This is a genomic window from Enterobacter sp. Res13-Sevr-PEC09-46, from assembly GCF_015672585.1.
Taxonomy (GTDB): Bacteria; Pseudomonadota; Gammaproteobacteria; order Enterobacterales; family Enterobacteriaceae; genus Enterobacter; species Enterobacter hormaechei_C.
Window position 1 is genome coordinate 1 of record NZ_JADABR010000028.1, and the last position, 57,671, is coordinate 57,671.

Here is a 57,671-nt window from a genome sequence, read left to right on the forward strand (position 1 = left end):
TCGTCCGAGGACGTTAAGAATCCATGTCACTTTGAGTGCCCACACAGATTGTCTGATAAATTGTTAAAGAGCAGTTGCAACGCGGCTTTCAGCTCATCGTTGCGAGGTTCCGTATATTACGTTTTCCTCATTCAGAGTCAAGCAATTATTTTCACTTTTCTCTGTTGGCGTTCATCTCTGAACCCCGCTGTCCCGGCGGCTTGTAAGCCGTTGTTCCGTGTCAGTGGAGGCGCATTATAGGGAGTTCTCCGACGTTGACAACCCCTCTTTGAAAAAAAACGTTCAACCGTCTCTTTTTTGCTCAAAACCGTGCTACAGCGCCAGTTTTTCGAGCGTTTCGAAGCCATAACGACGTAAAACGGGCAAAAGTTGTTCGGTTTCTTTTGTTATCGCCATACAGAAAGCGATGTTCGCATCCGCTGATTTCGCATCCGGCGCCTCGTGTTCCAGCAGCCAGGCCGTCCGACGCGCAATTGCAGCACCGGAATCCACCAGCCGGGTCCCTTCAGGCAGAACCTTTAACAGCTCTTCCTGTAATAGCGGGAAATGGGTGCAGCCAAGAACAACCGTATCCGGTGGTTCCTGCATCCGCAGCCATGGACGCAGAATACGACGCAGCTCTTCAAGCGATACCGTCTCGCCGTGCAGTTTCGCTTCCGCCATTTCCACCAGCTCCGCGGAGCCGAGCATGGCGATCTGGCATTCATTGGCAAAGCGCTCTATAAGCTCACGCGTATAAGGACGTTTTACCGTACCGCGCGTAGCCAGCAACCCCACAATGCCGTTCGCCGTCAGACGCGCCGCAGGTTTGATTGCCGGAACAACGCCCACAACCGGGAACGGGAATTTTTCGCGCAGGGCAGGAAGAGAGACCGTGCTTGCCGTATTACAGGCAATGACCGCCAGCGCCAGGGGATAACGCTTTTGTACCGCGGTGACGATTTCAACCACACGTTCAACAATAAAGTCTTCACTCTTTTCCCCATACGGGAACGCGACGTTATCGAAGGCGTAGATGTAATGGAGATCCGGCAGGAGCTGCCGAATCTCATCATAAACCGAAAGCCCACCGACGCCGGAATCAAACACCAGCACGGTGGGACGCGGATCAGAAGGTGTAGCTGCCAGACAAGGTGTATTCCCGTCCTGCAGTTTGGTAGCCATAAACTGTCTCGTAATCTTTATCGAACAGGTTGGCTATTTTACCACGAACTGTGAGATGAGAGGTGACAGGATATGAAACCGCGACGTCCCACAGGCTGACGCCGCCCATTTTCACGCGTTCTGTGGCGTAGGTATTCGGATCAACGGCAACGTCATAGCGAGTGCCCAGATAACGGTACGCCAGATTCCAGTCGAGATCCCACACCTGCCAGTCAAGCTGATACTTAACCTGTTGCTTTGAGCGACGAGCCAGGACTTCGTTAGTTTTCGCATTACGCGGGTCGACGTAGTCGTAAGAAATCTGATGCCCTACCGGGCCAGTGTCGAACTGGGCCGTCGCCTCGATTCCTTTAATACGGGCTTCATCGACGTTGTAATAACGGTAAGTCCGCGGGTCGCTATTAATGAGGTTATCGATATCATTACGATAGCCCGTCACACGCCAGTTTACCGGCCCAGTCAGACCTTCAAAGCCACCTTCCCACTGCTTACTCTCTTCTGGCTTCAGATCCGGATTACCGTAATCTTTACTGTGGATCTGGCTCATGGTCGGTGCTTTATACGCTGTACCGTAAGAACCGATGATGCGATACCCCTCGATGAACTCCCATGCGGCGCTGGTCTGCCAGGTGGCGTGATTGCCAAAATTAGAGTTATCGTCATTACGCGCCGCCGCTTCCAGCGTCACGCTGTTGAACTGCTGCATCGCCGAAAGGAACACGCCGGTATTACGTTGTTCGTAACCTTTTTCCAGATAGCCCGTACCCGCCTGGGTTTTCTGCTTCTGCCAGTCCAGACCCGCGCCGATATTGCCGTGACCCACTTCAACCGTATTCAGCCACTGGGTGGTGTACTGCTTCACGTCATCCATGGTTGCGGAGTCAGCGTAGCGGCCTTTTTTCGGATCATAGTTCTGATCTTTGCTACGGCCATACCCTGCCACCAGCTGTGACTGGAAAATACCCTGGTTATAGCGCAACCCGGTGTCCCAATTCTGGCTGTAAACCTGACGCGTGTCCGGCCGTCCATCAATGCCGGTCGCACCATAGTGATCGTAACCGTCATACGCGGAGCGGTTATCGTAGCCAAAGCCACGGAAGAACCCACTGACGCTGTCGGTAAACTGCTGCTCCACCGAGCCAAACAGCGATTTACTCATAAAACCATCGCGGTCTGGCTGGCGCGGGGCATCTTTTGCGGCAATATCAAAACCACGGGTATAGGTATAATCACCGGCCATGGTGATTTTGGTTTTATCGAACACCTGCTGGAAGGCACCGTTATAGTTTTGATACCCCTTTGAACCGACACCCGCAGAAATTTCCGCACCCGGCTTGTCGCGCCCGGTAATGATGTTAATCACACCGCCAATCGCGTCGGAGCCATACAGCGCCGAACGTGGGCCGCGAATGTACTCAATACGCTGAATCAGCGACGTCGGAATTTGGCTTAAATCGGGAACATTGCTGATCCCGGCATTATTCAGGGGGATACCATCAATCAGTACCAGAACATGGCGGGATTCCGTACCGCGAATAAACGTTGAAGAGGTTGACCCCATCCCGCCGCTTTGTGCGATGTCCACACCCGGCAGGCGTGACATGATTTCCACAACACTCGTTGCCTGCCAGCGTTCAATATCCTCACGGGTCACGACGGAGGTCGGAGCCAGAACGGTTTTTGCTGGTTGTTCGAAACGGTTTGCTGTCACCACCAACGAGTCGGCGCTTTCCTGCGCCCAGCCCGAAAATGCCGTGACGGAAAACGCCGTCAACAGCGATACTTTTTTAATCATTGTTAAAGCATCCACAATATAAGAAGGATGCCGCAGGCCTCATCGATAGCACGCGATGATGAAACCAAATGCGACGTGATCCCGGCAGGTCTTCGGGCTGGGTGGCGTTATACGGATGAAGACTTCCCATTTTCACAGTGTCTACAACTCTCATCCCGCCAGTCTTTACCGCTGCGCGTCAGCTCCAGATTTGCACTGGATTCCCTTTTCACTCTCAGGAGACCGGAAACAGAATGCTACAATTAGACACGTATAGATGTCCAGATAGCTATTAGCCATTAAATCTGGACATCCACTGCACAATCCCTACAATCCCCGCGTAATTCTTTATCACTCAGGACGCATCATGACCCCCGAACACCTCCCGACAGAACAGTACGACGCACAGCTGGCAGAAAAAGTTGTCCGCCTGCAAAGTATGATGACGCCTTTCAACGCGCCGGTTCCCGAGGTGTTTCGTTCTCCGGTCAGCCACTACCGTATGCGCGCTGAGTTCCGCATCTGGCACGATGGCGATGACCTGTACCACATCATTTTCGATCAGCAGACGAAATCGCGCATTCGCGTAGACAGTTTTCCGGCGGCGAGTGAGCTCATCAACCAGCTGATGACGCTAATGATCGACGGTGTACGCAATAATCCGGTGCTGCGCAACAAGCTGTTCCAGATTGACTACCTGACCACTCAAAGCAATCAGGCCATTGTTTCTCTGCTCTATCACAAAGCGCTGACCGACGAGTGGCGCGAGCAGGCAGAAGCCCTGCGCGATGCGCTGCGCGCACAGAACATCAACGTGCACCTGATTGGCCGCGCGACCAAAACCAAAATCATGCTGGACCAGGATTACATCGACGAGCGTCTGCCGGTAGCAGGTAAAGAGATGGTTTACCGTCAGGTAGAGAACAGCTTCACCCAGCCGAACGCCGCCATGAACGTGCAGATGCTGGAGTGGGCGCTGAAGGCGACAGAAGGGTCTAAGGGCGATCTGCTGGAGCTCTACTGCGGTAACGGCAACTTCTCGCTGGCGCTGGCGCGTAATTTCGAGCGCGTGCTGGCGACGGAAATCGCCAAACCGTCGGTGGCCGCCGCGCAGTACAACATCGCCGCTAACCATATTGATAACGTACAAATTATTCGTATGGCGGCAGAAGAATTTACCCAGGCGATGAACGGCGTACGCGAGTTTAACCGCCTGCAAGGGATTGATTTGAAGAGCTACCAGTGTGAGACAATTTTTGTCGATCCGCCGCGCAGTGGCCTGGACAGCGAAACCGAGAAGATGGTGCAGGCGTACCCGCGTATTTTGTACATCTCCTGTAACCCGGAGACGCTGTGTAAAAATCTGGAAACATTAAGCCAGACGCACAAGGTTGAACGTCTGGCGCTGTTCGATCAGTTCCCGTATACGCACCATATGGAGTGCGGCGTTTTACTTACCGCACGGTGATCTGTAGGCCGGATAAGCGTAGCGCCATCCGGCATTTTTTGGCAGATGGCGCTTCGCTTACCTGCCCTACAAATAATTCATTACTCCGGTAACTGGCTCTTGCGGCTACGCATGCGCGAGCCAATCCAGAACACCAGCGCCACAGACAGTACCGCAGGCAGGAAGTTAGAGCCAATATCCGGATACTCTGCGCGCACGACGGTGCTGTACAACAGTACACCCAGAATAAAACAGGCTGCGGCCAGTCCCGGTAACCCAACCGGCATGGTGCGGTTCAGATAACGTTGATGCAGGCAGTACACCGTCAGCACCAGCGCGATAATCGGGAAAATCGAGAACGGTACAATTGAGCTAAAAACCGCCGCAAACGTACCATTAATGGATAAGCCAGCGATCAATGCCAGCAACAGCGTTCCTTTATCCTGACCTGACTGTTTCATTACTCACCTTCACTCATCGTTTTGATGTGCCAACTTCTCTTGTTCACGGCGATACCAGTAGTACGCACCTTTAGAAATCATCCGCAGCTGCAATACCAGTCGCTCTTCGAGTTGCTTACGTTGTTCAATGCTGACATCCAGCGCTTCGGCACCCGCGCTGAAAACAATCGTCACCATCGCCTCGGCCTGTGCTTCAGTAAACGCACGCGGCATATGGTTTTCGAGTTCAAGATAGTCGGCAAGTTCCGCGATGAAATGCTGAATTTCACGCGCGACGGCGGCACGAAACGCGGCTGACGTTCCGGAACGCTCACGCAACAGCAGGCGAAACGCGTTAGGGTTATTGCCGATAAATTCCATAAATGTCGACACGGAGGTGCGGATCACGCTGCCGCCTTTGGCGATACGCTGACGCGCCTGACGCATAAGCTGGCGCAGCATCAAACCGCTCTCGTCGACCATGGTCAGGCCCAGTTCATCCACATCACGGAAATGACGATAGAAGGACGTTGGCGCAATCCCGGCCTCGCGCGCCACTTCACGCAGGCTCAAACTGGCAAAACTCCGCTCAGCACTCAGTTGACTGAATGCGGCTTCCACCAGCGAACGCCGGGTTTTCTCTTTTTGTTGTGCTCTTACGCCCATCACGATAGTTGAATCCTTCCAAAGGCCCGTTGGCACTATACCAGAGAATAAAATTAATCTGTTTACCTGGCTTTGTGAATGATTGTTTACGGGCGGTTTGTGCTCCACTGCCCGAAAAAAGCACAACGATAATTGGGTTACCCTGGCAATGATGTTATGATTCTGTTGCTTTTATGTATAAGAACAGGTAAGCCTTGCCATGCCACATTCCTACGATTACGACGCAATAGTTATTGGTTCCGGCCCCGGCGGCGAAGGTGCTGCTATGGGTCTGGTAAAACAGGGAGCCAGAGTAGCGGTTATTGAGCGCTACCATAACGTCGGCGGCGGTTGCACCCACTGGGGCACCATCCCTTCGAAAGCCCTCCGCCACGCCGTTAGCCGCATTATCGAATTTAACCAGAACCCTCTTTACAGCGACCACTCCCGACTTCTTCGCTCCTCCTTTGCCGATATCCTGAATCACGCAGACACGGTCATTAACCAGCAGACGCGCATGCGTCAGGGTTTCTATGAGCGCAACCACTGTGAAATTCTGCAAGGGAACGCGCATTTTGTGGATGAACACACCCTGGCGCTGGAGTGCCACGACGGTTCGGTTGAGACGCTCACCGCTGAAAAATTTGTGATCGCCTGCGGCTCCCGTCCTTACCATCCGGCAGACGTGGATTTCTCGCACCCGCGCATTTACGACAGCGACTCCATCCTCAGCCTGCACCACGAGCCACGCCATGTGATCATCTACGGCGCGGGCGTGATTGGCTGCGAATATGCGTCGATTTTCCGGGGAATGGAGGTCAAAGTTGATCTGATCAACACCCGCGACCGGCTGCTGGCGTTCCTCGATCAGGAGATGTCAGATTCCCTCTCCTACCACTTCTGGAACAGCGGCGTGGTGATTCGCCACAACGAAGAGTACGAGAAAATCGAAGGCTGCGACGACGGTGTGATCATGCACCTGAAATCTGGTAAGAAGCTGAAGGCGGACTGCCTGCTGTACGCCAACGGCCGTACCGGCAACACGGATTCATTGCAGCTGGAGAATATCGGGCTTGAAACCGACAGCCGCGGTCAGCTCAAGGTCAACAGCATGTACCAGACTGCGCTGCCGCACGTTTACGCGGTGGGCGACGTGATTGGTTACCCAAGCCTGGCCTCCGCCGCTTACGATCAGGGCCGCATCGCCGCGCAGGCGCTGGTGAAAGGTGAAGCGACGGCGCATCTGATTGAAGATATCCCGACGGGCATCTACACCATTCCGGAAATCAGTTCTGTCGGCAAAACCGAGCAGCAGCTGACGGCCATGAAGGTGCCTTACGAGGTGGGTCGTGCCCAGTTTAAACATCTGGCGCGGGCACAAATCGTGGGGATGAGCGTAGGTACGCTTAAGATCCTGTTCCATCGCGAGACGAAAGAGATCCTCGGTATTCACTGCTTCGGTGAACGCGCGGCGGAAATCATTCATATCGGCCAGGCGATCATGGAGCAAAAAGGTGGTGGCAACACCATTGAGTACTTCGTTAACACCACCTTTAACTACCCGACCATGGCGGAAGCCTATCGGGTAGCTGCGCTAAACGGCTTAAACCGCCTGTTTTAACGCGCTGTCGAAATGGCCATCCATCGCACCCCGGATGGCCTCTGCCAGCTGCTCATAGCGGCTGCGCAGCGGTGACCCCGGACGATAAACCAGACCAATGGTGCGACGCGGCTCCGGCTTAATACACGGCAGATAGACCACGCCATCACGTTTACGCTCGTGCGGCACCGCCAGCGCCGGCAGCAGCGTAATACCGCTTCCCGCCGCCACCATATTACGCAGCGTTTCCAGGCTGGTTGCGCGGAAATGGGTATCTTCATCGGCACCCGCTTCGAAGCAGAAGCCCATCGCCTGATCGCGCAGACAGTGGCCGTCTTCCAGCATCAGCAGTTTCTCACCGGCCAGATCGGCCATCGGCACGCGATCGCGGTTCGCCCACGGGTGATCTTCATAGATCGCCAGCATCATCGGCTCATCGAACAGCGGTACTTCAATAAACGCTTCACTCTCTTTGACCAGCGCCAGGATCGCGCAGTCGAGCTTGCCGCTGTCTAACTGCGCCAGCAGCTGATGGGTTTGCGCTTCATGCAGGTACATTTCGAGTTTCGGGAACGTCTGGTGCAGCATCGGAATGATTTGCGGCAACAGGTAGGGGCCAACGGTTGGGATCAGGCCAATATGCAGCGGGCCGGACATCGCTTCCCCCTGCTGGCTTGCCATTTCCTTGAGCACTTTGACCTCGCGCAGTACGGTGCGCGCCTGATCCACCAGCAGCAGACCTGCCTGCGTGAACAGTACCTTACGACTGGTGCGCTCCAGCAGCATCACGCCCAGCTCATCTTCCAGCTTGCGGATCTGACCGCTCAGCGTGGGCTGGCTGACGTGGCAGGAGTCTGCCGCGCGGCGAAAATGGCGATGCTCAGCTAACGCTACCAGGTATTCAAGATCACGAATATTCATTATTCATCCTCCGTCGCCACGATAGTTCATGGCGATAGATAGCATAGCAACGAACGATTATCCCTATCAAGCATTCTGTTGAATAATACATCACATAGACGAGGCGGCACGTGTTTGACCCTTGACGTCCCCGCACCGTCAGCGAGTTTCTCTCAAAACTCGAAAAACTAAAGCCAACGTGAACTTTTGCGGACCCCGTGGTCCGCTTTTTTTTGCGTAAAAAAAAGCCCAGCACTAAGCCAGGCTCCGTTTTTCTCCCTCTCCCTGTGGGAGAGGGCCGAGGTGAGGGCACCAGCCCGCACTATTCAAACCAATTCAAACCAACCGGTTTTTCGCATCCGCAATCGCCTGCGCTACCTGCTTCGGCGACACGCCACCTTTCGCTGCACGCTTATCCAGGCAGGATTGCAGGGCCAGAATCGGGTAGACATCATCCCCGATAACCGCGCTGAATTTTTGCAGGTCGGCAAGCGCCAGCTCTTCAAGGGCTTTACCCTGACGAATCGCTTCCACCACCGCTTCACCCACAATATGGTGCGCCTCGCGGAACGGTACGCCTTTCGCCACCAGGTAGTCCGCCAGCTCGGTAGAGTTAGCATACCCCTGCTGCGCCGCTTCCTGGCAGCGCGGACGTTTCACCTGAATGCCGTCCAGCACCAGCGCGCCCATATGCAGACAGTCCAGCCAGGTGTCGAGCGCGTCGAACAGCCCCTCTTTGTCTTCCTGCATGTCTTTGTTGTATGCCAGCGGCAGCCCTTTCAGGGTCATCATCATACCGGTCAGCGCGCCCTGCACACGGCCACACTTACCGCGGATCAGCTCCAGCGCATCCGGGTTTTTCTTCTGCGGCATCAGGGAGGAGCCGGACGTCACGCGGTCGGACAGCTCTACAAACCCGGCTTCGCCAGAGTTAAAGAAGATCAGGTCTTCGGCAAAGCGCGACAGGTGCACCATCCCGATAGAGGCATTCGAGAGCAGCTCCAGCACGTGGTCACGGTCAGAGACGCTGTCCAGGCTGTTGCGGGTGGCGGAGGCAAAGCCCAGCCAGCCTGCCAGCTGCTCACGGTCGATTTCATACGCCGTACCGGCCAGCGCGCCGCTGCCCAGCGGGCTGACGTCCAGACGCTTTAAGGTATCCTGTAAACGGCTCTCATCACGCGCCAGCATCTCAACGTAGGCCAGACACCAGTGCGCGAACGTCACCGGCTGCGCGCGTTGCAGGTGGGTATAACCCGGCATCACCGCATCCTGATTGCTCTGCGCGGTGTCCACCAGCGCGCTCTGCAACTGACGATTCGCCGCCAGCAGTTCGCCGACGGTCTCTTTGCACCACAGCTTCAGGTCGGTCGCCACCTGGTCATTACGGCTACGCCCGGTATGGAGCTTTTTACCCAACTGGCCGACTTTGTCGATCAGTTTGCCTTCCACCCAGCTGTGAATATCTTCGGCATCGCTCTGGAGGATTTGCTCCGGATCCAGACGCACCTCTTCCAGCAGGTTGTTCAGCGCCTCTTCCAGCTGCTGCTGTTCGTCTGCGGTCAGCACGCCAACGGTCACCAGCGCTTTGGACCAGGCCACAGAGCCGACAATATCCTGTTCGGCCAGGCGGTAGTCGAAGCGCAAAGAGTCGTTGAACTGTTTGAACCGCTGATCCGCTGCCTGTGTAAAACGCCCACCCCAAAGTGCCATAACGAATTTCCTTAATGATGATATTTTTGCCCGGTGGCGCTGCGCTTACCGGGCCTACAAAATTCACGTAGGCCGGATAAGCGCAGCGCCATCCGGCACAGAATCTTAAGCCAGAATACGCGTGCCAATCGGCGTGCCGTTAAACAGCGCCGGAAGCTGCTCTGCGTGACGCCAGGAGGCGATATCCACCGGGCGGCCCAGCGTGCGGGCCGCATCCAGCGCGGCGTTCACTTTAACGATCATGCCGTCGGTGATAATGCCCTGATCGATCAGCTGCTCGGCTTTTGCAGCGGTCATTTCCGCAATGCGCTGGCCTTTGCCGTCCAGAATGCCGCTCACGTCGGAGAGCAGGATCAGGTCTGCGCCCAGCGTTGCCGCCAGCGCCGTCGCCGCCTGGTCCGCATTGACGTTCATCAGTTCGCCCTCTTCGGTCACGCCGATTGAGCTCACCACCGGCAGGAAACCGCCTTCCAGCAGGGTGTTAATCAGCTCAGGCGAACCTGGCTGCGCCAGTCCGACATGGCCAAGCTCTTCGTCGAGCTGGGTCACTTTTACGCTATCTCCATCGCCCAGACAGAGGCCAACGGAGGCGATATGGTGTTTCTTCGCCCACGCCAGCAGCGTTTTGTTCGCCGTTCCCGCCAGCGCGCCGGTAATGATGTCAATCTGATCCGCTGGCGTCACGCGCAGGCCATTTTTCTTTTTCACCGGCAGGTTGAGCCCTTTCATCAGCTCATCCACCACGCAGCCGCCGCCGTGCACAATCACCAGCGGACGTTGGTGTGATTCGCGATAGTTCACCAGTGCGGTAAACAGGCGCTCCAGCGCTTCTTCGCTGTCCAGCAGTACACCACCGAGTTTGATAATTAATGGATTCATCATCACACCTTAAATAAGAGCCTGCGTTTCAGGGAAGCCGAAACGAATATTTGCACACTGCATTGCCTGTGCGGCAGCGCCTTTGAGTAAGTTATCTTCTGCGGCGACCACAATCAGATGCTCGCCCTGCACGGCAAAGCCGATGTCGCAGAACGGCAGGCCAACCACGTTTTTCAACGCCGGCACGCCTTTGTCATACAGGCGCACCAGCGGTTTATCCGCATACGCCTGCGTGAAGACCTCGCTCACCTGTTCTTTGGTCACACCCGGTTTCAGGCGGCAGGTAATGGTTTCGAGGATCCCACGCGGGAAGCTGCCGAGGTGCGGGGTGAAAATCACGTCCGCGCCCAGATGGGTGGTGATTTCAGGGTGATGGCGGTGATTAAACACGCCATACGGCTGAAGGCTCACTTCGCAGAAGCTGTTGGAGATCGCCGCTTTGCGCCCGGCGCCGCTCACGCCACTGGTGGCGTTGATCACCGGCCACTGATGCAGATCCAGCAGACCGGCGTCGATCAGCGGCTTCAGGGAAAGCTGCGCCGCCGTCGGGTAGCAGCCCGGCACGGCAATCAGATCCGCTTCTTTCAGTTTGTCAGCGCTCCACTCCGCCAGGCCGTACACCGCTTTTTCGAGCAGATCCGGGTGCTGATGGGTGAAACCGTAATATTTTTCGTAGAACGCGCTGTCGTTAACGCGAAACGCGCCGGAGAGATCAAAGACCACGCAGCCGGCCGCTAAAAATTGCGGTGCCAGGTCGTGGCTAACTTCATGCGCCGTGGCTAAAAACACAACGTCAACGCCGTCGGTGAACTCGCTGATGTCAGACATGGGCTGCAAAGGCAAATCAACCACGCCCTTAAGCTGTGGATGCAAATCGGAAATTAACTTTCCGGCATCATTGCTTTGCGCTGACACGGTCAAAGCGGTTATGGTCATATGAGGGTGGCGATTTACGTAGCTTACAAGCTCTGCGCCCGCATAACCGCTAGCGCCTACAATCAGCGTATTCAACATCGGGTTCCTTTATGCTCAACGATAATGTATTTTTATTCACATTTATTGCATGAATATTGATACTATCACGACCTAAGGTGTGTCAACAATGAAAATGAACTTACCGCCATTTATCGAGATTTACCGCGCCCTGATTGCCACACCCTCCATCAGCGCGACGGAAGAAGCCCTGGATCAGAGCAATGAGTCTTTAATCAATCTGCTGGCGGGTTGGTTTAGCGATCTTGGGTTTAACGTTGAGGTTCAGCCCGTCCCCGGAACACGCCACAAATTTAACCTGCTCGCCAGTACCGGACATGGCGCGGGCGGCCTGCTGCTGGCTGGCCACACTGACACCGTGCCGTTTGATGATGGCCGCTGGACGCGCGATCCGTTCACGCTGACCGAACATGACAACAAACTCTACGGTTTGGGCACCGCCGACATGAAAGGCTTTTTCGCCTTTATCCTCGACGCGCTGCGTGACGTGGACGTGACAACCCTGAAAAAGCCGCTCTACATTCTGGCGACCGCCGATGAAGAGACCAGCATGGCGGGCGCACGTTATTTCTCTGAAAACACATCGATTCGTCCTGACTGCGCGATCATCGGCGAACCGACCTCTCTGCAACCGATTCGGGCGCACAAAGGCCATATTTCTACCGCGGTGCGCGTGCTCGGACAGTCCGGCCACTCCAGCGATCCGGCGCGCGGCGTGAACGCCATCGAGCTGATGCATGACGCGATTGGCCGCATCATGACCCTGCGCGACGATCTGAAAGAGCGCTATCACTACGAGGCGTTCACCGTGCCGTATCCGACGCTAAACCTCGGCAGCCTGCACGGCGGTGATGCGTCCAACCGTATCTGCGCCTGCTGCGAACTGCATATGGATATCCGTCCTCTGCCGGGCATGACGCTGAGCGATCTGGATGGCTTACTGAACGAAGCGCTGGCACCGGTCAGCGAGCGCTGGCCGGGCCGTCTGACGGTCTCCGAACTGCATCCGCCGATTCCAGGCTACGAATGTCCGCCTGACCATCAACTGGTTCAGGTGGTGGAAAAACTGCTCGGCGAGAAAACCGACGTGGTGAACTACTGCACCGAAGCGCCGTTTATTCAGACGCTGTGCCCGACGCTGGTTCTGGGCCCTGGCTCCATCAACCAGGCCCACCAGCCGGACGAATATCTGGAAACCCGCTTCATCAAGCCCACTCGCGAACTCATTACCCAGGTTGTGCATCACTTCTGCTGGCATTAAAAACGCACCGAACAGTCCCCTCTCCCTGTGGGAGAGGGTTAGGGTGAGGGCAACAAATCGCATGATCTTCGTCACATTCCCATAAGCATCTCTTATCTGACGCAATACGAATTAAATTTCGTAAATTGCCCACATTTATTCGTTTGCTGAACCGTTTTCGCAGCAATTGACGACGGGGGTTTTACGTGGCTTTATAAAGGGAGATGACAAAATAATGTCCAGAAGATTTTCGCATGGGCATAAACAAAAATGATGGGGTGACTGGGTTTTTATGAACGAACAATATTCCGCGTTGCGTAGTAATGTCAGTATGCTCGGCAAAGTGCTTGGAGATACCATCAAAGACGCACTGGGGGAGAACATCCTCGACCGCGTTGAAACCATCCGCAAGCTGTCCAAATCTTCCCGCGCCGGTAACGAGGCCAATCGTCAGGAGCTGCTCACCACCTTGCAGAACCTCTCTAACGATGAGCTGCTGCCCGTTGCCCGCGCCTTCAGCCAGTTTCTGAACCTGGCAAACACCGCTGAGCAATACCACAGCATTTCGCCAAAAGGCGAAGCGGCCAGCAACCCGGAAGTCATTGCCCGCACCCTTCGTAAACTCAAAGACCAGCCCGACCTCAACGAAGCGACCATCAAAAAAGCGGTGGAATCCCTTTCGCTGGAGCTGGTGCTGACCGCACACCCAACCGAAATCACCCGTCGTACGCTGATCCACAAAATGGTGGAAGTGAACAACTGTCTGAAGCAACTGGATAACAAAGACATTGCCGACTACGAACGTAACCAGCTTATGCGCCGTCTGCGCCAGCTGATTGCCCAGTCCTGGCACACGGATGAAATTCGTAAGCATCGCCCAAGCCCGGTCGACGAAGCCAAATGGGGCTTTGCGGTGGTGGAAAACAGCCTGTGGGAAGGGGTCCCCAACTACCTGCGCGAGCTGAACGAACAGCTGGAAGAGAACCTGGGCTACCGCCTGCCGGTTGATTTTGTTCCGGTGCGCTTCACCTCCTGGATGGGCGGCGACCGCGACGGCAACCCGAACGTGACGGCGGAAATCACCCGTCACGTCCTGCTGCTGAGCCGCTGGAAAGCGACCGACCTGTTCCTGAAAGATATTCAGGTGCTGATCTCCGAGCTGTCGATGGTGGAAGCCACGCCGGAACTGCGCGCGCTGGCCGGTGAAGAAGGCGCCAGCGAGCCGTACCGTTTCCTGATGAAAAAACTGCGCGGTCAGCTGATGGCCACTCAGGCCTGGCTGGAAGCGCGCCTGAAAGGCCAGCGCCTGCCGAAGCCGGAAGGTCTGCTGAGCCAGAACGAACAGCTCTGGGAGCCGCTGTACGCCTGCTATAAATCGCTCCAGGCCTGTGGGATGGGCATCATTGCCAACGGCGAACTGCTCGACACCCTGCGCCGCGTGAAGTGTTTCGGCGTGCCGCTGGTGCGTATCGACGTTCGTCAGGAAAGTACCCGTCATACCGAAGCACTGGGCGAGCTGACCCGCTACCTCGGCATCGGCGACTATGAAAGCTGGTCAGAAGCCGACAAACAGGCGTTCCTGATCCGCGAGCTGAACTCCAAGCGCCCGCTGCTGCCGCGCAACTGGGAGCCAAGCAACGACACCCGCGAAGTACTCAACACCTGTAAAGCGATCGTGGATGCGCCGAAAGGATCGGTGGCCGCCTATGTGATCTCCATGGCGAAGACCCCGTCCGACGTGCTGGGCGTTCACCTTCTGCTGAAAGAAGCGGGCATTGACTATGCTCTGCCAGTGGCCCCGCTGTTTGAGACCCTCGACGACCTGAACAACGCTAACGACGTGATGACCCAGTTGCTGAACATCGACTGGTATCGCGGCTTTATTCAGGGCAAACAGATGGTGATGATTGGCTATTCCGACTCCGCGAAAGATGCGGGCGTGATGGCAGCCTCCTGGGCGCAGTATCAGGCGCAGGATGCGCTAATCAAAACCTGCGAAAAAGCCGGTATTGAACTGACCCTGTTCCACGGACGCGGCGGCTCCATTGGCCGTGGCGGTGCGCCTGCACACGCAGCGCTGCTCTCTCAACCACCAGGAAGCCTGAAAGGCGGCCTGCGCGTGACCGAGCAGGGCGAGATGATCCGCTTCAAGTACGGCCTGCCGGAAGTGACCATCAGCAGCCTGTCGCTCTATACCAGTGCGATCCTGGAAGCCAACCTGCTGCCGCCGCCGGAGCCAAAAGAGTCCTGGTGCCGGATTATGGACGAGCTGTCTGACATCTCCTGCGACCTCTATCGCGGCTACGTGCGTGAAAACAAAGACTTTGTGCCTTACTTCCGCTCAGCAACGCCTGAGCAGGAGCTGGGTAAACTGCCTCTGGGTTCGCGCCCGGCCAAGCGTCGCCCGACCGGCGGCGTTGAATCGCTGCGCGCCATTCCGTGGATCTTCGCCTGGACGCAAAACCGTCTGATGCTGCCGGCCTGGCTGGGTGCCGGTGCGGCGCTGCAAAAAGTGGTGGAAGACGGAAAGCAGAGCGAACTGGAAACCATGTGCCGCGACTGGCCATTCTTCTCTACCCGTCTGGGCATGCTGGAGATGGTCTTCTCGAAAGCCGACCTGTGGCTGGCGGAATACTACGATCAGCGTCTGGTGAAACCAGAGCTGTGGGCGCTGGGTAAAGAGCTGCGCGAGCTGCTTGAAGGCGATATTAAAGTGGTGCTGGATATCGCTAATGACTCCCACCTGATGGAAGACCTGCCGTGGATCGCCGAGTCTATCCAGCTGCGTAACATCTACACCGACCCGCTGAACGTTTTACAGGCTGAACTGCTGCACCGTTCGCGTCTGGCGGAGGAGGAAGGTAAAGAGCCGGATCCGCGCGTTGAACAGGCGCTGATGGTAACGATAGCAGGCGTTGCGGCAGGTATGCGCAACACCGGTTAATGCTCAGTGCCCGGCAGCGCTACGCTTGCCGGGCACTTCTCGATCTTCCCCCTTCCCTGATCTCCCCCTCAATCTTTACCTCCGGTAAGGCAATCACGTTTCCCTTAGATGTAGCGCAACAAATGACCGGCACGCCGGGAGTAGAGTCACTCTTAGTGCAGTACGAACAGGGCAGGATTTACCTCAAACACTAAGGGAGTAATGTTATGGACCGTGTTATTCAATCCCCGGGGAAATACATCCAGGGCGCAGATGTTCTTTCTCGCCTCGGCGACTACCTGAAGCCGCTGGCAAATCGCTGGCTAGTGGTGGGCGATAAATTTGTACTGGGTTTTGCTGAAGAAACCCTGCGCCAGAGTTTTAAAAAAGCCGGACTCCATGCCGAAATTGCACCGTTTGGTGGCGAATGTTCGCAAAATGAAATTGATCGCCTGAAAAAGCTGGCCGACAGCGCCGACTGCCTGGCGGTGCTGGGTATCGGCGGCGTAACGCCGGATCAGGTCTATGCGGCGCTGCTGGTGGCGGACCAGTACGGACAGCGATTCTTGCAGGAGTGGGAGTAACGAAAAAAGCCGGGTGGCGCTGCGCTTACCCGGCCTACATGGCACTTTAATTTGTAGGCCGGGTAAGGCGTAGCCGCCACCCGGCACAATGGTTACTTCACATCAAACCGGTCCAAATCCATCACTCGCGCCCATGCGGCAACAAAATCACGAACGAACTTCTCGTGTGCATCACTGCTGGCGTAAACTTCGGCCAGCGCACGCAGGACGGCGTTTGAACCGAAGACCAGATCGGCGCGGGTCGCGGTGTATTTCACTTCCCCGCTGGCGCGATCGCTACCGGCAAACAGCTCGTTTGAGTCGTCGGTCGCTTTCCACTGGGTGTTCATATCCAGCAGATTAACGAAGAAGTCGTTGCTCAGCACGCCCTCGCGGTTGGTAAACACGCCATTCTTGCTGCCATCGAAGTTTGCACCCAGTACGCGCAAACCGCCGATCAACACCGTCAGTTCCGGCGCAGTCAGGGTCAGTTGCTGGGCTTTGTCGATCAGCAGCGACTCCGTAGTGGACACATCCACCTGCGCACGGTAGTTGCGGAAACCGTCAGCAACCGGTTCGAGCAGGTTAAACATCTCGATGTCCGTCTGGTCCTGACGCGCATCCACGCGGCCCGGGGTGAACGGTACGTTGACGTAAACGCCCGCGGCTTTCGCCGCCTGCTCAACGCCCACAACACCCGCCAGCACGATGATATCCGCCAGAGAGGCTTTATTAGTGGTGCGCTGAATAGCTTCGAGAGCCGGTAACGCCCGCACCGCCGCGGCGTTCACATCCCAGTCGCGCTGAGGCGCCAGCGCCAGACGCGCACCGTTAGCGCCGCCACGCTTGTCGCCGCCACGGAAGGTCGATGCCGACGCCCAGGCTACGGAAACCAGCTCGCTCACGGAGAGACCAGCGGCCGCGATTTCCGCTTTCAGGCTTTCAATATCTTCCTGCGTCGGATGGAACACCGGTTGAGGCAGCGGATCCTGCCAAATCAGATCTTCTTTCGGTACTTCCGGGCCGATGTACCGCGCTTTTGGCCCCATATCGCGGTGGGTCAGCTTGAACCACGCGCGCGCAAAGGCTTCGTTGAAGGCCTGCGGATCGTTCAGGAAGCGACGGGAAATTTTCTCGAATTCCGGATCAAAACGCAGCGTCAGGTCGGTGACCAGCATGGTTGGCTTGCGTTTTTTCGACGGGTCGAACGGGTCAGGCATAATTTCCGGCGCATCCACGGCTTCGAACTGAATGGCGCCCGCCGGGCTACGCGTCTGCACCCATTCGTATTTGAACAGGTTCTCGAAGAAGTAGTTGCTCCACTGGGTCGGGGTTTGAGACCAGATAACTTCCAGCCCGGAGGTGATGGCGTCAGCGCCAATACCGGTGCCGTGCGTGCTGGCCCAGCCCAGGCCCTGCGCTTCAATCGGCGACGCTTCCGGGTCAGTGCCCACGTGCGTGGCTTCACCTGCGCCGTGCGTTTTACCGAGCGTATGGCCGCCCGCAATCAGCGCGACGGTCTCTTCGTCATTCATGCCCATGTTGCCAAAGGTAGCGCGGATCGCCGCCGCCGCAGATAGCGGTTCACCGCTGGCGTTCGGCCCTTCCGGGTTAACGTAAATCAGGCCCATTTCAGTGGCCGCAAGCGGGCGCTTCGCCAGCGCTTCCGGGTCACGGTGGGTCAGCCAGGCTTTTTCATCGCCCCAGTTCACGTCCAGATCCGGTTCCCAGACGTCTTCACGCCCGGCACCGAAACCAAAGGTGCGGAAGCCGGAGTTCTCCAGCGCCACGTTACCCGCGAGGATAAAGAGGTCAGCCCAGGAGATTTTTTGTCCGTATTTTTGCTTAATTGGCCACAGCAGGCGGCGAGCCTTATCCAGGCTGACGTTATCCGGCCAGGAGTTCAGCGGTGCAAAGCGTTGCTGACCGCGTCCGGCGCCGCCGCGACCGTCAACGGAGCGATAGGTACCCGCACCGTGCCAGGCCATACGGATAAACAGGCCCGCATAGCTGCCCCAGTCGGCAGGCCACCACGGTTGTGAGTCGGTTAACAGTGCTTTGAGATCGCCCTTAAGGGCGGAATAGTCGAGCTTGCTGAATTCTTTGCGGTAGTCGAAGTCTTCACCCAGAGGGTTAGAACGGCTGGAGTGTTGATTAAGTAGATCGATGCGAAGTTGTTTAGGCCACCATTCTTTGCTGCCGGTACCTGCACCCGCGCTATGATCGACGCCGCCCTGGTGGAACGGACATTTGCCGGCGGATGCCGCGTTATTGGTCTCGTCTGACATGCTCATCGCTATGCTCCCTTTACAGTGTTACCGTTACGATATACACCACTAGCGATAAGAGATAGTTGAATTAATCCACAGATTCGATAGCTAATACCTTTTAACTCTCCGTTCGATTAAAAAACCCTCATTTTATGAGGGTTTTTTACTTTACAGCGCCGGGCGAACACCGAGCGTATGGCAAATGGCGTAGCTCATTTCCGCGCGGTTCAGGGTATAGAAATGGAAATCTTTCACCCCTTCGCGACTTAAAATCTTCACCATGTCCATCGCGATATTGGCCCCCACCAGCTTACGGGTTTCCGGATCGTCGTCCAGCCCTTCGTACATTTTGGACATCCACAGCGGAATGCGCACGTTGGTCATATCTGCGAATTTCTTCGCCTGTTTGAAGTTCGAGACCGGCAGAATGCCAGGAATGATTTCGACATCAATACCCGCCGAGACGCAGCGGTCGCGAAAGCGCAGGTAGCTTTCCACGTCAAAGAAGAACTGAGTAATCGCGCGGTTAGCACCGGCCTCCACTTTACGCTTCAGGTTGAGCAGATCCGCCTGGGCGCTTTTGGCTTCCGGGTGAACTTCAGGGTAGGCAGCCACGGAGATATCAAAGTCGGCAACGTCTTTCAGCAGCCCGACCAGATCGGTGGCATACATCTCCGGCTTGCCGCTGCCTGGCGGGAGGTCGCCGCGCAGGGCCACAATGTGACGAATGCCGTTATTCCAGTAGTCCTGGGCAATGGCGCGCAGTTCATCACGGGTGGCGTCGATACAGGTCAGGTGCGGTGCCGCTTCCAGACCGGTTCGATCTTTAATGCCCTTAATGATGCTGTGCGTGCGGTCACGCTCACCGGAGTTGGCGCCGTAGGTCACAGAGACGAACTTCGGCTTCAGGCTGCTCAGGCGATCGATAGAGCTCCACAGGGTTTGCTCCATTTCACTGGTGCGCGGCGGGAAAAATTCAAAAGAGACGTTAATCTGGCCGTTTACTTCGGCCAGGCTCTGATTCAGGGCTTCCCGCTGGTTGGCGTGAAAAAAGCTCATACCTTACCTCTATCTTTCGCGTGTCGTTGTTTGTTGTGTTGTGAACTTCTATACGTTTAGACGTCCAGATGTAAAAATGACGGAAAAGCGAGATGACGTCAACAGAAATAATCAACATTAACGGTGAGGTTTGTTCAGGGAAGATGAAGGGCGTTCATGATGGGGGTGAGAAGCACGCCCTCTCCCCATTGGGGAGAGGGTTAGGGTGAGGGGTTACAGCAGCTTAGCCAGACGATTAATATCAGACTGAATGGCTCCGGCGGTGACATCGCGTCCCGCGCCCGGGCCACGGATCACCAGCGGGTTATCGCGATACCAGCGGCTTTCGATGGCGAAGACGTTATCGCACGGCAGGAGCGCCGCCAGCGGATGTTCAGGACGCACCGCCTCCACGCCCACGCGCGCTTTACCGTTCGCCTCGAAACGCGCCACGTAACGCAGCACCAGGCCCATCTCGTTAGCCGCTTCCAGACGTTGCACCATCTGCTCGTTCAGCTCGTCACCGTTCTCGAAGAAGTGATCGACGGACCCCTCCTCGCAGCCCGCAGGCACCAGAGACTCAACGCGTACCTGACCCGGCTCAATGTCGTAGCCGGCTTCACGCGCCAGGATCACCAGCTTACGCATCACATCTTTACCGGCAAGGTCAACGCGCGGATCCGGCTCGGTTAAGCCCTGCTGCCACGCCTGATCCACCAGGTCGGTGAACGGAACGGTGCCGTCAAACTGCAAAAACAGCCAGGAGAGCGTGCCGGAGAAGATCCCGCTCAGCGCCAGAATACTGTCGCCGCTTTCAATCAGGTCGCGCACGGTATGGTTCACCGGCAGGCCCGCGCCAACGGTGGCGTTATACAGCCAGTGACGGCCCGTTTTTTCGAATGCGTCATGGATCTGACGGTATTTATCAGTGCTGCTCGCGCCCGCCAGTTTGTTGGCGCTGATGACGTGGAAACCGTGGCTGGCGAAATCCAGATACTGATCGGCCAGCTGTTCGCTGGCAGTCACGTCCAGCACCACCAGATCGTCGTACGGGTGCGCGCGCATCCACAGGAACAGCGACTCTTCATCCTGCTCAACCGCTTCATCGTTAAAGAAGGCCAGCGCCCGGCTGGCGTCCAGCCCTTCGTAGTTCAGCAGGCTGCGGCGGCTGTCCACCACCCCTGCCAGAATAAATTCAAACCCGGTACGCGCCGAAAGCGTCACCTGCTCGCGGGCGAACAGCTCCAGCCAGCGGGAACCGATGTTCCCTTTCCCGAACAGTACCAGGCCGATGCGTTTTTCCGCGCGGAACAGGGAGGTGTGCAGACCCTGAATCAGGCTTTCGGTTGGCCCTTTACGCAGCACGGCAACCAGACTGATGCCCTCTTCCGACTGCCAGGTGAACTCCACCGGCTGACCTTTCAGTTGCTGCCAGAAGCGGTGGCAGTGGAGCGGGTTACGGGTGACGCCCGCGCCCACCATCGCCACCAGCGCCAGCCCCTGACGCAGGCGAAGCTCGCCCGGCAGGCCCGCTTCATCCAGAATTTTCAGGGCGCTGTCCACCACTTCAGCGGTATAGCAGAACTGCAACAGCTGACGATCGTTATGTACGCCAACGGCCAGCGGACGCACCTGGGCACGTTTCAGGATGGTGTCGATATCTTTGTGTGCCAGTTTGAAATCCTGGCCCGCAGGCACCTGGAACTCAATCAGGCAGATGTCATCATGGCTGGTGACAATGCGCGCGCCCGTACCGGATGCCAGCACGCGTTCAATGCGGGTGGAACCCTGATCCGGCGTGTAGCTACAGCGTAGTTGCAGGTCGATGTCGCTGCCGGAAACCGGCTGTAGCGTGCGCGCGTGCAGCACCGGGGCCGCCAGACGCGCCAGTTCGCTCGCTTCGTCGAGACGCAGCAGCGGCAGCAGGCAGGCATCTTTTACTTTGCGCGGGTCCGCGCTGTAGACACCGGCCACGTCGCTCCAGATGGTGACGCGGGACACGCCCGCCAGGGCGCCAATCTGCGTTGCCGAGTAGTCAGAGCCGTTACGGCCCAGCAGAACGGTTTCGCCGGCATTGCTGCGGCTGATAAAACCGGTGACGACAATACGTTTACCAGGATGTTGCACCAGTAGCTGTTGCAGCAGCGGGTAAGACAACCCTTCGTCCACCTGCGGCTGCGCGGCGCGTTCGGCACGCAGGAAATCACGCGCGTCGAGCCAGGCGGCTTCCACACCAAGATGTTGCAGCACGGCGGCCATCAGGCGCGCAGACCACACTTCACCGTGGCCAACCACTTCCGCATACACTGCATCGGTAATGCCGCTGTCCAGCAGAGCGGCCAGACGCTCAAGGTCGTGCGTAAAAGCGCTAATCAGCCCGTCCGCCACGTCCGCAGGCAGCAAACCGGCAATCAGTTCACTCTGGTAACGACGTAAGGACTGTTGCACCTGATGCGCAGAGAGGCGATCGGTCTGGCTCAGTTTCAGCCAGCTAATCAACTGGTTGGTGGTGCTGCCCGCCGCAGAGACAACCATCATGTCCCCCGGCTGTGAATACTCGGTCATGATCCCTGCGACACGCAGGTAACATTTCACATCAGCAAGACTACTACCACCAAACTTGTGCAGCTGACGACCCTTCGTCCCTGCCTGCGCTATCACACTCATGATTACCCCTTGGCTGCGACCCGGAAGCCATTTTCCAGATCGGCAATTAAATCTTCAGAATCTTCAATACCGGTCGAGATACGCAGCAGCGTCTCGGAAATCCCGGCGGCGGCACGTGCTTCGGGTGCCATACCTGCGTGCGTCATGGTTGCGGCGTGGGAGATCAAGCTTTCTACTCCCCCTAAGGATTCCGCCAGCGTAAACAATGACAACCCGCTCAGGAAGCGACGCAGCGTTTGCTCGTCACCGTCCAGTTCAAAACTTAACATCGCGCCAAATCCTTTCTGTTGGCGCGCGGCAATCTCGTGCCCCTGATTTTCCGGCAGCGACGGGTGATAAAGCTTCTTCACCAGCGGCTGGGTTTTCAGGAAATCCACGATCGCCTGGGCATTACGCTGCGCCACGTCCATACGCGGCGACAGCGTACGGATGCCGCGCAACAGCAAATAGCTGTCGAACGCGCCCGCGGTGACGCCAATGTTATTGGCCCACCATGCCAGTTCGGTGACTACCTCAGGATCTTTGGCAATCACCACACCTGCTACTACGTCAGAATGGCCGTTCAGATATTTAGTGCATGAATGCAACACCAGATCGGCACCCAGTGCCAGTGGGTTCTGAAGGGCCGGACTGAGGAACGTATTATCCACTACACTTATCGCTCCCGCATCCCTTGCGAGCTGACAAATTTTCGCAATATCGACTACGCGCAACAATGGATTGCTTGGACTTTCCACCAGCACCAGCTTCGGCTGCTCGGCAAGCGCCTGTTTCAGCGCCTGTTCGTCGTTTTGATCGACAAACAGCACACGGTAGCAGCCACGTTTCGCCAGGCTATCAAACAGACGATAGCTGCCGCCATAACAGTCGTGCGGCGCCACCAGCAGATCGCCAGGTTTCAGGAACACCGTAGTCACCAGGTGAATGGCAGACATGCCGGTATTGGTTAATACCGCACCCGCGCCGCCTTCCAGTTCCGCCAGCGCGCGCTGGGTGACGTCACGCGTAGGATTGCCGCGACGCGAGTAGTCATGCGCGCGGGGTTCATTAAATCCGGTGAAATTATAGGTGCTGGAGAGATGAATTGGCGGGACAACGCAGCCGTACTGCTCGTCATCATTCAATCCGCTACGCACTGCGATGGTGGCCTGTTTACGCGTCATGGTGAGGCTTCCTGGCGAATGAGGTGAAAAGTCAGGCACCAGAGTAAACATTGAAAGTATGGACGTCAATACATCTGGACATCTAAACTTCTTTGCGTATAGATTGAGCAATGTGCAAATAGCCGTTAAAATTATATGCTTTAGGACACGCTACAGCGGCAATATCCGTGCCTCGGTATCGTCTCTACGGTAAACTACGCAAGATTACGGTTCAAAACTGATGGTTACCGGTTTTGCACCTTTAGATTAATGACTGAGAGGATTAAAGGTATCTCATGGCTGAATGGAGCGGCGAATATATCAGCCCATACGCTGAGCACGGTAAGAAGAGTGAGCAAGTCAAGAAAATCACGGTGTCCATTCCTCTGAAGGTGTTGAAGATCCTCACCGATGAACGTACGCGTCGTCAGGTGAACAACCTGCGTCACGCCACCAACAGCGAACTGCTGTGCGAAGCGTTCCTGCATGCGTTTACCGGCCAACCGTTGCCGAACGATGACGATCTGCGCAAAGAGCGCAGTGACGAAATTCCAGAAGAGGCGAAGGTGATCATGCGTGAACTGGGTATCGACCCGGATACGTGGGAATACTGATAAGCGGATACAAAAAAGGCACCTTGCGGTGCCTTTTTTTCGGGAAACTTATTTAGCGCCCGGGATGCTGAAACGCTTGTTGAAGCGGTCAACACGGCCACCGGTTGCAACATCACGCTGCTTACCAGTGTAGAACGGGTGGCATTTGCCGCACACGTCCAGGTTCAGATCGTGACCCACGGTAGAGCGGATCTGGATAGAGTTACCGCAAGAGCAGTTTGCAGTAATCATTTCGTATTTCGGGTGAATATCTTTTTTCATGGGAGAACCTCAGTTAAGGCCGCGTCGCTCTTCCAGCCCTAACGCCAGACACCACGCGATGTTGAATGTAAGTTCTTTGGCGTAAAATACACCAAAGGCGGCGAATCATACAGAATTTGACCAACGTATGCAAACTGATCCGCACGCCGCTTTCACTAATGTGTATACTAACGCGCCACTTTTCAAGTCAGGAAGATTCGATGCCCGTCGCTCACGTTGCCCTGCCCGTTCCGCTTCCTCGCACCTTTGACTACCTGCTGCCCGACAGCATGAGCGCCAAAGCGGGCTGTCGCGTGACCGTGCCGTTTGGCAAACAGCAGCGCGTGGGGATCGTGGTGTCCGTCAGCGAACACAGCGAACTGCCGCTTAACGAGCTGAAATCGGTTGTTGAGGTGCTGGACAGCGAGCCGGTTTACTCCACCAGCACCTGGCGACTGCTGCTGTGGGCGGCAGATTATTATCATCATCCGATTGGCGACGTGCTGTTCCATGCCCTGCCCATTATGCTGCGCCAGGGCAAGAGCGCCAGCCACGCGCCAATGTGGTACTGGTTTGCCACCGAGCAGGGCCAGGCTGTGGACATTAACAGCCTGAAGCGCTCGCAGAAACAGCAGCAGGCGCTGGCCGCGCTGCGCCAGGGAAAAATCTGGCGCCATCAGGTCGACGAGCTTGAGGTAAGCGAAACCGCGTTGCAGGCATTAAGGAAGAAAGGGTTGAGCGAGCTGGCCAGTGAAGCACCTGCCCTTCACGACTGGCGCGACGGCTTTTCCGTCTCGGGCGATCGCCTGCGTCTGAATACCGAGCAGGCCACCGCCGTGGGCGCGATTCACAGCGCCGCCGACCATTTTTCCGCCTGGCTGCTGGCGGGCGTCACCGGCTCCGGTAAAACCGAAGTGTATCTGAGCGTGCTGGAAAACGTGCTCGCGCAGGGCAAACAGGCGCTGGTGATGGTGCCGGAAATCGGCCTGACGCCGCAAACCATCGCGCGTTTTCGTGAACGCTTTAATGCGCCCGTTGAGGTCCTGCACTCCGGCCTGAACGACAGCGAGCGCCTCAGCGCCTGGCTGAAAGCGAAAAACGGCGAAGCAGCAATTGTGATCGGCACCCGTTCATCGCTGTTTACGCCCTTTAAAAATCTCGGCGTTATCGTAATCGATGAAGAGCATGACAGCTCCTATAAACAGCAGGAAGGCTGGCGCTATCACGCCCGCGATTTAGCCGTGTACCGCGCCCACAGCGAGCAAATCCCCATTATTCTCGGGTCCGCCACCCCCGCGCTTGAAACGCTGCACAACGTTCGCCAGCGTAAATACCACATGCTGCGCCTGACGCGCCGTGCGGGGAATGCCCGCCCGGCCATTCAGCATGTGCTGGATTTGAAAGGCCAGCAGGTGCAGGCCGGGTTAGCGCCTGCGCTGATTAGCCGCATGCGCCAGCATTTGCAGGCGGGCAACCAGGTGATCCTGTTCCTGAACCGCCGCGGCTTCGCGCCTGCGCTGCTGTGCCACGACTGCGGCTGGATCGCGGAGTGCCCGCGCTGCGATCACTACTACACCTTCCACCAGGCTCAGCGCCATTTACGCTGCCACCACTGCGACAGCCAGCGTCCGGTCCCCCGTCAATGCCCGTCCTGCGGCTCAACGCACATCGTGCCGGTCGGTCTGGGAACGGAACAGCTTGAACAGGCGCTCGCGCCCTTCTTCCCGGACGTACCCATCTCCCGTATCGACAGGGATACCACCAGCCGTAAAGGGGCGCTGGAGCAGCAACTGGCGGAAGTGCATCGCGGCGGCGCGCGCATCCTGATTGGTACTCAGATGCTGGCGAAAGGGCACCACTTCCCGGACGTGACGCTGGTCGCCCTGCTGGACGTCGACGGCGCGCTGTTCTCCGCGGATTTTCGCTCCGCCGAGCGTTTCGCCCAGCTTTATACCCAGGTTGCCGGTCGCGCTGGTCGAGCGGGTAAGCAGGGCGAGGTGGTGCTGCAAACGCACCACCCTGAACATCCGCTGCTGCAAACTCTGCTGCACAAAGGCTATGACGCCTTCGCGGACCAGGCGCTGGCCGAACGTCAGACGATGCAGCTTCCCCCATGGACCAGCCACGTTATCATCCGTGCGGAAGATCATAATAACCAGCAGGCGCCGCTGTTCCTGCAACAGCTGAGAAACCTCCTGCAAGCCAGCCCGCTGGTGGATAATCAGCTGTGGATTTTAGGCCCGGTACCCGCGCTCGCCCCGAAACGCGGGGGCCGTTTCCGCTGGCAACTCTTACTTCAGCACCCCTCGCGTATCCGTTTACAGCAGATCGTCAGCGGCACGCTGGCGCTGATCAATACCCTACCGGAAGCGCGAAAAGTGAAGTGGGTTCTTGACGTCGATCCGATTGAAGGCTGAAGACGGATCGAAAAATTTAATGCGCCTCACACTTTTTATGAAAATTCTGTAACCGATTCCATTAACTATCTGTAAAAATGGTGCAGTCCGCAGTTCGGTGTTCAGGCGAGGAGAAGACGTTGAAGTCCAGGAAAGAGGTTGCCTCGGCGACCATGAAAGACGTTGCCGAGAAAGCACAAGTCTCAACAGCAACCGTGTCCCGCGCATTGATGAACCCTGACAAAGTCTCCCAGGCGACCCGAAACCGGGTTGAAAAGGCGGCGCTAGAGGTCGGTTATTTCCCGCAAGCCATGGGGCGCAACGTTAAACGCAACGAATCCCGCACCATCCTGGTGATCGTGCCGGATATCTGCGATCCCTTCTTCAGCGAAATCATCCGCGGCATTGAGGTCACGGCCGCCGCCCAGGGCTATCTGGTGCTGATTGGCGATTGTGCTCACCAGAACCAGCAGGAAAAAACGTTCATCGACCTGATCATCACCAAGCAGATTGATGGCATGCTGCTGCTTGGCTCACGCCTGCCGTTTGATGCCAGCATTGAAGAACAGCGCAATTTACCGCCGATGGTCATGGCGAACGAATTCGCGCCGGAGCTGGAGCTGCCAACCGTTCATATCGATAACCTCACCGCCGCATTCAACGCCGTGAACTATCTTCAGGAACTGGGGCATAAGCGTATCGGCTGTATCGCCGGACCAGAAGAGATGCCGCTGTGTCATTACCGCTTGCAGGGCTACGTTCAGGCGCTGCGCCGTACCGGGGCTATCGTCGATCCGCACTACATTGCGCGCGGTGATTTCACCTTTGAAGCGGGCGGGCAGGCGCTGGAAAAATTGCTGGCCTTGCCAGAACCGCCCACCGCGGTCTTCTGCCACAGCGACGTGATGGCGCTGGGGGCGTTATCCTACGCCAAACGTCACGGCCTGCGCGTGCCGCAGGACCTGTCGATAATCGGTTTTGATAATATTTCACTTTCGGAGTTTTGCGATCCGCCGCTTTCGACCGTTGCACAGCCGCGGTATGACATCGGCCGTGAAGCGATGCTGCTTTTGCTGGATCAGCTGCACGGTCAATCAGTTAGCAGTGGGTCACGACTACTGGATTGTGAGCTGATTGTGCGCGGCTCTACCCAGGCATTAACTTAAAGTAAATACCTTTCGACACCCTTATCTGGTCAAAGCCCCGTCGCTTAAGTAACATGGCGGGCTGACGAACGAATAAATACAGCGAAACGATAGTGGCACAACGAGATTATGTACGTCGCGGCCAGCCGGCACCTTCGCGACGCAAAAAGAGTAGTTCAAAAAGCAAGCAACGCAGCCTGTCTGCTGTCTCCCCAGCTATGGTCGCCATTGCTGCGGCTGTGCTGGTGGCCTTTATTGGCGGCCTCTACTTCATTACGCATCATAAAAAAGAAGAGTCTGAAGCCCTTCAGGGTAACAAGGTCGTCGGCAACGGCCTGCCGCCGAAGCCTGAAGAGCGCTGGCGCTACATTAAAGAGCTGGAAAGCCGCCAGCCTGGCGTACGTGCGCCTACCGAGCCTTCTGCCGGGGGTGAAGTGAAGAATGCCGATCAGCTGACGGACGAACAGCGTCAATTGCTCGCTCAGATGCAGGCGGACATGCGCCAGCAGCCTACGCAGCTGAACGAAGTACCGTGGAACGAACAAACCCCGGCGCAGCGTCAGCAAACGTTGCAGCGCCAGCGTCAGGCTCAGCAGCAAACGCAACAGCAGCAGTGGACGCAGACGCAGCCGGTACAGCAGCCGCGTACACAACCGCAGCAGCAGACGCGTACCGTACAAACTCAGCCTGTCCAGCAGCAACCGAAGGCGCAGCCGCAGAAGCAAACGGCACAGCCGTATCAGGATCTGTTGCAGACGCCTGCGCATACCACTGCGCAACAGCCAAAAACGCAGCAGGCTGCGCCGGTCACCAAAGAGACCGAGGCACCGAAGCAGACGGCTGAGAAAAAAGATGAACGCCGCTGGATGGTTCAGTGCGGTTCGTTTAAAGGCGCCGAACAGGCAGAAACGGTGCGTGCTCAGCTGGCATTTGAAGGATTTGACTCTCGCATTACCACCAACAACGGCTGGAATCGCGTAGTGATTGGACCGGTCAAAGGCAAAGAAAACGCAGACGGCACCATTTCCCGTTTGAAAGTGGCTGGCCACACAAACTGCATTCGACTCGCCTCCGGGGGTTGAAACCCCCAAAATCCCCCCCATCTATCATTTAATTCAGCCCTGAGCACAGGCTCAGGGCTTCTGTTTCCCGAATCTGTAACCAGGGGGTCTGCTCGTGACAACAATAGTAAGTGTACGCCGTAACGGCCAGGTGGTAATTGCCGGTGATGGCCAGGCCACGCTGGGTAATACCGTCATGAAAGGCAACGTGAAGAAAGTACGTCGTCTTTATAACGACAAAGTGATCGCCGGTTTCGCAGGCGGCACGGCTGATGCCTTCACGCTGTTTGAACTGTTTGAACGCAAACTGGAAATGCATCAGGGTCATCTGGTGAAAGCCGCCGTTGAGCTGGCAAAAGACTGGCGTACCGACCGCATGCTACGCAAGCTCGAAGCGCTGCTGGCCGTGGCTGACGAAAACGCCTCGCTGATCATCACCGGTAACGGCGACGTGGTTCAGCCTGAAAACGACCTGATTGCCATCGGCTCTGGCGGCCCGTACGCCCAGGCCGCAGCCCGTGCGCTGTTGGAAAATACCGACATGAACGCGCGCGATATCGCGGTGAAAGCGTTGGATATTGCAGGTGATATCTGCATCTATACCAACCACAATCACACCATCGAAGAATTACCGTCTAAAGCGTAAGGATCGCCCATGTCTGAAATGACCCCACGCGAAATTGTCAGCGAACTGAACAAACACATTATCGGCCAGGACGACGCCAAGCGCTCCGTGGCTATCGCACTGCGTAACCGCTGGCGTCGCATGCAGCTCGACGAAGAGCTTCGCCACGAAGTAACGCCAAAAAATATTCTGATGATCGGCCCGACCGGTGTGGGTAAAACCGAAATCGCCCGTCGTCTGGCCAAACTGGCTAACGCGCCGTTCATCAAAGTTGAAGCCACCAAGTTCACCGAAGTGGGCTATGTGGGTAAAGAAGTGGACTCCATCATCCGTGACCTGACCGACTCGGCGATTAAGATGGTGCGTGTCCAGGCAATTGAGAAAAACCGCTATCGCGCCGAAGAGATGGCCGAAGAGCGTATTCTCGACGTGCTGATCCCACCGGCAAAAAACAACTGGGGACAGGCTGAACAGCAGCCTGAACCTTCTGCTGCGCGTCAGGCATTCCGCAAAAAACTGCGCGAAGGCGAGCTGGACGACAAAGAGATTGAGATCGATCTCGCTGCCGCGCCAATGGGCGTGGAAATTATGGCGCCTCCGGGCATGGAAGAGATGACCAGCCAGTTGCAGTCCATGTTCCAGAACCTGGGCGGACAGAAGCAGAAAGCGCGTAAGCTGAAAATCAAAGACGCGATGAAGCTGCTGATTGAAGAAGAAGCCGCGAAGCTGGTTAACCCGGAAGAGCTGAAACAGGATGCTATCGACGCGGTTGAGCAGCACGGTATCGTGTTTATCGACGAAATCGACAAGATCTGTAAGCGCGGCAACGCGTCCGGCCCGGATGTCTCACGCGAAGGCGTTCAGCGCGACCTGCTGCCGCTGGTGGAAGGTTGCACCGTCTCCACCAAGCACGGCATGGTTAAAACTGACCACATTCTGTTTATCGCCTCCGGTGCGTTCCAGATTGCCAGCCCGTCTGACCTGATCCCGGAACTTCAGGGACGTCTGCCAATCCGCGTCGAGTTGCAGGCGCTGACCACCGAAGATTTCGAACGTATCCTGACTGAGCCAAACGCTTCTGTGACCGTACAGTACAAAGCGCTGATGGCGACCGAAGGCGTGAACATTGAATTTACCGATGACGGTATCAAGCGCATCGCCCAGGCCGCGTGGCAGGTCAACGAAACCACCGAAAACATCGGTGCGCGTCGTCTGCACACCGTGCTGGAACGCCTGATGGAAGACATCTCTTATGATGCGAGCGACCTTAACGGTCAAAGCATTACCATTGACGCAGACTATGTGGGCAAACACCTGGATGCGTTAGTGGCAGATGAAGATCTGAGCCGTTTTATTCTATAATCGCGTTCAATGCATTTTCATCACTGTTGATGGGGGCTATGGCCCCCATTTTTATTGGCTAAATAACTATGACTGATATCAGCCGTACACAGGCGTGGCTCGAAAGTCTGCGCCCTAAAACGCTTCCTCTGGCTTTTGCCGCCATTATCGTCGGTACCACGCTTGCCTGGTGGCAGGGTCATTTCGATCCGCTGGTAGCAGGTCTGGCGCTTGTCACCGCCGGGCTGCTGCAAATCCTCTCTAATCTCGCCAATGATTACGGCGATGCGGTAAAAGGCAGCGACAAGCCTGACCGCATCGGGCCACTGCGCGGGATGCAAAAAGGGGTGATTACCCAGGCACAGATGAAGCGGGCGCTGATTATCACCGTGGTGTTGATTTGCCTGTCCGGGCTGGCGCTGGTGACGGTCGCCTCGAAAACCACCAGTGATTTCATTGGCTTCCTGGTGCTGGGCTTGCTCGCCATTATTGCAGCCATTACCTATACCGTCGGGACGCGTCCTTACGGGTATATTGGTCTGGGCGACATCTCCGTGCTGGTGTTCTTCGGCTGGCTGAGCGTGATGGGAAGCTGGTACTTACAGGCGCACACGGTGATCCCTGCCCTGTTCCTGCCGGCGACCGCCTGTGGTCTGCTGGCGACGGCGGTGCTGAATATCAATAATCTGCGCGACATTGATAGCGACCGCGAGAACGGTAAAAACACGCTGGCCGTGCGTCTGGGTCCGGTGAATGCACGCCGCTATCACGCCTGCCTGCTCATCGGCGCGCTGGTCTGCCTGGCGCTGTTCAATCTGATTTCGCTGCACAGCCTCTGGGGCTGGCTGTTTGTGCTCGCCGCACCGCTGCTGGTTAAGCAGGCCCGCTACGTTATGCGTGAACTCAGCCCGGCCGCCATGCCACCGATGCTGGAACGTACGGTAAAAGGCGCGCTGTTGACTAACCTGCTGTTCGTCATCGGGATTGTCTTAAGCCAGACGCTGAGTTAGCTGACAAATATCAATTAACAATTGATGATTTTGCCAACAACGCATTTCGCACGATATACTGAACACATTCGCAGCAACAGAGCGTTAAACCTATGAAATACGATACCTCCGAGCTTTGTGACATCTACCAGGAAGATGTCAACGTCGTTGAACCCCTGTTCTCCAACTTTGGTGGACGGTCGTCGTTTGGCGGACAAATCATCACGGTGAAATGTTTCGAGGACAACGGGTTGCTGTACGATCTGCTCGAAGAGAACGGTCGTGGTCGCGTCCTGCTGGTGGATGGTGGCGGTTCCGTGCGCCGTGCACTGATCGATGCGGACCTCGCCCGCCTTGCGGTGCAAAACGAGTGGGAAGGGATTGTGGTCTACGGCTCCGTGCGCCAGGTGGACGATCTCGAAGACCTGGATATCGGTATTCAGGCCATTGCCGCCATTCCGGTTGGCGCAGCGGGTGAAGGCATCGGCGAAAGCGACGTGCGCGTTAACTTCGGCGGCGTGACCTTCTTCTCGGGCGACCACCTTTATGCTGACAATACCGGCATTATCCTTTCTGAGGATGCGCTGGATATTGAGTAGTTAATCGGTAAGCGAGATGCATAAAAAAACCGCCAACAGCAATGTGGCGGTTTTTTTTGTCCCTCGGGATTCGCGGTCCATTGGGACGTCTTACAGACTAACACCAAGGAACTTCATCATACTCTCGCCCAAACCTTGGGCAACCCTTCCTAACCTTTATAAAATCCTAATTGTCTGTGAATACCTTAACTACCTGGTTGATGCTCATTATGATACCGCGTCCCTTTCCGCCATCTCGCAAATGGGCATCGGTCCAGGGAAAGGTGTATTCACTACCGTAAAGCAGGCTAACATCAAGGCTTGTGTCCACCGACTTATCACCGGTGGTGAACGGTGGAGCGGTAAGCAGCAGGGACCGCATAATGAAACGCTATTTATGTATCGCGTTCATTGTCGCCAGCGTACTCGTTGTAAAGAGCGATGAACCTGTTGGGTTTGTTGCTTTTGCTACGACAGCGCAGGACAAGTAGCGTTAAGGCCGCCCAGGGCGGCCTTTTTTATGGTTTGATATCGGTTAGCGGAAACCATAAAAAAGCCGGGTGGCGGCTTCGCCTTACCCGGCCTGTTCAATGCATTCCCTAAGGAAATCAAACTTCTTCCATACGTCCCAGCAGCGCCTGCAAGCGTTCCTGCCAGCCGTTCTGCTGTTCGCGCAGCTGGTTGTTTTCGCGCTCCAGTTCTTCACGGCTGTGCTGAGCATTCTGAACTTCCTGTGACAGGGAGTTGTTCTTTTCTTTCAGCTCTTCAATTTCCATTTGCAGCAGCGTGATGGTGTCAATCGCCTGCTGTACTTTCGATTCCAGTTTCTCAAACACTTCTAAAGACATGATCCTACCTCTCCTGAATTGCAAGGCGACGCTTTAACGTAAACGCGCACAACATATGTTCCGATTGTATGGAGCGCCGTCGCCCCTGTCCAGCGGCATGCCACGCAGATCGCGGTTTGCAACACTTTTCGGCCTCGTCCTGGTGCGTTCGCCGCATATACCCCTAAGTTGTTAACCCATAAGTTAAAGAAATGATTCAGCCCATAATCATTATCTGATGCAAAAACGCGCTTTATGGCGCGAAAACGCTCATTTTATTGACGCAGACCACACATTTAGATTTCGATATTTCTCGTTTGTGCTCGTTAACGATAAATTAACACTATGTCTACAGGGCATCGTGACTGTCACGGGCGGTCACGCAAACAATAAACATTACTCTTTTGCAGGATTCCGATTATGAGTCAGACATCAACCTTAAAAGGCCAGTGTATTGCCGAGTTCCTGGGTACCGGGTTGTTGATATTCTTCGGAGTAGGCTGTGTCGCAGCACTGAAAGTGGCGGGTGCCAGTTTTGGTCAGTGGGAAATCAGTATTATCTGGGGTCTGGGCGTGGCGATGGCCATCTACCTGACCGCAGGGGTTTCCGGTGCACATCTTAACCCGGCGGTGACCATCGCGTTGTGGCTATTCGCGTGTTTTGACGGACGCAAAGTTGTTCCTTTCATCATTTCGCAATTTGCCGGCGCCTTTTGCGCAGCGGCGTTAGTTTACGGGCTTTATTACAATCTTTTCATCGACTTCGAACAGACGCATCATATGGTGCGTGGCAGTGTCGAAAGTCTGGATCTGGCAGGCATTTTCTCAACGTATCCGAATCCGCATATCAATTTTGTGCAGGCGTTCGCGGTTGAGATGGTGATTACCGCTATTCTGATGGGCGTCATCATGGCGCTGGGCGACGACGGAAACGGCATTCCGCGCGGCCCGCTGGCGCCACTTTTGATTGGCCTTCTGATTGCGGTAATTGGCGCATCCATGGGTCCGCTGACCGGCTTTGCGATGAATCCGGCGCGTGACCTGGGTCCAAAAACCTTCGCCTTCTTTGCGGGATGGGGCGATGTCGCCTTCACGGGCGGCAAAGACATTCCTTACTTCCTGGTTCCGCTGTTCGGGCCAATCGTAGGGGCGGCGCTGGGCGCATTCGGCTATCGCAAATTAATTGGTCGCCACTTACCGTGCGACACCTGTGTGGAAGAGGAGAAAGAGACGGCTTCCACCACACAACAAAAAGCTTCGCTGTAATCTGACTACGGGACACATACCATGACCGAAAAAAAATATATCGTTGCGCTCGACCAGGGCACCACCAGCTCCCGCGCTGTCGTAATGGATCATGACGCGAACATTGTCAGCGTGTCTCAACGCGAATTTGAGCAAATTTATCCGCGTCCAGGCTGGGTAGAACACGACCCGATGGAGATCTGGGCGTCGCAAAGCTCCACGCTGGTGGAAGTGCTGGCGAAAGCCGACATCAGTTCTGACCAGATTGCCGCTATCGGTATCACCAACCAGCGTGAAACGACTGTGGTCTGGGAGCGCGAAACCGGTAAGCCCATCTACAACGCCATTGTCTGGCAGTGCCGTCGTACGTCAGAGATCTGCGAACAGCTGAAGCGCGAAGGAATGGAAGAGTACGTGCGCAGCGCCACCGGCCTGGTGGTTGACCCCTATTTCTCCGGCACCAAAGTGAAGTGGATCCTCGACCACGTGGAAGGTTCACGCGAGCGCGCACGACGTGGCGAGCTACTGTTCGGCACCGTCGATACCTGGCTTATCTGGAAGATGACTCAGGGACGCGTTCACGTCACCGACTACACCAACGCCTCGCGCACCATGCTGTTCAACATCAACACCCTTGAGTGGGATGACAAGATGCTGGACGCGCTGGACATTCCGCGCGCGATGCTGCCAGAAGTCCGTAAGTCTTCAGAAGTGTATGGCCAGACCAACATTGGCGGTAAAGGTGGCACCCGTATTCCTATCGCCGGTATCGCCGGTGACCAGCAGGCGGCCCTGTTCGGCCAGCTGTGCGTCAAGGAAGGGATGGCGAAGAACACCTACGGCACCGGTTGTTTTATGCTGATGAACACCGGCGAGAAAGCGGTGAAATCAGAAAACGGTCTGCTGACCACCATCGCCTGCGGCCCGCGCGGCGAAGTGAACTATGCCCTGGAAGGCGCGGTATTCATGGCGGGTGCTTCCATTCAGTGGCTGCGCGACGAGATGAAGCTGATCAGCGACGCGTTTGACTCCGAATACTTCGCGACCAAAGTGAAAGACACCAACGGCGTGTACGTGGTGCCAGCATTCACCGGTCTGGGCGCACCGTACTGGGACCCGTATGCCCGCGGCGCGATTTTCGGCCTGACGCGCGGCGTGAACTCAAACCACATTATTCGCGCGACGCTGGAATCTATCGCCTATCAGACGCGCGACGTGCTGGAAGCGATGCAGGCTGACTCCGGCATTCGTCTGCACGCCCTGCGCGTGGACGGCGGTGCGGTCGCGAACAACTTCCTGATGCAGTTCCAGTCCGACATTCTGGGCACCCGCGTTGAACGTCCTGAGGTGCGAGAAGTGACGGCGCTGGGCGCGGCGTATCTGGCAGGTCTGGCGGTTGGCTTCTGGCAAAACCTCGACGAGCTTCAGGAAAAAGCGGTTATCGAACGCGAATTCCGTCCTGGCATCGAAACCACCGAGCGCAACTACCGCTACAGCGGCTGGAAGAAAGCGGTGAAACGTGCCCTGGCGTGGGAAGAGCACGACGAGTAAACCTATATTCCCTCTCCCCTGGGAGAGGGTTAGGGTGAGGGGCTCCGACCGCACCGGTCCCCTCGCCCCTCCCCACTCTGTGATAAACTTCGTGCAATTCCTTTTGATTGTACGAGTACCTCATGAAACGTGAACTTGCTATCGAGTTTTCCCGCGTCACCGAAGCTGCCGCCCTCGCAGGCTACAAGTGGCTGGGCCGTGGCGACAAAAATACCGCAGACGGCGCTGCCGTCCACGCCATGCGCATTGTGCTTAATCAGGTCAATATCGATGGCACTATCGTCATTGGCGAAGGCGAAATCGACGAAGCGCCGATGCTCTATATAGGTGAAAAAGTCGGGACGGGCAAAGGCGATGCGGTGGATATCGCGGTCGACCCGATTGAAGGCACGCGCATGACGGCGATGGGCCAGGCCAACGCGCTGGCGGTACTGGCGGTGGGCGATAAGGGCTGCTTCCTCAACGCGCCCGATATGTACATGGAAAAACTGATCGTCGGTCCTGGCGCTAAAGGCGCTATCGACCTTAGCCTGCCGCTGGACGCCAACCTGCGCAATATCGCCGCGGCGCTGGGTAAAGCGCTCAGCGAACTCACCGTGACCATTCTGGCGAAACCGCGCCACGACGCCACCATCGCGTACCTGCAAGCGCTCGGCGTACGCGTGTTTGCTATTCCGGATGGCGACGTTGCCGCCTCTATTCTGACCTGCATGCCGGACAGCGAAGTCGACGTGCTTTACGGCATCGGCGGCGCGCCGGAGGGTGTGGTCTCTGCGGCAGTGATCCGCGCGCTGGACGGCGATATGCAGGCGCGTCTGCTGCCACGCCATGAGGTCAAAGGCGACAGCGACGAGAACCTTCGCATTGGTGCAGACGAACTGGCGCGCTGCGCAGCGATGGGCATCGAAGCCAATAAAGTACTGGCGCTGAACGACATGGCGCGCAGCGATAACGTCGTCTTCTCTGCAACCGGCATCACCAAAGGCGATCTGCTGGACGGCATCACCCGCAAGGGCAACATGGCCACCACTGAAACCCTGCTGATCCGCGGTAAATCCCGCACTATTCGCCGCATTAAGTCCATTCATTATCTCGATCGTAAAGATCCGGACGTACAGACGCACATTCTGTAAAACCGTTTGATCGATAGAGCTTTCCGGCCCGAATGGGCTGGAAATGTTTCCCACAAGTACGGAAGATAGAAGAGAGAAACAGCACAGGAGAAGATCATGGCGGACTGGGTAACAGGTAAAGTCACAAAGGTACAGTTCTGGACCGATGCGCTATTTAGCCTCACGCTGCACGCTCCCGTTCATCCGTTTACTGCCGGGCAGTTTGCCAAACTCGGGCTGGATATCGACGGTGAACGCGTACAGCGCGCCTACTCTTACGTTAATGCGCCTGATAACCCGGACCTTGAGTTCTATCTGGTCACCGTCCCGGACGGTAAGCTCAGCCCGCGCCTCGCCGCGCTGAAGCCGGGCGATGACGTGCAGATTGTCTCCGACGCGGCGGGGTTCTTCGTGCTGGATGAAATCCCCGACTGTGACACGCTCTGGATGCTGGCGACCGGCACGGCCATCGGCCCGTATCTCTCCATTCTGCAATACGGCAAAGATCTGGAGCGCTTTAAAAATATCGTGCTGGTTCACGCCGCGCGCTACGCCGCAGACCTGAGCTATTTGCCGCAGATGCAGGCGCTGGAACAGCGATATGGCGGGAAGTTAAAAATTCAGACGGTGGTCAGCCGCGAAACCGCAGCCGGCTCGTTAACCGGTCGCGTTCCGGCGTTGATTGAAAGCGGCGCGCTGGAAGAAGCGGTGGGTTTACCGATGAATACCGAAACCAGCCATGTGATGCTGTGCGGTAACCCGCAGATGGTACGCGATACGCAGCAGTTGCTGAAGGATACCCGGCAGATGACGAAGCACCTTCGCCGCCGGCCGGGCCACATGACCGCCGAACACTACTGGTGATCAGCGGTACTTCACCTCAAGGGTATCTTTTCCATATTTGTTCTCGCTCTGGGTGCCGATAAACGCGCCCAGTTCGACAACCATCATTACAAAGATAACCGTCGGCAGCAGTCTGCCCACCACCCATGGGAGGATTGAGGGCAGCATTGACCAGTTCCCCGCCACCAGCATCCACGCCAGAATAATCAGGAAAGCCCATGCGCCGGAGCGGCCACGATCGTGCAGACGTTTCACCACTACGGCGGCGGTTGGCCACAGTAAACAGACCAGCGCAAATGCCGCCGTTTGCGTGCTCAGCCATGCGTTGTAGGCAACAAAAAACAGAAGCAGCATGGCGACAACCCACGTTGCAATCCAGATCCAGAAGTCACGGCGTCCAATACGCCCTTTGAATGAAAACAGCCACTGCTGTATGGTCATGTAAGGTTCCTTATTATTGTTTAGCCCGCATTTTACCCTGGAGTTGTGACCTTTTGACAAGCCGACCAGATATCGTTTTAATCATGGGCAATGACGGCCAGGGGCAATGTTGATGAAAAGTTCGGCACACTCTCTTTATTTGTGTTTAGCGATGCTGAGCGCCAGTTTTTCCCTGTATGCCGCGGAAACGGCTTCCCCGGTCACCGCCCCCTATCTTCTGGCGGGCGCCCCCTCTTTCGATCAATCTATCAGCCAGTTCCGCGAAGCCTTCAACAAAGAAAACCCCTCACTTCCGCTGGGAGAGTTCCGTGCGATTGACAGCGCCCGCGATACGCCGACCCTGACCCGCGCGGCCAGCAAAATTAACGAGAATCTGTATGCCTCTACCGCCCTTGAGCGCGGAACGTTAAAAATCAAAAGTATGCAGATCACCTGGCTGCCGATTCAGGGGCCAGAGCAGAAAGCGGCGAAAGCGAAAGCGCTGGAGTACATGAGCGCTATTCTGCGCGCCTTTACCCCCACCTTCACGAAAGCGCAAAGCCAGCAAAAGCTGCAAAAACTGCTTACCGCCGGGAAAAACAAACGCTATTACGCCGATACGGAAGGTGCCGTTCGCTATGTCGTCGCAGATAACGGCGAAAAGGGGCTGACCTTCGCGGTTGAACCGATTAAGCTGGCCCTATCAGACGCACTCGAGGGGGCGAATTAATGACAAAAAGCAAAGCCTTTCGAGGGAAAATCTCTATACTGATTCACAGACCATGCTGCCCGACAGGGCGGCCATATTACTTAATTCGCTTATTGAGCGTGGAGAATTGAAATGCGACATCCTTTAGTGATGGGTAACTGGAAACTGAACGGCAGCCGCCATATGGTAAACGAACTGGTTGCTAACCTGCGTAAAGAGCTGGCTGGCGTGACCGGCTGCGCGGTTGCTATCGCTCCGCCGGATATGTACCTGGATCTGGCTAAACGTGCCGCTGACGGCAGCCACATCATTCTGGGCGCGCAGAACGTTGACGTTAACCTGTCTGGCGCGTTCACCGGTGAAACCTCCGCTGAAATGCTGAAAGATATCGGCGCGAAATACATCATCATCGGCCACTCCGAGCGTCGCACCTATCACAAAGAATCCGATGAGTTCATCGCGAAGAAATTCGCTGTGCTGAAAGAGCAGGGTCTGATCCCGGTTCTGTGCATCGGTGAAACCGAAGCAGAAAACGAAGCAGGCAAAACCGAAGAAGTGTGCGCACGTCAGATCGACGCTGTGCTGAAAACCCAGGGCGCGGCAGCGTTCGAAGGCGCGGTTATCGCTTACGAGCCAGTCTGGGCGATCGGTACCGGCAAATCTGCAACTCCTGCGCAGGCTCAGGCGGTGCACAAGTTCATCCGTGACCACATTGCAAAAGCAGACGCGAAAGTGGCTGAGCAGGTCATCATCCAGTACGGCGGTTCCGTTAACGCATCAAACGCAGCTGAGCTGTTCACCCAGCCAGACATCGATGGCGCACTGGTTGGTGGCGCATCCCTGAAAGCAGACGCTTTCGCGGTGATCGTTAAAGCGGCAGAAGCGGCTAAGCAGGCGTAATTGCCTTTGTGGCGGGTGGCGCTTCGCTAACCCGCCCTACAAACGACCTAACACGCTAAACCACAAATAATCCAGCGGCAGCAGCACCAGATACGTCGCAATCGCCAGCGCCAGACAAAGCAGCATCCCCGCCTTCGCAGGCACTTTCCCTAAGCCCATCGCCACTACAATCGGCGACGCCTGATACGGCAGCAGCGGCGTGGAATACCCCAGCACCTGAATCATGATCACCGACAGCAGCGGGAAGCCGGTCGCGTCCGAGAAGCTCTGCGCCAGCGTGGTGTACAGCGCAGGAACGCCGTTGGCGGTCATAATGAAGTTGAGCGCCGTGGTGATCCCCGTCAGCGCCAGGAAGCTGGTAAACGGGCGGTCTGCATCCAGCGGCATGATATGGAGCAACGCCTCGCCTACAGCCGCACCGATACCGGTCTGCGTCACCGTAATGGCCAGCCCGAGTATACCCGCGACGTAAATACAGGTGCGCATATTCACCCCCGCCGAGAACTCCTCCCCGGTGATAAAACCGATGCGCGGCAGCATAACGATGACCGAGGCCGCCAGCCCCGTCCACGCTGGCCCAACGCCGTGCCAGCTCTCCGTCACCCACATCGTCAACACCACCGCCAGCAGCCAGGCGAGTCGTTTTTCGTCACGCCCCATCGGTTCCGATGGCGTGAGATCCTTCGCCGGTTTCGGGTTGCCGGGGAACAGCCAGCAGATCAGGCCAATCAGAATCAGGCCTTTGAGAATACCCAGCACCGGGGTGTGCAGCAGCAGATACGGGACATAGTTGAGGTGGATACCGTATGAGCCTTCCGCCGCGCCGCTCATCACCAGGTTGGGCACGTTGGCGGGCAAAATAGTGGCCGAGAGCTGGAAGGTGCCAAACCCGACCGCCAGCGCCAGGCCAAACCAGGCCCGCGAGCCATCAGGAATGCCGGCCCGCTTCGCCATCGCGGCGACAATCGGCATCAGCAGCGCAATACGTCCCATGTTCGACGGCATCACGAATGCCAGGGCATAGCTCAGCAGCACAACGCTCGCCACCATCAGCACCCAGGAGTCGGTAAGCTTTGCCGACAGCGCCCGGGCGGCCCTGTCCGCCAGGCCGGTTTTCCGAATCGCCACGCCCAGCACAAAGCCGCTGAACACCAGCCAGAAGGCAGACGAGGCGAAGCCGCCGAAGATCACTTCCGGCGGGGCGATTCTGGCGGTCATCGCCGCCGTGAAAAACAACAACGCGGTGATAAATTCCGGCAACAGCGACGTCGCCCACAGCACGATGGTGACGCCGACGATCAGCGAGGGAAGCAGCAGAGGATGCGTTAACCAGAGCGACATACCTGTCTCCTGTAGAATTTTTCAGCAAGTCTACGGCGACAGGCAGGGCGAGTAAACGCTATTTATGGTGGGGTCACTTCAGGATATCGCATTGATGATCCTGCAATTCCTCAGCCGACGCGCGGTTAAAGGTAAGCAGGTTACGCTCTGTCGCCAGCAATACAAACGAGCCGTCCGACTGCTGCGCCATCGCCAGCGCGAAGCGTCCCATATGATCGCGGGCTTCCGGCAGCTCTTCCGCCAGCATCATAAACGGGCTGCGCTGCACCAGTTCGTTCTCCGTCACCCGACGGGCAAGGTATTCATGCCCTTCCAGCCCGCCCGGAAGCGGTAACCACTGGGTGCTGATTTGCCCCTGCGACGCGTTCAGCTTCTCGCGCACGTCTGGGCGCAGACAGGAGATGTGGATATGAAAATGGTTTTGCGTGCGCCCGGTCGGGGAGTTGATGGTCAGCGAAACGGCGCTGTCAGGCACGTCGGCCCCCCGTTTCATGCTCATAAAATTACGCGACTGCCATGCCAGCCAGAAGAAATTCGGTGTCTGCGGCTCAGTCAGCAGCGGGCTTTCGGTGCCGTTGATACGGTACGTGGGCATCAGCAGGTATTGCAGCGGCCCGTTGCGGTCCTTGAACACCACGTAGCCCGCATCTGGCTTCACCTGCGCGCACGGTGCCGGGTTACGGTTGTGCAGCTGGTTGGGCACACACTGGTCGAGAACGATATGACGCAACGCATTCGGATTACCCGCTTTCATCCAGTACACGCCGCCTGCGGCAAGGGCGATAACGATCAGAATCAGTAAGATAATTTTTTTCACAACGCGTTCCCTGTTTTCAATAGAGGCAAAAGAGTAACGCAAAATGATGACCAAATAAAAAACCCGGCGGATTTCTCACACCGGGTTACCGTGTCGTTCTGTGTAAAACGCTTAGCGCTTGCTGATCTGGTCGAAGGTGCCGCCGTTAGAGAAGTGCTCTTTCTGCGCTTTGGTCCAGCCGCCAAAAACCTCATCAATAGTGAACAGCTTCAGTTTCGGGAAGGCGTTTTCGTATTTCTTCGCGACGGCCTCATCGCGTGGGCGGTAGAAGTTTTTCGCCGCAATTTCCTGCCCTTCAGGTGAGTAGAGGTACTTCAGGTAGGCTTCCGCCACCGCTTTGGTGCCCTTCTTATCAACAACCTTATCGACGACGGAGACGGTCGGCTCAGCGAGGATGGATTCGCTCGGGGTGACGATCTCGAACTTGTCTTTACCCAGCTCGTTGGTCGCCAGCAGGGCTTCGTTTTCCCAGGCGATCAGCACGTCGCCAATGCCGCGTTCGACGAAGGTGTTGGTTGCACCGCGCGCGCCGGAGTCCAGCACTTCGACGTTTTTAAACAGTGCTTTGACGAAGTCCTGTGCTTTGGCCTGATCGCCGTTGTTGTGGTGCAGCGCGTAGCCCCAGGCTGCCAGATAGTTCCAGCGTGCGCCGCCGGAGCTTTTTGGGTTCGGGGTAATGACAGACACGCCTGGCTTAATCAGGTCGTTCCAGTCCTTAATCTGTTTCGGGTTGCCTTTACGCACCAGGAAGACAATGGTCGAGGTGTATGGCGCGGAGTTATCCGGCAGGCGTTTGATCCAGTTTTTGTCGATACGGCCACGCTCCGCGATCGCGTCCACGTCATAAGCCAGCGCCAGGGTAACCACATCGGCTTCAATACCGTTGATCACCGATGTCGCCTGCTTACCGGAACCGCCGTGAGACTGGCGAACCACCACGTTATCGCCGGTTTCCTGTTTCCAGTGCGCCGCGAAAGCTTTGTTGTACTGGTCGTATAGTTCACGCGTCGGATCGTACGACACGTTCAGTAACTGAATGTCCTTTGCCAGAACGCTGGTCGATGCCAGCAATAATGTTAACCCCACGCCCCATTTATTCATCGCCCAGCTCTCTTGTGTAGTGTTTTGATGAATGCAGCGTGCCAGAAAGCTAACCGATGATTAAAGAATAAAAAAAGATTGGCTATAACGTGGAGGAATAAAAAAAAGTGAATGAGCGGCCTGATGCCCTCACCCCAACCCTCTCCCACGGGAGAGGGAGCAACCATAAAAAACGGTAACCCAAGGGTTACCGTTTTGCATTTACCTTGCCGCCACCGGGCAACAGAGCCAATCAGTACAGTTTTTTCGCGCAGTCCAGCCAGTCACCTTTGAACGGACGCTTCATGTTTTCAATGGCGTCGATGATGTCATGGTGAACCAGTTTCTCGTTCTGAATACCGACGCAGCGGCCGCCGTGGCCCTGAAGCAGTAGCTCGATCGCGTACGCGCCCATGCGGGACGCCAGGATACGGTCGTACGGGCCTGGGGAACCACCACGCTGAATGTGACCCAGAACGGTCGCGCGGGTTTCGCGTTTGGTTTCGGTTTCGATGTACTTCGCCAGCTCGTCAACGTCACAGATGTGCTCGGTGATAGCAACGATGGCGTGTTTCTTACCTTTCGCGATACCGGCTTTGATTTCAGCGACCAGATCTTCACGGCTAAATTCCACTTCCGGTACCACCACGAACTCACAGCCACCGGCAATTGCCGCCGCCAGAGTCAGGTCACCGCAGTAACGGCCCATCACTTCAACAATAGAAATACGCTGGTGAGAGGAAGAGGTGTCACGCAGGCGGTCAATCGCTTCCACAACGGTACCCAGCGCGGTGAAGTAACCGATGGTGTAGTCGGTGCCTTTGATGTCATTGTCGATGGTGCCAGGCAGGCCGATGCACGGGAAGCCCATTTCAGTCAGACGTTTTGCACCCATGTAGGAGCCGTCGCCGCCGATAACCACCAGCGCATCCAGACCCCGTTTTTTCATGTTTTCGATAGCCACTTCACGGATGTGTTCGTCACGGAATTCCGGGAAGCGTGCAGAACCGAGGAAAGTACCGCCACGGTTGATCATGTCAGACACGCTGTAGCGGTCGAGCTGAACCATGCGGTCTTCATACAGACCCAGGTAACCGTCATAGATACCAAAAACTTCCAGACCTTCCGTCAGCGCTGCACGGACAACCCCACGGATTGCCGCGTTCATGCCCGGCGCATCACCGCCGCTTGTCAACACACCGATTTTCTTAATCATGACTACCTCTGAACTTAGGAATGCAAAATTGAAATCTGCTGCCGGAAGAAACTGTTCAACCGTCGAATACTGCAAATAGTATATCAATCCCTTCCAGCTGAATTGATTCAGGTCAGGCCATATGGTGGTAATTTATCCACAAAATGCTGCTCTGGCTCACTTTTTTACAACGAATTACGAAAGCTCAAAACGCCCTGGGTACGACAGAGCACGGATCCTGATGAATAATGACGTCTGACCCAGGGAAACGCTGCAAAATCGCCTGCTCCACCTGTTCAGCGACCATATGCGCCTGAACCAGTGGCAGGTTGTCTTCCATTTCCAAATGAATCTGAATAAAGCGGGTCGGCCCTGACTGCCGCGTACGAAGATCGTGAGCACCACTGACGCCAGGCCAGTTGGTCACGATGGCATAAATTTCATCACGTTCTGCATCCGGAAGCGCACGGTCAAGAAGCGACTGTACCGCTTCATACCCCATCCGCAAGGCGCTGTATAAAATATAGATCCCTATCCCTAACGCAAACAACGCATCGGCCCGATGCCAGCCATACCAGGCCAGACCAAGCGCAATAAGAATAGCCCCATTCATCATAACATCAGACTGATAATGAAGCATATCGGCCCGTACAGCCTGGCTTTGTGTTTTGCGTACAACCCAGCGCTGGAACGTTACAAGAACAAGTGTGCTTATAAGTGCAACTACCGTTACGACCACGCCAACGCCCGGATCGTTCATCGGAGAAGGCGAAATAAGATGCTGAATACCGGTCAAAAACAGGAAAAGCGCAGAGCCCGAAATAAACATGCTTTGTGCCAGCGCGGCCAGCGATTCCGCTTTGCCGTGGCCAAACGTATGCTCTTCATCCGCCGGTTGCAGCGAGTAGCGCACCACCAGCAGGTTGGTCAGCGAGGCGGCAATATCCACCAGTGAATCCACCAGTGCCGCCAGAATACTGACCGACCCGGTGTACCACCACGCGAAAATTTTAATGATCAGCAAACACGACGCCATCACCGTCGCGGCTATTGCGGCCCGGCTTACCAGCCGTCCATAGGATTGATTCATAAACACTCCTGTCATGCCATGGCGCTAGTATAACGGATGGTGGTGGAGTGAAAGGATGAATAAAGCGTTAACAAACCTGAACGATGGGCAAAAAAAACCCCCACATCATGTGGGGGAAGACAGGGATGGTGTCTATGGCAAGGAAAACAGGGTTTACTGGTTACTACGGGTACTGCTATTGCTACTGAAAAGCGTCATATCTGAGCTTCGCTGCATCCGTGCAACCTCACGCAACTGATTCATACGTTGCTGATGTTTGGTATTCAAAACCGCTTGCTGCTCGGGCGTTAGCAGGTGGAACATCTGGTTGCGAACCTTCGCCATCTCTACCTGACGGGCAACCTGTTCCTGCGCCATTTTTTCGGCCTGAGCGCGTACAGCGCTTTCGTCAAAATTTTCTGCGGTGACAAGGCGATGCATTGTCTCCATTTCGCTAACATTAACAGGGGGCTGGTCGTGTCTTGCCCTCTGCATCAGATCTCGCATCTGTTGACGCTGATGTTCGGTTAAACTTATGCCGTCAAACATATGGCTTTGGCTGCTGTGCTGCGTTGCGCCCTCTGCTGAGGTACCGTTATCGCTGATGATAGCTACAGCAGCCTGGCTAAACGCACTGAAGGCCAGCGTTGAGGCCATGACGGCAGCGGTAACTTTGCGCATCACTTGCTCCCAAAATCTTTCGTGTCGCGATTCAACGAGAGACAGTCTACGATTCAGGCTGCAAACATGCGTCAGGGGGTGTAAAACAACGTAAAGTCATGGATTAGATAGCCTTGATGTCGTAATTTCTGCCTCGGAGGTATTTAAACAATGAATAAAATCCTGTTAGTTGATGATGACCGAGAGCTCACATCTCTTTTAAAGGAGTTGCTCGACATGGAAGGTTTCAACGTCCTGGTTGCCCATGATGGCGAGCAGGCGCTGAGTCTCCTTGACGACAGCATCGATTTACTTTTGCTCGACGTCATGATGCCGAAGAAAAACGGTATTGATACGTTGAAAGAGCTTCGCCAGACACACCAGACCCCCGTCATTATGCTGACCGCACGCGGCAGCGAGCTTGACCGCGTACTCGGCCTTGAGCTGGGTGCGGATGACTATTTACCTAAGCCGTTCAACGACCGTGAACTGGTGGCCCGTATTCGCGCGATCCTGCGCCGCTCTCACTGGAGCGAGCAGCAGCAGAATACCGACAACAGCTCACCTACGCTGGAAGTGGACTCCCTGAGCCTGAACCCGGGCCGCCAGGAAGCGAGCTTCGACGGTGAAACGCTGGAGCTAACCGGCACCGAGTTCACCCTGCTGTATCTGCTGGCGCAGCATCTCGGCCAGGTGGTGTCGCGTGAACACTTAAGCCAGGAAGTGCTCGGCAAACGCCTCACCCCGTTTGACCGCGCCATCGATATGCATATCTCGAACCTGCGCCGTAAGCTGCCGGAGCGTAAAGACGGTCATCCCTGGTTTAAAACCCTGCGTGGTCGCGGTTATCTGATGGTTTCCGCTTCATGATAGGCAGCTTAACCGCCCGCATCTTCGCCATCTTCTGGCTGACGCTGGCACTGGTTTTAATGCTCGTTTTGATGTTGCCAAAACTCGACTCACGCCAGATGACGGAGCTACTCGACAGCGAGCAACGTCAGGGCGTGATGATCGAGCAGCACGTGGAAGCGGAGCTGGCAAACGATCCGCCGAATGATTTAATGTGGTGGCGCAGGCTGTTTCGCGCTATCGACAAGTGGGCGCCCCCCGGACAACGTCTTTTACTGGTCACCAGTGAAGGCCGCGTGATTGGGGCCGATCGCAATGAAATGCAGATTATCCGCAACTTTATTGGCCAGGCGGATAATGCCGATCACCCACAGAAAAAGAAATATGGTCGGGTAGAGATGGTCGGTCCTTTCTCGGTGCGGGATGGGGAAGACAATTACCAGCTCTATCTGATTCGCCCTGCGAGCAGTTCCCAGTCCGACTTTATCAACCTGCTGTTTGACCGTCCGCTTTTGCTGTTGATTGTCACGATGCTGGTCAGTTCCCCGCTGCTGTTATGGCTGGCGTGGAGCCTGGCGAAACCGGCGCGTAAGCTGAAAAATGCGGCGGACGAAGTGGCGCAGGGCAACCTGAGGCAGCATCCGGAGCTGGAATCCGGGCCGCAGGAGTTCCTGGCCGCCGGAACCAGTTTTAACCAGATGGTCTCTGCTCTTGACCGCATGATGACCGCGCAGCAACGCCTGCTGTCGGATATCTCCCACGAGCTGCGGACGCCGCTCACGCGCTTACAGCTGGGTACCGCCCTGCTGCGCCGCCGCAGCGGTGAAAGTAAAGAGCTGGAGCGTATTGAGACGGAAGCGCATCGCCTGGACAGCATGATCAACGATCTGCTGGTGATGTCGCGCAATCAGCAGAAAAACGCGCTGGTGAGCGAAACGGTGAAAGCCAATCACCTCTGGCATGAGGTGCTGGACAACGCGGCGTTCGAAGCGGAGCAGATGGGCAAATCGTTCACCGTCAACTTCCCGCCGGGCCCGTGGCCGCTCTACGGTAACCCCAACACGCTGGAAAGCGCGCTGGAGAATATCGTGCGTAACGCCCTGCGCTATTCGCACACGAAGATTGAAGTGGCGTTTTCGGTGGATAAAGACGGGATTACCGTCATTGTCGATGACGATGGTCCTGGCGTCAGCCCGGAAGATCGCGAGCAGATTTTCCGTCCGTTCTACCGCACCGACGAGGCGCGCGACCGTGAATCTGGTGGTACGGGGCTAGGTCTGGCGATTGTTGAAACCGCCATGCAACAGCACCGTGGCTGGGTGAAAGCCGATGACAGCCCGCTGGGCGGGCTGAGGTTAACGCTGTGGCTGCCGCTGTATAAGCGTTCGTAACCGTATGTGCCGGGTGGCGGCTTCGCCTTACCCGGCCTACTTTCTACGGAACCTCTTTCCCCCACAATCTCCGCGAACTGCTCTCGATCTTGCCGCTTAACCGCCGCTTCTGCATCGTTCTGGTCCAGCTGGTGGATAATCCCGCCGCTGACAGCAGGCGGTGATACTGCTCGTCATCAAACGGCATATGCCAGGCAATTGCGCAGGCCTCGTATACCGACACCTCACTCAAGCGCGAAGCCAGCTCAAGCGGCGCATCCGCCGAAACCTGTCCCGCCTGCACAACGCGATACAGCCAGCCAGTTTTACCCGCGTTTTGCAGCTGGGCCGACATATCCTGAATGCCGAAATGGTAATTAAGCTTAAAGCACGGTGAGCGCGGCTGGGTGACCTGAATCAAAGCATCGCCCCAGCGGTAAATATCGCCGATAAAGACGTTCTTCTCCGTCAGCCCCTCCGTTGAGAGATTTTCGCCAAACGCGGGGGCGACGAAGAGGTCCGCCTGTTCAGGAAATTCGGCTTTCCAGTGCTGATAGTGCTCGCGCGGATAGTGGCACAGCGCGCGATCGGGCCCGCCGTGGATTTTCTTTTCAGCCTGCTGGTCACCCGCAAGCCCGAGATCGGTCAACGTCAGCTCACCGTCGACCTGCACTTTGGCGATGGCGCTCGGGCGGCTGCCTTCGTACTCCCTTACCTTGCCTGTAAACACATTCACCGGGTAATGCATCTCCACTCCTTCAGATACAAAAAAAGCGAGTCATCAGACTCGCTTCTCACAGGCGTCAATGCAACCTTATTTTTTAGCGGCGAAACGCGCTGCTGCTTCGTCCCAGTTCACTACATCCCAGAAGGCTTTGATGTAGTCAGGGCGACGGTTCTGGAACTTCAGGTAGTAAGCGTGTTCCCACACGTCCAGACCCAGAATTGGGAAGCCGGATGCGCCAGAGATAGCTTCACCCATCAGCGGGGAGTCCTGGTTAGCGGTAGAAACGACCGCCAGTTTGTCACCTTTCAGGACCAGCCACGCCCAGCCAGAGCCGAAACGGGTTGCAGCGGCTTTTTCGAATTCCGCTTTGAAGTTGTCAATGGAACCGAAGTCACGCTCGATAGCCGCTTTCAGGTCGCCCTGAAGGGTGGTGCCGGTTTTCAGGCCTTTCCAGAACAGGCTGTGGTTAGCGTGACCGCCCGCGTTGTTGCGCAGCACGGTTTTCTTGTCTGCCGGCAGCTGGTCCAGTTTGGTGATCAGCTCTTCAACAGGCAGATTAGCGAACTCTGGCAGGCTTTCCAGCGCAGCATTCGCGTTGTTCACATAGGTCTGGTGGTGTTTAGTGTGATGGATTTCCATCGTCTGCTTGTCGAAATGCGGTTCCAGTGCGTCGTAGGCATACGGCAGGGATGGCAGTGTATAACTCATAATCCTCTCCATTATTGTCGGGCGGCACAGCTGTTAATGCCGCGTAAGCAGTTGGTTCATTATAGTTAATTAAATGATATTGAAAATGATTATCAATGCCGTAGTTTTTATAAGGTTATTAGATTTTTGATAAATGACAAAATTGTGAGTCTGCTCACGTGCTTAACGTGCTGATTGCCATCCTGAACAAAAGTGCGGCAACCTTCTGAAGGTTCCCAAACCGCCTCATTTTTACACTCATCAAGTCGGCGGGAAGCCTCCGGCTATAAAAACGATGAGGATGTAAAAATGAATCATGCGATTACGATGGGTATTTTCTGGCATTTGATAGGCGCGGCCAGTGCAGCCTGTTTCTATGCCCCGTTTAAAAAGGTGAAAGGCTGGTCATGGGAAACCATGTGGTCCGTTGGCGGCACCGTGTCCTGGCTGATTTTGCCATGGACAATCAGCGCCATGCTGCTGCCCGATTTCTGGGGCTACTTCTCCTCCTTCAGCGCCTCCACCCTGCTGCCGGTATTCCTGTTCGGCGCGATGTGGGGCATCGGTAATATCAACTACGGCCTCACCATGCGCTACCTAGGCATGTCGATGGGGATTGGCATCGCGATTGGCATTACGCTGATTGTTGGCACCCTGATGACGCCAATCCTCAACGGCCACTTCGACGTGCTGATCAACACTCAGGGCGGGCGAATGACGCTGCTGGGCGTGCTGGTGGCGGTGATCGGCGTGGGCATCGTCACCCGCGCAGGCCAGCTGAAAGAACGCAAGATGGGCATCAAAGCCGAAGAGTTCAACCTGAAGAAAGGGCTGCTGCTGGCGGTGATGTGCGGCGTATTCTCGGCGGGCATGTCGTTCGCCATGAACGCCGCCAAACCGATGCACGACGCCGCTGCGGCGCTGGGCGTCGATCCGCTGTACGTTGCCCTGCCAAGCTACGTGGTGATCATGGGCGGCGGCGCGCTGGTAAACCTCGGCTTCTGCTTCATTCGTCTGGCAAAAGTGAAGAACCTGTCGGTAAAAGCCGACTTCTCGCTGGCAAAACCGCTGATCGTCACCAACGTCCTGCTCTCCGCCCTCGGCGGTCTGATGTGGTATCTGCAATTCTTCTTCTACGCCTGGGGTCACGCCAGTATTCCGGCGCAGTATGACTACATGAGCTGGATGCTGCACATGAGCTTCTACGTGCTGTGCGGCGGGCTGGTTGGGCTGGTGCTGAAAGAGTGGAACAACGCCGGGCGTCGTCCGGTTGGCGTGCTGAGCCTGGGCTGTGTGGTGATTATCATTGCGGCCAATATCGTCGGCCTCGGCATGGCGAACTGATTACGCTGCCTTTCGACTGCGATGACGCCACTGAACCGGCGTCATCCCCACCTCACGGTTAAACACCACCGAAAAGTAGTTACTGTCCTCAAAGCCGCAGCGCATCGCCACTTCACTCACCATCAGCTCCGTATGCTGTAACAGGTACTGGGCGTGGCAGATGCGCAGCTGGCGCAGATAGTGGTTGACCGTCATCCCCGTCTGGGTGCGGAACTGCTGGCGCAGCGCGCGCTCGCTGCACTGCTCCTGCTCGCAGAATTTTTCCAGCACGAAACTCTTGTTCAGACTGCCCGCAAGCCGGGTGATGAGCTTATCCAGCAGCGCTTCCTGCGTGGTAGCAGAGGGATTATCCGTAGCGTAACGATGCCGCTTCAGGGTCATCACCAGCTGGGCAAAAAGCAGCTCCGACATCTGGTTTGCCACCGGATCGCTCTTCTGGCTCTCCTGCTCCAGCTGGGAAATCGTCTGGCGTACCTGCGCCATGCCGTTGCTGCTTAAGCGCCAGTGCGGTTCGCCTCTGGCATCATGAAAACCGGGGATATTGCCCGCCCAGTCGACATTCAGTTTAAGTCTGTCGGGGCAGTAGATGACGTTCTGCAACACCAGATCGTTAACCGAGGCGTAGGAGTGTTTGTCTTCAGCGCGGATGTAGAACAGGTCTCCGCGCGTGATGCGGTAGGGGCGGTCGTTGAGGACGTGCAGGCCGTTGCCTCGCCATACCAGCACCAGCTCGCAAAACTCGTGGGTGTGCTCGGCAAAGACGTTTTGCGGGTAGCGGTCGGCCACCGCGACGGCCTGACTCGCGGAGGCAAAAAAATCATCTTTGCGAAGAATGAGCTGAGCAGCCACACCACAACCTCTACGGCGAATAACCGGACATTATTAGCCTTTTTGCAGCAAAAAAACGGTGACTGCCCTCGCGTTACTGAAGCAACGCGTCTTTCCCCTGACGAATATCGCGCGGCGACCAGTTAAACTCCCGGCGAAAAAGCGTCGAAAAGTGGTTACTGTCGCCGAATCCGCAGCGATAGGCGATATCGGTGACGCTTTCGTCGGTATGACGTAAAAGGTGCCGCGCTTTGATCAGGCGCAGACGGTTGAGGTAGCGCTGCGGCGTCAGCCCGGTATGCTGCTTGAGCTGACGATGCAGCGTGCGCAGCGAGAGCGAAAAATCATCCGCCAGCGTTTCCCAGCAGACATCTTCGGCAAAATGATCTTCCAGCCAGGCCATCAGCTGATTCAGGCGCGCGTCGTTATTTTCCAGCCCTTCCACCAGGCTGCTGCGCCGCAGCAGCACCAGCAGCTGCATAAACAGCAGCTCGCGGGTGGCAATGGCGTGCGTCTCCTGTCCATCCTCGCTCTGCTCCATCTGGCTCACCAGCTGACGCACCTGCTGCAACGTGGACTGATTCACCCGCCAGTGCGAGGGGTAGTGACCGTCCTTCTCCTGCGGCAACAGCTGATTCAGCCCGGAGAGAAACTGGAACGCATCCGGAGAACGATAGAGCACATTGGTCAGGCAAAGGTTGTCGGTATGTTCATACAGGTGCCTGTCGTGATCGCGCACGAAGCACACCGTACCGCCGCTGATGGTATACGGCTGACCGTTAAACACGTGGATGCCCGTTCCGTGCTCAACAATCACAATTTCATGAAAATCATGATGATGTTCCGGGAACGCAGCCTGAGGCAGCCGTGGCTCAATCGCGACCGGCGAAGCCCCCGAAGGAAAAAAATCGACGCTGTGCAGTACGGTCATAACGGCCCCCACCAATGAGAAAAGTTCTCAAAATAGTAATTAAGGCCTTCCACGCTCACCTTAAATTTTTGACAGCAAACCGCGCAAAAGCTGTCGGTTTTTCAAGAAACAGGCGGAAAGATCAGGAAATGCGGTCAGCGTCACACTGCCTGCAAACCCCGCCATTACTGGAAACTGTGAACTCCCTCACGTTCATCTTTGCTTTCTTGCCAGCGCGAGATTTGGGCTGTCAGTGGCGAGAAGGTGGCTATTTCTTCCCTTTCTTACACTCCTCGCTAATGACTTAAGAAAGGACCCGACCATGACTTTTCGCCATTGTGTGGCTGTCGATTTAGGCGCATCCAGCGGCCGTGTAATGCTCGCCACCTGGGACTGCGACCTGCACACCCTTACGCTTCGCGAAATGCACCGTTTCGCCAATTGTCTGCAAAAACAGGACGGTTTTGTTACCTGGGATATCGACGCCCTGGAAGCAGAGATCCGCACCGGACTTCACAACGTCTGCGAAGACGGTATTCGCATCGACAGTATCGGCATTGATACCTGGGGTGTGGATTACGTACTGCTGGACAGTCACGGCGAACGCGTCGGCCTGCCCGTCTCCTACCGCGACAGCCGCACCGATGGGCTAATGGCGCACGCCATCGCCCAGCTTGGCAAGGAGAACATCTATGGTCGCAGCGGCATTCAGTTTCTGCCGTTTAACACGCTGTATCAGCTGCGCGCGCTGGTTGAGCAACAGCCAGAGCTGGTCGAAAAGGTGGCGCATGCGCTGCTGATCCCGGACTACTTAAGCTACCGTCTGACCGGCAACATGAACTGGGAATACACCAACGCCACCACCACGCAGCTGGTTAACATCAACACCGATAACTGGGATGAACATCTGCTGGCCTGGACGGGCGCCTCGCCGTCCTGGTTCGGCGCGCCAACCCATCCGGGCAATGTGATCGGCCACTGGCTTTGCCCGCAGGGGAATGAAATTCCTGTTGTCGCCGTCGCCAGTCACGACACCGCAAGCGCAGTCATTGCCTCGCCGCTCGCCGGCAAAGACGCGGCGTACCTCTCTTCCGGCACCTGGTCGCTGATGGGCTTTGAGAGCAAAACACCCTACACCAGCGATGCCGCACTGGCGGCGAACATCACTAACGAAGGTGGCGCCGAAGGGCGCTACCGGGTGCTGAAGAACATCATGGGCCTGTGGCTGCTCCAGCGGGTGCTGAAAGAGCAGAACATCAACGACCTGCCCGCGCTTATCGCGGAAACCGAAACGCTGAAGGCCTGCACCTTCCTGATTAACCCGAACGACGACCGCTTTATCAATCCGGCGCACATGAGCGCTGAAATCCAGGCCGCCTGTTTTGAAGCGGGGCAGCCGGTACCTTCCCGCCCCGCCGAGCTGGCGCGCTGCATTTTTGACAGTCTCGCCCTGCTCTATGCCGACATCCTGAGCGAGCTGGCTGACCTTCGCGGCAAACCGTTCACGCAGCTGCATATCGTGGGCGGCGGCTGCCAGAACCAGCTGCTGAACCAGCTCTGCGCGGATGCCTGCGGCATTACCGTGGTGGCAGGTCCGATTGAAGCCTCCACGCTCGGCAATATCGGCATTCAGCTGATGACCCTGGACGAACTTTCAAACGTCGACGATTTCCGTTCGGTGGTGACGGCGAATAACAGCCTGACCACCTTCACCCCCCATCCCTGCCATGAAATTGCCCGCTACCGGGCGCAGTTTCAGCAAAAACGACTGACTAAGGAGCTTTGCGCATGACCACTCAACTTGAACAAGCCTGGGACCTGGCTAAACAGCGTTTCGCCGCCGTCGGCGTGGATGTCGAAGAGGCGCTGCGCCAGCTCGACCGTCTGCCCGTCTCCATGCACTGCTGGCAGGGTGATGACGTTGCTGGCTTCGAGAACCCGGGCGGTTCCCTGACAGGGGGGATTCAGGCCACGGGTAACTATCCGGGCAAAGCGCGCAACGCCACCGAACTGCGTGCGGATCTGGAGCTGGCGCTGAGCCTGATCCCCGGGCCAAAGCGCCTGAATCTGCACGCCATTTATCTCGAATCCGACGAGCCGGTGGCGCGTAATGAAATCAAACCGGAGCACTTTACGAACTGGGTGACGTGGGCGAAAGCCAACAAGCTGGGCCTGGACTTTAACCCCTCCTGCTTCTCGCACCCGCTGAGCGCGGACGGCTTTACCCTTGCGCACGCCAACGACGAAATCCGCCAGTTCTGGATCGACCATGTCAAAGCCAGCCGCCGCGTTTCTGCGTATTTCGGCGAGCAGCTTGGCACGCCGTCGGTGATGAACATCTGGATCCCGGACGGCATGAAGGATATCACCGTAGACCGACTGGCCCCGCGCCAGCGCCTGCTGGCCGCGCTGGATGAAGCCATCAGCGAGAAGCTGGACCCGGCGCACCACATCGATGCCGTCGAGAGCAAGCTGTTCGGCATTGGCGCAGAGAGCTACACCGTGGGCTCAAACGAGTTCTACATGGGTTATGCCACCAGCCGCCAGACCGCGCTGTGCCTGGATGCCGGCCACTTCCACCCAACCGAGGTGATCTCCGACAAGATCTCCGCCGCCATGCTCTTCGTGCCGCGCCTGCTGCTGCACGTCAGCCGTCCGGTGCGCTGGGACAGCGACCACGTGGTGCTGCTGGATGACGAAACCCAGGCCATTGCCAGCGAAATCATCCGCCACGATCTGTTCGACCGCGTACACATCGGCCTCGACTTCTTCGACGCCTCCATCAACCGCATCGCGGCGTGGGTTATCGGCACCCGCAACATGAAGAAAGCCCTGCTGCGCGCGCTGCTGGAGCCTGTCGCCGCCCTGAAACAGCTGGAAGAAAACGGCGACTACACCGCGCGCCTGGCGCTGCTGGAAGAACAGAAATCTCTGCCGTGGCAGGCGGTGTGGGAGATGTACTGCCAGCGTCACGATGCGCCTGCGGGCAGCCAGTGGCTGGACAACGTGCGGGCATATGAGAAAGACGTTCTTGCCGCTCGTCAGTAAAAACATTGCCCGGCGGCGCGTTGCTTGCCGGGCCTACAGGTAAAAGTAGGCCGGGTAAGCGTAGCGCCACCCGGCATTTTCAAAGGAAACACAGTATGCAGACCATCACCACCTCCTGGTTCGTCCAGGGCATGATCAAAGCCACCTCCGATGCCTGGCTGAAGGGCTGGGACGAGCGCAACGGCGGCAACCTGACGCTACGCCTGGACGACGCGGATATCGAGCCATTTGCCGCCGATTTCCACCAGAAGCCGCGCTATATCGCCCTGAGCCAGCCGATGCCGCTGCTCGCCAACACGCCGTTTATCGTCACCGGTTCCGGGAAGTTCTTCCGCAACGTTCAGCTCGACCCGCAGGCCAACCTCGGCGTAGTGAAAGTGGATAGCGACGGCGCGGGCTACCACATTCTGTGGGGGCTGACGGATGAGGCGGTGCCCACCTCAGAACTGCCGGCGCACTTCCTCTCCCACTGCGAGCGCATCAAGGCGACCAATGGCAAGGACCGCGTGATCATGCACTGCCACGCCACCAACCTGATCGCCCTGACCTACGTGCTGGAAAATAATTCTGATTTCTTCACCCGCAAACTGTGGGAAGGCAGCACCGAGTGTCTGGTGGTGTTCCCGGACGGCGTCGGCATTCTGCCGTGGATGGTGCCGGGCACCGACGAAATCGGCCAGGCAACCGCGACGGACATGCAGAAACATTCACTGGTGCTGTGGCCGTTCCATGGCGTCTTCGGCAGCGGCCCGACGCTGGATGAAACCTTCGGCCTGATCGACACCGCCGAGAAATCCGCGGAAGTGCTGGTGAAGGTCTATTCCATGGGCGGCATGAAGCAGACCATCACCCGGGAAGAACTGATCGCCCTGGGTAAACGCTTTGGCGTCACCCCCATGCAGTCGGCGTTAGATTTGTACCAATAACAACATCGCGCCCCGCTCACCGAGACGGGGCGAAAACCACCTGCAATCCCTACAACTAACTCAAGTCAGTGGAGTAAAAGCAATGAAAATAAAAGCAAGCTTGATCCTCACCGTTGCCGCTCTGGCGTTGTCCGGTTCCGCTTTAGCAGAAGTGAAAATCGCCCTGGTGGCGAAGTCCTTAGGGAATGGATTCTTCGAGGCAGCGAACGTCGGCGCGCAGGAGGCGGCCAAAGAGTTAGGCGATGTAAAAGTGATTTATACCGGCCCGACCACCACCACGGCGGAAGCGCAGATCGAGGTGCTGAACGGGCTGATCGCCCAGGGCGTTGATGCGATCGCGATTTCCGCGAACGATCCGGACGCCGTCGTGCCGGTGCTGAAAAAAGCGATGCAGCGCGGCATCAAGGTTGTGTCGTGGGATTCCGGCGTGGCGAAAGCCGGGCGTCAGATCCACCTCAACCCGTCCAATAACGCCCTGATTGGCGAAACTAACGTCAAGCTCGCCGCCGATGCCCTGAAAGCGCTGAACGTGGAGAAAGGCGATGTGGCGGTGCTGAGCGCCACGCCAACCTCCACCAATCAGAACACCTGGATTGCAGAGATGAAAAAGGTGCTGCCGAAGTACCCGTCCGTCAATCTGGTGACCGTGGCCTACGGGGACGATCTCTCTGACAAGAGCTACCGCGAAGCTGTCGGCCTGCTGAAAACCTACCCGGAGCTGAAAGTGATTGTTTCGCCTTCTTCCGTTGGCATTGTGGCTGCCGCGCAGGCGGTGAAGGACCAGGGCAAGATTGGCAAAGTGTACGTCACCGGTTTAGGCCTGCCGTCT

General features: G+C 56.6%; 51 protein-coding genes, 1 pseudogene and 1 riboswitch (1 of these 53 running past the window's edge). Of the genes and pseudogenes, 26 read left to right on the forward strand and 26 right to left on the reverse strand.

What is annotated here, in order from left to right; genetic code table 11:
- Positions 1-312 precede the first annotated feature (312 nt).
- Both murI and btuB read right to left on the reverse strand, forming a co-directional pair.
- On the reverse strand, positions 313-1,164 hold the full coding sequence (gene murI / locus IMQ56_RS17740) for a glutamate racemase (protein WP_003862067.1): 852 nt from the start codon (positions 1,162-1,164) through the stop codon (positions 313-315).
- A complete protein-coding gene (btuB, locus tag IMQ56_RS17745) occupies positions 1,109-2,959 on the reverse strand; it encodes a TonB-dependent vitamin B12 receptor BtuB (RefSeq protein ID WP_023304629.1) in 1,851 nt (616 codons plus the stop codon). The genes murI and btuB overlap by 56 nt, the downstream gene beginning before the upstream one ends.
- A gap of 65 nt (positions 2,960-3,024) precedes the next feature.
- Positions 3,025-3,201: riboswitch (cobalamin riboswitch) on the reverse strand.
- A gap of 104 nt (positions 3,202-3,305) precedes the next feature.
- Here btuB and trmA point away from each other — a divergent pair.
- Entirely contained in the window at positions 3,306-4,406 is a 1,101-nt protein-coding gene (gene trmA / locus IMQ56_RS17750; RefSeq protein WP_003862063.1) for a tRNA (uridine(54)-C5)-methyltransferase TrmA, read from the forward strand.
- Positions 4,407-4,486: 80 nt separating this feature from the next.
- Here the strand turns inward: trmA and IMQ56_RS17755 are convergent, their stop codons facing one another.
- Together IMQ56_RS17755 and fabR are read right to left on the reverse strand one after the other, a co-directional pair.
- Positions 4,487-4,846, reverse strand: coding sequence for a YijD family membrane protein (locus tag IMQ56_RS17755; RefSeq protein ID WP_017383113.1), 360 nt, complete (start codon positions 4,844-4,846; stop codon positions 4,487-4,489).
- A gap of 9 nt (positions 4,847-4,855) precedes the next feature.
- Entirely contained in the window at positions 4,856-5,494 is a 639-nt protein-coding gene (gene fabR / locus IMQ56_RS17760) for an HTH-type transcriptional repressor FabR (protein ID WP_003862059.1), read from the reverse strand.
- Positions 5,495-5,690: 196 nt separating this feature from the next.
- Here fabR and sthA point away from each other — a divergent pair, with 196 nt between their 5' ends.
- On the forward strand, positions 5,691-7,091 hold the full coding sequence (gene sthA, locus IMQ56_RS17765) for a Si-specific NAD(P)(+) transhydrogenase (RefSeq protein WP_003862057.1): 1,401 nt from the start codon (positions 5,691-5,693) through the stop codon (positions 7,089-7,091).
- Here the strand turns inward: sthA and oxyR are convergent.
- The 4 genes from oxyR to argC form a co-directional block, all read right to left on the reverse strand.
- Complete coding sequence (gene oxyR / locus IMQ56_RS17770) at positions 7,074-7,991, reverse strand: DNA-binding transcriptional regulator OxyR (protein ID WP_003862055.1); 918 nt, start codon at positions 7,989-7,991, stop codon at positions 7,074-7,076. The two genes, sthA and oxyR, sit on opposite strands and share 18 nt — an antisense overlap.
- 315 nt (positions 7,992-8,306) lie before the next feature.
- The gene (gene argH / locus IMQ56_RS17775; protein ID WP_032104309.1) at positions 8,307-9,680 is read right to left on the reverse strand and encodes an argininosuccinate lyase; all 1,374 of its coding nucleotides are present in this window, start codon (positions 9,678-9,680) and stop codon (positions 8,307-8,309) included.
- 105 nt (positions 9,681-9,785) lie between these two features.
- Positions 9,786-10,562: an acetylglutamate kinase gene (gene argB, locus IMQ56_RS17780; RefSeq protein WP_015569958.1), complete on the reverse strand. Its 777-nt coding sequence runs from the start codon at positions 10,560-10,562 to the stop codon at positions 9,786-9,788.
- A 6-nt stretch (positions 10,563-10,568) separates the two neighbouring features.
- Positions 10,569-11,573 (reverse strand): N-acetyl-gamma-glutamyl-phosphate reductase, encoded by a 1,005-nt coding sequence (gene argC, locus IMQ56_RS17785; RefSeq protein WP_015569957.1) that lies wholly within the window; start codon positions 11,571-11,573, stop codon positions 10,569-10,571.
- 88 nt (positions 11,574-11,661) lie between these two features.
- On the opposite strand from argC, the gene argE reads away from it, so the two are divergent.
- The 3 genes and pseudogenes from argE to IMQ56_RS17800 form a co-directional block, all read left to right on the forward strand.
- Positions 11,662-12,813, forward strand: a complete 1,152-nt coding sequence (argE, locus tag IMQ56_RS17790; protein WP_015569956.1) for an acetylornithine deacetylase — start codon at positions 11,662-11,664, stop codon at positions 12,811-12,813.
- A 271-nt stretch (positions 12,814-13,084) separates the two neighbouring features.
- Positions 13,085-15,736, forward strand: a complete 2,652-nt coding sequence (gene ppc, locus IMQ56_RS17795) for a phosphoenolpyruvate carboxylase (protein ID WP_017383108.1) — start codon at positions 13,085-13,087, stop codon at positions 15,734-15,736.
- Between the two features lie 206 nt (positions 15,737-15,942).
- Positions 15,943-16,221 (forward strand): annotated as a pseudogene (locus IMQ56_RS17800) (iron-containing alcohol dehydrogenase); the annotation flags it as partial.
- Positions 16,222-16,391: 170 nt separating this feature from the next.
- Here IMQ56_RS17800 and katG read toward each other — a convergent pair.
- The 4 genes from katG to metB all read right to left on the reverse strand — a co-directional run bounded on the left by katG (position 16,392) and on the right by metB (position 23,416).
- Positions 16,392-18,572, reverse strand: a complete 2,181-nt coding sequence (gene katG / locus IMQ56_RS17805; RefSeq protein ID WP_086524114.1) for a catalase/peroxidase HPI — start codon at positions 18,570-18,572, stop codon at positions 16,392-16,394.
- A 144-nt stretch (positions 18,573-18,716) separates the two neighbouring features.
- A complete protein-coding gene (gene metF / locus IMQ56_RS17810) occupies positions 18,717-19,607 on the reverse strand; it encodes a methylenetetrahydrofolate reductase (RefSeq protein ID WP_032104303.1) in 891 nt (296 codons plus the stop codon).
- A 213-nt stretch (positions 19,608-19,820) separates the two neighbouring features.
- Positions 19,821-22,253 (reverse strand): bifunctional aspartate kinase/homoserine dehydrogenase II, encoded by a 2,433-nt coding sequence (locus IMQ56_RS17815; protein WP_017383103.1) that lies wholly within the window; start codon positions 22,251-22,253, stop codon positions 19,821-19,823.
- 2 nt (positions 22,254-22,255) lie between these two features.
- A complete protein-coding gene (gene metB, locus IMQ56_RS17820) occupies positions 22,256-23,416 on the reverse strand; it encodes a cystathionine gamma-synthase (RefSeq protein ID WP_015569951.1) in 1,161 nt (386 codons plus the stop codon).
- A 275-nt stretch (positions 23,417-23,691) separates the two neighbouring features.
- Here metB and metJ point away from each other — a divergent pair, with 275 nt between their 5' ends.
- Positions 23,692-24,009, forward strand: a complete 318-nt coding sequence (gene metJ / locus IMQ56_RS17825) for a met regulon transcriptional regulator MetJ (protein ID WP_006179183.1) — start codon at positions 23,692-23,694, stop codon at positions 24,007-24,009.
- A 48-nt stretch (positions 24,010-24,057) separates the two neighbouring features.
- Here the strand turns inward: metJ and rpmE are convergent, their stop codons facing one another.
- Positions 24,058-24,270, reverse strand: coding sequence for a 50S ribosomal protein L31 (gene rpmE, locus IMQ56_RS17830; protein WP_003862040.1), 213 nt, complete (start codon positions 24,268-24,270; stop codon positions 24,058-24,060).
- Positions 24,271-24,470: 200 nt separating this feature from the next.
- Here rpmE and priA point away from each other — a divergent pair, with 200 nt between their 5' ends.
- From priA to rraA, 7 genes are all read left to right on the forward strand, one after another.
- A complete protein-coding gene (gene priA, locus IMQ56_RS17835; RefSeq protein WP_032104298.1) occupies positions 24,471-26,666 on the forward strand; it encodes a primosomal protein N' in 2,196 nt (731 codons plus the stop codon).
- Between the two features lie 119 nt (positions 26,667-26,785).
- A complete protein-coding gene (cytR, locus tag IMQ56_RS17840) occupies positions 26,786-27,811 on the forward strand; it encodes a DNA-binding transcriptional regulator CytR (RefSeq protein WP_017383100.1) in 1,026 nt (341 codons plus the stop codon).
- Positions 27,812-27,903: 92 nt separating this feature from the next.
- Positions 27,904-28,872 (forward strand): cell division protein FtsN, encoded by a 969-nt coding sequence (gene ftsN / locus IMQ56_RS17845; protein ID WP_017383099.1) that lies wholly within the window; start codon positions 27,904-27,906, stop codon positions 28,870-28,872.
- Between the two features lie 94 nt (positions 28,873-28,966).
- Positions 28,967-29,497: an ATP-dependent protease subunit HslV gene (hslV, locus tag IMQ56_RS17850; protein WP_003862036.1), complete on the forward strand. Its 531-nt coding sequence runs from the start codon at positions 28,967-28,969 to the stop codon at positions 29,495-29,497.
- Between the two features lie 9 nt (positions 29,498-29,506).
- Complete coding sequence (hslU, locus tag IMQ56_RS17855; protein WP_015569947.1) at positions 29,507-30,838, forward strand: HslU--HslV peptidase ATPase subunit; 1,332 nt, start codon at positions 29,507-29,509, stop codon at positions 30,836-30,838.
- Positions 30,839-30,900: 62 nt separating this feature from the next.
- Positions 30,901-31,827, forward strand: coding sequence for a 1,4-dihydroxy-2-naphthoate polyprenyltransferase (menA, locus tag IMQ56_RS17860; protein WP_094089599.1), 927 nt, complete (start codon positions 30,901-30,903; stop codon positions 31,825-31,827).
- A gap of 92 nt (positions 31,828-31,919) precedes the next feature.
- A complete protein-coding gene (rraA, locus tag IMQ56_RS17865) occupies positions 31,920-32,405 on the forward strand; it encodes a ribonuclease E activity regulator RraA (protein ID WP_003862032.1) in 486 nt (161 codons plus the stop codon).
- A 587-nt stretch (positions 32,406-32,992) separates the two neighbouring features.
- Here rraA and zapB read toward each other — a convergent pair.
- On the reverse strand, positions 32,993-33,232 hold the full coding sequence (gene zapB / locus IMQ56_RS17870; RefSeq protein ID WP_003862031.1) for a septal ring assembly protein ZapB: 240 nt from the start codon (positions 33,230-33,232) through the stop codon (positions 32,993-32,995).
- 399 nt (positions 33,233-33,631) lie between these two features.
- Here zapB and IMQ56_RS17875 point away from each other — a divergent pair, with 399 nt between their 5' ends.
- The 4 genes from IMQ56_RS17875 (at position 33,632) to fpr (ending at position 37,983) form a co-directional block, all read left to right on the forward strand.
- Positions 33,632-34,477: an MIP family channel protein gene (locus IMQ56_RS17875; protein ID WP_015569943.1), complete on the forward strand. Its 846-nt coding sequence runs from the start codon at positions 33,632-33,634 to the stop codon at positions 34,475-34,477.
- A gap of 21 nt (positions 34,478-34,498) precedes the next feature.
- Complete coding sequence (gene glpK / locus IMQ56_RS17880; RefSeq protein ID WP_006808669.1) at positions 34,499-36,007, forward strand: glycerol kinase GlpK; 1,509 nt, start codon at positions 34,499-34,501, stop codon at positions 36,005-36,007.
- 122 nt (positions 36,008-36,129) lie between these two features.
- Positions 36,130-37,140, forward strand: coding sequence for a class II fructose-bisphosphatase (gene glpX / locus IMQ56_RS17885; RefSeq protein WP_017383096.1), 1,011 nt, complete (start codon positions 36,130-36,132; stop codon positions 37,138-37,140).
- A 96-nt stretch (positions 37,141-37,236) separates the two neighbouring features.
- Complete coding sequence (gene fpr, locus IMQ56_RS17890) at positions 37,237-37,983, forward strand: ferredoxin--NADP(+) reductase (RefSeq protein ID WP_017383095.1); 747 nt, start codon at positions 37,237-37,239, stop codon at positions 37,981-37,983.
- Here the strand turns inward: fpr and IMQ56_RS17895 are convergent, their stop codons facing one another.
- The gene (locus IMQ56_RS17895) at positions 37,984-38,403 is read right to left on the reverse strand and encodes a DUF805 domain-containing protein (RefSeq protein ID WP_006808672.1); all 420 of its coding nucleotides are present in this window, start codon (positions 38,401-38,403) and stop codon (positions 37,984-37,986) included.
- 112 nt (positions 38,404-38,515) lie between these two features.
- Here IMQ56_RS17895 and IMQ56_RS17900 point away from each other — a divergent pair, with 112 nt between their 5' ends.
- A complete protein-coding gene (locus IMQ56_RS17900) occupies positions 38,516-39,112 on the forward strand; it encodes a DUF1454 family protein (protein WP_017383094.1) in 597 nt (198 codons plus the stop codon).
- Between the two features lie 111 nt (positions 39,113-39,223).
- Complete coding sequence (gene tpiA / locus IMQ56_RS17905; protein WP_003862019.1) at positions 39,224-39,991, forward strand: triose-phosphate isomerase; 768 nt, start codon at positions 39,224-39,226, stop codon at positions 39,989-39,991.
- Positions 39,992-40,027: 36 nt separating this feature from the next.
- Here tpiA and IMQ56_RS17910 read toward each other — a convergent pair whose 3' ends face one another.
- The 6 genes from IMQ56_RS17910 to cpxP all read right to left on the reverse strand — a co-directional run bounded on the left by IMQ56_RS17910 (position 40,028) and on the right by cpxP (position 46,174).
- Positions 40,028-41,332 carry an SLC13 family permease gene (locus tag IMQ56_RS17910; protein ID WP_023304636.1) on the reverse strand — a complete coding sequence of 435 codons (1,305 nt, stop codon included), beginning with the start codon at positions 41,330-41,332 and terminating at the stop codon, positions 40,028-40,030.
- A 73-nt stretch (positions 41,333-41,405) separates the two neighbouring features.
- Positions 41,406-42,149, reverse strand: coding sequence for a CDP-diacylglycerol diphosphatase (locus IMQ56_RS17915; RefSeq protein ID WP_045334307.1), 744 nt, complete (start codon positions 42,147-42,149; stop codon positions 41,406-41,408).
- Between the two features lie 111 nt (positions 42,150-42,260).
- A complete protein-coding gene (locus IMQ56_RS17920; RefSeq protein WP_032660777.1) occupies positions 42,261-43,250 on the reverse strand; it encodes a sulfate ABC transporter substrate-binding protein in 990 nt (329 codons plus the stop codon).
- 232 nt (positions 43,251-43,482) lie between these two features.
- A complete protein-coding gene (pfkA, locus tag IMQ56_RS17925; RefSeq protein WP_003862009.1) occupies positions 43,483-44,445 on the reverse strand; it encodes a 6-phosphofructokinase in 963 nt (320 codons plus the stop codon).
- Positions 44,446-44,629: 184 nt separating this feature from the next.
- On the reverse strand, positions 44,630-45,514 hold the full coding sequence (fieF, locus tag IMQ56_RS17930) for a CDF family cation-efflux transporter FieF (RefSeq protein ID WP_017382698.1): 885 nt from the start codon (positions 45,512-45,514) through the stop codon (positions 44,630-44,632).
- 153 nt (positions 45,515-45,667) lie between these two features.
- Positions 45,668-46,174, reverse strand: coding sequence for a cell-envelope stress modulator CpxP (gene cpxP, locus IMQ56_RS17935; RefSeq protein ID WP_040118243.1), 507 nt, complete (start codon positions 46,172-46,174; stop codon positions 45,668-45,670).
- 150 nt (positions 46,175-46,324) lie between these two features.
- Here cpxP and cpxR point away from each other — a divergent pair, with 150 nt between their 5' ends.
- Together cpxR and cpxA are read left to right on the forward strand one after the other, a co-directional pair.
- Positions 46,325-47,023 carry an envelope stress response regulator transcription factor CpxR gene (gene cpxR, locus IMQ56_RS17940; protein WP_003862004.1) on the forward strand — a complete coding sequence of 233 codons (699 nt, stop codon included), beginning with the start codon at positions 46,325-46,327 and terminating at the stop codon, positions 47,021-47,023.
- Positions 47,020-48,393 (forward strand): envelope stress sensor histidine kinase CpxA, encoded by a 1,374-nt coding sequence (cpxA, locus tag IMQ56_RS17945; RefSeq protein WP_015569937.1) that lies wholly within the window; start codon positions 47,020-47,022, stop codon positions 48,391-48,393. Before cpxR ends, cpxA begins: the two co-directional genes overlap by 4 nt.
- A gap of 43 nt (positions 48,394-48,436) precedes the next feature.
- Here the strand turns inward: cpxA and yiiM are convergent, their stop codons facing one another.
- Entirely contained in the window at positions 48,437-49,120 is a 684-nt protein-coding gene (yiiM, locus tag IMQ56_RS17950; protein ID WP_017382697.1) for a 6-hydroxyaminopurine reductase, read from the reverse strand.
- 66 nt (positions 49,121-49,186) lie between these two features.
- A complete protein-coding gene (sodA, locus tag IMQ56_RS17955; RefSeq protein ID WP_061096507.1) occupies positions 49,187-49,807 on the reverse strand; it encodes a superoxide dismutase [Mn] in 621 nt (206 codons plus the stop codon).
- Between the two features lie 288 nt (positions 49,808-50,095).
- On the opposite strand from sodA, the gene rhaT reads away from it, so the two are divergent.
- On the forward strand, positions 50,096-51,130 hold the full coding sequence (rhaT, locus tag IMQ56_RS17960) for an L-rhamnose/proton symporter RhaT (protein ID WP_063859758.1): 1,035 nt from the start codon (positions 50,096-50,098) through the stop codon (positions 51,128-51,130).
- Here rhaT and rhaR read toward each other — a convergent pair whose 3' ends face one another.
- From rhaR to IMQ56_RS23150, 3 genes are all read right to left on the reverse strand, one after another.
- Positions 51,131-51,979, reverse strand: a complete 849-nt coding sequence (gene rhaR / locus IMQ56_RS17965) for an HTH-type transcriptional activator RhaR (RefSeq protein ID WP_017382695.1) — start codon at positions 51,977-51,979, stop codon at positions 51,131-51,133.
- A 73-nt stretch (positions 51,980-52,052) separates the two neighbouring features.
- Positions 52,053-52,889, reverse strand: a complete 837-nt coding sequence (rhaS, locus tag IMQ56_RS17970) for an HTH-type transcriptional activator RhaS (protein ID WP_015569934.1) — start codon at positions 52,887-52,889, stop codon at positions 52,053-52,055.
- Between the two features lie 60 nt (positions 52,890-52,949).
- Positions 52,950-53,054: a hypothetical protein gene (locus IMQ56_RS23150; RefSeq protein ID WP_015569933.1), complete on the reverse strand. Its 105-nt coding sequence runs from the start codon at positions 53,052-53,054 to the stop codon at positions 52,950-52,952.
- Positions 53,055-53,190: 136 nt separating this feature from the next.
- Here IMQ56_RS23150 and rhaB point away from each other — a divergent pair, with 136 nt between their 5' ends.
- From rhaB to rhaS (IMQ56_RS17990), 4 genes are all read left to right on the forward strand, one after another.
- Complete coding sequence (gene rhaB / locus IMQ56_RS17975) at positions 53,191-54,660, forward strand: rhamnulokinase (RefSeq protein ID WP_017694057.1); 1,470 nt, start codon at positions 53,191-53,193, stop codon at positions 54,658-54,660.
- Positions 54,657-55,916 (forward strand): L-rhamnose isomerase, encoded by a 1,260-nt coding sequence (rhaA, locus tag IMQ56_RS17980; RefSeq protein WP_032668961.1) that lies wholly within the window; start codon positions 54,657-54,659, stop codon positions 55,914-55,916. The genes rhaB and rhaA overlap by 4 nt, the downstream gene beginning before the upstream one ends.
- 95 nt (positions 55,917-56,011) lie before the next feature.
- Positions 56,012-56,842: a rhamnulose-1-phosphate aldolase gene (gene rhaD, locus IMQ56_RS17985; RefSeq protein ID WP_015569930.1), complete on the forward strand. Its 831-nt coding sequence runs from the start codon at positions 56,012-56,014 to the stop codon at positions 56,840-56,842.
- Between the two features lie 82 nt (positions 56,843-56,924).
- Positions 56,925-57,671, forward strand: partial view of a rhamnose ABC transporter substrate-binding protein gene (gene rhaS, locus IMQ56_RS17990; RefSeq protein ID WP_032649875.1) — the 5' portion only. It continues 240 nt past the right edge of the window; only the first 747 of its 987 coding nucleotides appear in the window; it begins with the start codon at positions 56,925-56,927; the stop codon falls past the right edge of the window.

Bases quoted from the DNA above. Each gene is read 5' to 3' on its own strand.
- murI (WP_003862067.1), bottom strand. From the start codon at position 1,164: ATGGCTACCAAACTGCAGGACGGGAATACACCTTGTCTGGCAGCTACA.
- btuB (WP_023304629.1), bottom strand. From the start codon at position 2,959: ATGATTAAAAAAGTATCGCTGTTGACGGCGTTTTCCGTCACGGCATTT.
- trmA (WP_003862063.1), top strand. From the start codon at position 3,306: ATGACCCCCGAACACCTCCCGACAGAACAGTACGACGCACAGCTGGCA.
- IMQ56_RS17755 (WP_017383113.1), bottom strand. From the start codon at position 4,846: ATGAAACAGTCAGGTCAGGATAAAGGAACGCTGTTGCTGGCATTGATC.
- sthA (WP_003862057.1), top strand. From the start codon at position 5,691: ATGCCACATTCCTACGATTACGACGCAATAGTTATTGGTTCCGGCCCC.
- oxyR (WP_003862055.1), bottom strand. From the start codon at position 7,991: ATGAATATTCGTGATCTTGAATACCTGGTAGCGTTAGCTGAGCATCGC.
- argH (WP_032104309.1), bottom strand. From the start codon at position 9,680: ATGGCACTTTGGGGTGGGCGTTTTACACAGGCAGCGGATCAGCGGTTC.
- argB (WP_015569958.1), bottom strand. From the start codon at position 10,562: ATGATGAATCCATTAATTATCAAACTCGGTGGTGTACTGCTGGACAGC.
- argC (WP_015569957.1), bottom strand. From the start codon at position 11,573: ATGTTGAATACGCTGATTGTAGGCGCTAGCGGTTATGCGGGCGCAGAG.
- argE (WP_015569956.1), top strand. From the start codon at position 11,662: ATGAAAATGAACTTACCGCCATTTATCGAGATTTACCGCGCCCTGATT.
- ppc (WP_017383108.1), top strand. From the start codon at position 13,085: ATGAACGAACAATATTCCGCGTTGCGTAGTAATGTCAGTATGCTCGGC.
- katG (WP_086524114.1), bottom strand. From the start codon at position 18,572: ATGAGCATGTCAGACGAGACCAATAACGCGGCATCCGCCGGCAAATGT.
- metF (WP_032104303.1), bottom strand. From the start codon at position 19,607: ATGAGCTTTTTTCACGCCAACCAGCGGGAAGCCCTGAATCAGAGCCTG.
- IMQ56_RS17815 (WP_017383103.1), bottom strand. From the start codon at position 22,253: ATGAGTGTGATAGCGCAGGCAGGGACGAAGGGTCGTCAGCTGCACAAG.
- metB (WP_015569951.1), bottom strand. From the start codon at position 23,416: ATGACGCGTAAACAGGCCACCATCGCAGTGCGTAGCGGATTGAATGAT.
- metJ (WP_006179183.1), top strand. From the start codon at position 23,692: ATGGCTGAATGGAGCGGCGAATATATCAGCCCATACGCTGAGCACGGT.
- rpmE (WP_003862040.1), bottom strand. From the start codon at position 24,270: ATGAAAAAAGATATTCACCCGAAATACGAAATGATTACTGCAAACTGC.
- priA (WP_032104298.1), top strand. From the start codon at position 24,471: ATGCCCGTCGCTCACGTTGCCCTGCCCGTTCCGCTTCCTCGCACCTTT.
- hslU (WP_015569947.1), top strand. From the start codon at position 29,507: ATGTCTGAAATGACCCCACGCGAAATTGTCAGCGAACTGAACAAACAC.
- rraA (WP_003862032.1), top strand. From the start codon at position 31,920: ATGAAATACGATACCTCCGAGCTTTGTGACATCTACCAGGAAGATGTC.
- zapB (WP_003862031.1), bottom strand. From the start codon at position 33,232: ATGTCTTTAGAAGTGTTTGAGAAACTGGAATCGAAAGTACAGCAGGCG.
- IMQ56_RS17875 (WP_015569943.1), top strand. From the start codon at position 33,632: ATGAGTCAGACATCAACCTTAAAAGGCCAGTGTATTGCCGAGTTCCTG.
- glpK (WP_006808669.1), top strand. From the start codon at position 34,499: ATGACCGAAAAAAAATATATCGTTGCGCTCGACCAGGGCACCACCAGC.
- glpX (WP_017383096.1), top strand. From the start codon at position 36,130: ATGAAACGTGAACTTGCTATCGAGTTTTCCCGCGTCACCGAAGCTGCC.
- fpr (WP_017383095.1), top strand. From the start codon at position 37,237: ATGGCGGACTGGGTAACAGGTAAAGTCACAAAGGTACAGTTCTGGACC.
- IMQ56_RS17895 (WP_006808672.1), bottom strand. From the start codon at position 38,403: ATGACCATACAGCAGTGGCTGTTTTCATTCAAAGGGCGTATTGGACGC.
- IMQ56_RS17900 (WP_017383094.1), top strand. From the start codon at position 38,516: ATGAAAAGTTCGGCACACTCTCTTTATTTGTGTTTAGCGATGCTGAGC.
- tpiA (WP_003862019.1), top strand. From the start codon at position 39,224: ATGCGACATCCTTTAGTGATGGGTAACTGGAAACTGAACGGCAGCCGC.
- IMQ56_RS17910 (WP_023304636.1), bottom strand. From the start codon at position 41,332: ATGTCGCTCTGGTTAACGCATCCTCTGCTGCTTCCCTCGCTGATCGTC.
- IMQ56_RS17920 (WP_032660777.1), bottom strand. From the start codon at position 43,250: ATGAATAAATGGGGCGTGGGGTTAACATTATTGCTGGCATCGACCAGC.
- pfkA (WP_003862009.1), bottom strand. From the start codon at position 44,445: ATGATTAAGAAAATCGGTGTGTTGACAAGCGGCGGTGATGCGCCGGGC.
- fieF (WP_017382698.1), bottom strand. From the start codon at position 45,514: ATGAATCAATCCTATGGACGGCTGGTAAGCCGGGCCGCAATAGCCGCG.
- cpxP (WP_040118243.1), bottom strand. From the start codon at position 46,174: ATGCGCAAAGTTACCGCTGCCGTCATGGCCTCAACGCTGGCCTTCAGT.
- cpxR (WP_003862004.1), top strand. From the start codon at position 46,325: ATGAATAAAATCCTGTTAGTTGATGATGACCGAGAGCTCACATCTCTT.
- cpxA (WP_015569937.1), top strand. From the start codon at position 47,020: ATGATAGGCAGCTTAACCGCCCGCATCTTCGCCATCTTCTGGCTGACG.
- yiiM (WP_017382697.1), bottom strand. From the start codon at position 49,120: ATGCATTACCCGGTGAATGTGTTTACAGGCAAGGTAAGGGAGTACGAA.
- sodA (WP_061096507.1), bottom strand. From the start codon at position 49,807: ATGAGTTATACACTGCCATCCCTGCCGTATGCCTACGACGCACTGGAA.
- rhaT (WP_063859758.1), top strand. From the start codon at position 50,096: ATGAATCATGCGATTACGATGGGTATTTTCTGGCATTTGATAGGCGCG.
- rhaS (WP_015569934.1), bottom strand. From the start codon at position 52,889: ATGACCGTACTGCACAGCGTCGATTTTTTTCCTTCGGGGGCTTCGCCG.
- IMQ56_RS23150 (WP_015569933.1), bottom strand. From the start codon at position 53,054: ATGGCGGGGTTTGCAGGCAGTGTGACGCTGACCGCATTTCCTGATCTT.
- rhaB (WP_017694057.1), top strand. From the start codon at position 53,191: ATGACTTTTCGCCATTGTGTGGCTGTCGATTTAGGCGCATCCAGCGGC.
- rhaA (WP_032668961.1), top strand. From the start codon at position 54,657: ATGACCACTCAACTTGAACAAGCCTGGGACCTGGCTAAACAGCGTTTC.
- rhaD (WP_015569930.1), top strand. From the start codon at position 56,012: ATGCAGACCATCACCACCTCCTGGTTCGTCCAGGGCATGATCAAAGCC.